General features: G+C 43.9%; 53 protein-coding genes and 1 tRNA gene (2 of these 54 only partly in view). 26 read left to right on the top strand and 28 right to left on the bottom strand.

Annotated features, from left to right (window positions below; genetic code table 11):
* Both ACTHQF_RS08160 and ACTHQF_RS08155 read left to right on the top strand, forming a co-directional pair.
* Positions 1 to 606 carry the 3' portion of an MFS transporter gene (locus tag ACTHQF_RS08160; RefSeq protein WP_440429575.1) on the top strand. Its footprint begins 549 nt before the window's first position, so 606 of the gene's 1155 nt are visible here — the last part of the coding sequence; the start codon falls outside the window, past its left edge; its stop codon occupies positions 604 to 606.
* 28 nt (positions 607 to 634) lie between these two features.
* A complete protein-coding gene (locus ACTHQF_RS08155; RefSeq protein WP_440429574.1) occupies positions 635 to 2677 on the top strand; it encodes a prolyl oligopeptidase family serine peptidase in 2043 nt (680 codons plus the stop codon).
* A 117-nt stretch (positions 2678 to 2794) separates the two neighbouring features.
* Here the strand turns inward: ACTHQF_RS08155 and ACTHQF_RS08150 are convergent, their stop codons facing one another.
* Positions 2795 to 3517: a DUF4397 domain-containing protein gene (locus tag ACTHQF_RS08150; protein WP_440429573.1), complete on the bottom strand. Its 723-nt coding sequence runs from the start codon at positions 3515 to 3517 to the stop codon at positions 2795 to 2797.
* A gap of 507 nt (positions 3518 to 4024) precedes the next feature.
* Positions 4025 to 4237: a hypothetical protein gene (locus tag ACTHQF_RS08145; protein WP_440429572.1), complete on the bottom strand. Its 213-nt coding sequence runs from the start codon at positions 4235 to 4237 to the stop codon at positions 4025 to 4027.
* Between the two features lie 171 nt (positions 4238 to 4408).
* Here ACTHQF_RS08145 and ACTHQF_RS08140 point away from each other — a divergent pair, with 171 nt between their 5' ends.
* Both ACTHQF_RS08140 and ACTHQF_RS08135 read left to right on the top strand, forming a co-directional pair.
* A complete protein-coding gene (locus ACTHQF_RS08140; RefSeq protein WP_440429571.1) occupies positions 4409 to 5029 on the top strand; it encodes a phosphatase PAP2-related protein in 621 nt (206 codons plus the stop codon).
* Positions 5030 to 5147: 118 nt separating this feature from the next.
* Complete coding sequence (locus ACTHQF_RS08135; protein ID WP_440429570.1) at positions 5148 to 6920, top strand: hypothetical protein; 1773 nt, start codon at positions 5148 to 5150, stop codon at positions 6918 to 6920.
* Positions 6921 to 6927: 7 nt separating this feature from the next.
* Here the strand turns inward: ACTHQF_RS08135 and ACTHQF_RS08130 are convergent, their stop codons facing one another.
* The gene (locus ACTHQF_RS08130; RefSeq protein WP_440429569.1) at positions 6928 to 9477 is read right to left on the bottom strand and encodes a DUF5686 family protein; all 2550 of its coding nucleotides are present in this window, start codon (positions 9475 to 9477) and stop codon (positions 6928 to 6930) included.
* A 3-nt stretch (positions 9478 to 9480) separates the two neighbouring features.
* Complete coding sequence (locus tag ACTHQF_RS08125; protein ID WP_440429567.1) at positions 9481 to 9690, bottom strand: alkylphosphonate utilization protein; 210 nt, start codon at positions 9688 to 9690, stop codon at positions 9481 to 9483.
* Positions 9691 to 9881: 191 nt separating this feature from the next.
* Between ACTHQF_RS08125 and ACTHQF_RS08120 the strand changes: the two genes are divergently transcribed.
* The 5 genes from ACTHQF_RS08120 (at position 9882) to ACTHQF_RS08100 (ending at position 15566) form a co-directional block, all read left to right on the top strand.
* A complete protein-coding gene (locus ACTHQF_RS08120; protein ID WP_440429566.1) occupies positions 9882 to 11396 on the top strand; it encodes a malate:quinone oxidoreductase in 1515 nt (504 codons plus the stop codon).
* A gap of 47 nt (positions 11397 to 11443) precedes the next feature.
* Positions 11444 to 13873 carry an AsmA family protein gene (locus ACTHQF_RS08115; protein ID WP_440429565.1) on the top strand — a complete coding sequence of 810 codons (2430 nt, stop codon included), beginning with the start codon at positions 11444 to 11446 and terminating at the stop codon, positions 13871 to 13873.
* 81 nt (positions 13874 to 13954) lie between these two features.
* The gene (locus ACTHQF_RS08110) at positions 13955 to 14365 is read left to right on the top strand and encodes an OsmC family peroxiredoxin (RefSeq protein ID WP_440429564.1); all 411 of its coding nucleotides are present in this window, start codon (positions 13955 to 13957) and stop codon (positions 14363 to 14365) included.
* 115 nt (positions 14366 to 14480) lie between these two features.
* Positions 14481 to 14786, top strand: a complete 306-nt coding sequence (locus tag ACTHQF_RS08105) for an RNA recognition motif domain-containing protein (RefSeq protein WP_440429563.1) — start codon at positions 14481 to 14483, stop codon at positions 14784 to 14786.
* Between the two features lie 81 nt (positions 14787 to 14867).
* Positions 14868 to 15566: a lysoplasmalogenase family protein gene (locus ACTHQF_RS08100; RefSeq protein WP_440429562.1), complete on the top strand. Its 699-nt coding sequence runs from the start codon at positions 14868 to 14870 to the stop codon at positions 15564 to 15566.
* 8 nt (positions 15567 to 15574) lie between these two features.
* Here the strand turns inward: ACTHQF_RS08100 and ACTHQF_RS08095 are convergent, their stop codons facing one another.
* Positions 15575 to 15979 (bottom strand): hypothetical protein, encoded by a 405-nt coding sequence (locus ACTHQF_RS08095; RefSeq protein ID WP_440429561.1) that lies wholly within the window; start codon positions 15977 to 15979, stop codon positions 15575 to 15577.
* Positions 15980 to 15992: 13 nt separating this feature from the next.
* Complete coding sequence (gene topA, locus ACTHQF_RS08090) at positions 15993 to 18590, bottom strand: type I DNA topoisomerase (protein ID WP_440429560.1); 2598 nt, start codon at positions 18588 to 18590, stop codon at positions 15993 to 15995.
* Positions 18591 to 18741: 151 nt separating this feature from the next.
* On the opposite strand from topA, the gene ACTHQF_RS08085 reads away from it, so the two are divergent.
* Positions 18742 to 19251, top strand: a complete 510-nt coding sequence (locus ACTHQF_RS08085; protein ID WP_440429559.1) for a glutathione peroxidase — start codon at positions 18742 to 18744, stop codon at positions 19249 to 19251.
* Positions 19252 to 19348: 97 nt separating this feature from the next.
* On the opposite strand, the gene mnmA is transcribed toward ACTHQF_RS08085, so the two are convergent.
* Entirely contained in the window at positions 19349 to 20440 is a 1092-nt protein-coding gene (gene mnmA / locus ACTHQF_RS08080) for a tRNA 2-thiouridine(34) synthase MnmA (RefSeq protein WP_440429557.1), read from the bottom strand.
* Between the two features lie 270 nt (positions 20441 to 20710).
* Here mnmA and ACTHQF_RS08075 point away from each other — a divergent pair, with 270 nt between their 5' ends.
* Positions 20711 to 21559 carry a sigma-70 family RNA polymerase sigma factor gene (locus ACTHQF_RS08075; RefSeq protein ID WP_440429555.1) on the top strand — a complete coding sequence of 283 codons (849 nt, stop codon included), beginning with the start codon at positions 20711 to 20713 and terminating at the stop codon, positions 21557 to 21559.
* Positions 21560 to 21588: 29 nt separating this feature from the next.
* On the opposite strand, the gene ACTHQF_RS08070 is transcribed toward ACTHQF_RS08075, so the two are convergent.
* From ACTHQF_RS08070 to ribD, 6 genes are read right to left on the bottom strand one after another with little or no spacing between them, the layout of a single operon-like run.
* Entirely contained in the window at positions 21589 to 21906 is a 318-nt protein-coding gene (locus ACTHQF_RS08070) for a hypothetical protein (RefSeq protein WP_440429554.1), read from the bottom strand.
* A gap of 37 nt (positions 21907 to 21943) precedes the next feature.
* The gene (locus tag ACTHQF_RS08065) at positions 21944 to 23140 is read right to left on the bottom strand and encodes a multidrug effflux MFS transporter (protein ID WP_440429552.1); all 1197 of its coding nucleotides are present in this window, start codon (positions 23138 to 23140) and stop codon (positions 21944 to 21946) included.
* 14 nt (positions 23141 to 23154) lie between these two features.
* Positions 23155 to 24018, bottom strand: a complete 864-nt coding sequence (locus ACTHQF_RS08060; RefSeq protein ID WP_440429550.1) for a nucleoside phosphorylase — start codon at positions 24016 to 24018, stop codon at positions 23155 to 23157.
* A 50-nt stretch (positions 24019 to 24068) separates the two neighbouring features.
* Positions 24069 to 24674, bottom strand: coding sequence for a YigZ family protein (locus ACTHQF_RS08055; RefSeq protein WP_440429549.1), 606 nt, complete (start codon positions 24672 to 24674; stop codon positions 24069 to 24071).
* Positions 24664 to 25524, bottom strand: coding sequence for an EamA family transporter (locus tag ACTHQF_RS08050; protein ID WP_440429547.1), 861 nt, complete (start codon positions 25522 to 25524; stop codon positions 24664 to 24666). Before ACTHQF_RS08050 ends, ACTHQF_RS08055 begins: the two co-directional genes overlap by 11 nt.
* A gap of 1 nt (position 25525) precedes the next feature.
* The gene (gene ribD / locus ACTHQF_RS08045; RefSeq protein WP_440429546.1) at positions 25526 to 26557 is read right to left on the bottom strand and encodes a bifunctional diaminohydroxyphosphoribosylaminopyrimidine deaminase/5-amino-6-(5-phosphoribosylamino)uracil reductase RibD; all 1032 of its coding nucleotides are present in this window, start codon (positions 26555 to 26557) and stop codon (positions 25526 to 25528) included.
* Positions 26558 to 26622: 65 nt separating this feature from the next.
* On the opposite strand from ribD, the gene prmC reads away from it, so the two are divergent.
* A complete protein-coding gene (gene prmC, locus ACTHQF_RS08040; protein ID WP_440429545.1) occupies positions 26623 to 27471 on the top strand; it encodes a peptide chain release factor N(5)-glutamine methyltransferase in 849 nt (282 codons plus the stop codon).
* 3 nt (positions 27472 to 27474) lie between these two features.
* Here prmC and xerD read toward each other — a convergent pair whose 3' ends face one another.
* On the bottom strand, positions 27475 to 28368 hold the full coding sequence (xerD, locus tag ACTHQF_RS08035; RefSeq protein WP_440429544.1) for a site-specific tyrosine recombinase XerD: 894 nt from the start codon (positions 28366 to 28368) through the stop codon (positions 27475 to 27477).
* 43 nt (positions 28369 to 28411) lie between these two features.
* Here xerD and aroQ point away from each other — a divergent pair, with 43 nt between their 5' ends.
* Complete coding sequence (aroQ, locus tag ACTHQF_RS08030; RefSeq protein WP_440429542.1) at positions 28412 to 28843, top strand: type II 3-dehydroquinate dehydratase; 432 nt, start codon at positions 28412 to 28414, stop codon at positions 28841 to 28843.
* Here the strand turns inward: aroQ and ACTHQF_RS08025 are convergent.
* Positions 28809 to 29849 (bottom strand): glycosyltransferase family 2 protein, encoded by a 1041-nt coding sequence (locus ACTHQF_RS08025; RefSeq protein ID WP_440429541.1) that lies wholly within the window; start codon positions 29847 to 29849, stop codon positions 28809 to 28811. The two genes, aroQ and ACTHQF_RS08025, sit on opposite strands and share 35 nt — an antisense overlap.
* 85 nt (positions 29850 to 29934) lie before the next feature.
* Between ACTHQF_RS08025 and ACTHQF_RS08020 the strand changes: the two genes are divergently transcribed.
* From ACTHQF_RS08020 to mgtE, 3 genes are read left to right on the top strand one after another with little or no spacing between them, the layout of a single operon-like run.
* On the top strand, positions 29935 to 30543 hold the full coding sequence (locus ACTHQF_RS08020) for a WbqC family protein (protein ID WP_440429539.1): 609 nt from the start codon (positions 29935 to 29937) through the stop codon (positions 30541 to 30543).
* Positions 30543 to 31658, top strand: coding sequence for a magnesium/cobalt transporter CorA (corA, locus tag ACTHQF_RS08015; protein ID WP_440429538.1), 1116 nt, complete (start codon positions 30543 to 30545; stop codon positions 31656 to 31658). The genes ACTHQF_RS08020 and corA overlap by 1 nt, the downstream gene beginning before the upstream one ends.
* A gap of 42 nt (positions 31659 to 31700) precedes the next feature.
* A complete protein-coding gene (mgtE, locus tag ACTHQF_RS08010; protein ID WP_440429537.1) occupies positions 31701 to 33050 on the top strand; it encodes a magnesium transporter in 1350 nt (449 codons plus the stop codon).
* Between the two features lie 373 nt (positions 33051 to 33423).
* On the opposite strand, the gene ACTHQF_RS08005 is transcribed toward mgtE, so the two are convergent.
* A complete protein-coding gene (locus tag ACTHQF_RS08005; protein ID WP_440429536.1) occupies positions 33424 to 33783 on the bottom strand; it encodes a response regulator transcription factor in 360 nt (119 codons plus the stop codon).
* Positions 33784 to 33942: 159 nt separating this feature from the next.
* Between ACTHQF_RS08005 and ACTHQF_RS08000 the strand changes: the two genes are divergently transcribed.
* Positions 33943 to 34122 (top strand): histone H1, encoded by a 180-nt coding sequence (locus ACTHQF_RS08000; protein ID WP_440429534.1) that lies wholly within the window; start codon positions 33943 to 33945, stop codon positions 34120 to 34122.
* 121 nt (positions 34123 to 34243) lie between these two features.
* Complete coding sequence (locus ACTHQF_RS07995; RefSeq protein WP_440429533.1) at positions 34244 to 34996, top strand: hypothetical protein; 753 nt, start codon at positions 34244 to 34246, stop codon at positions 34994 to 34996.
* A gap of 410 nt (positions 34997 to 35406) precedes the next feature.
* Here ACTHQF_RS07995 and ACTHQF_RS07990 read toward each other — a convergent pair.
* The 3 genes from ACTHQF_RS07990 to ACTHQF_RS07980 form a co-directional block, all read right to left on the bottom strand.
* Positions 35407 to 35482, bottom strand: a tRNA-Lys gene (locus ACTHQF_RS07990).
* 76 nt (positions 35483 to 35558) lie between these two features.
* Positions 35559 to 36260, bottom strand: a complete 702-nt coding sequence (locus tag ACTHQF_RS07985) for a DUF421 domain-containing protein (protein ID WP_440429531.1) — start codon at positions 36258 to 36260, stop codon at positions 35559 to 35561.
* Between the two features lie 4 nt (positions 36261 to 36264).
* On the bottom strand, positions 36265 to 36957 hold the full coding sequence (locus tag ACTHQF_RS07980) for a DUF421 domain-containing protein (protein WP_440429529.1): 693 nt from the start codon (positions 36955 to 36957) through the stop codon (positions 36265 to 36267).
* A 255-nt stretch (positions 36958 to 37212) separates the two neighbouring features.
* Here ACTHQF_RS07980 and ACTHQF_RS07975 point away from each other — a divergent pair, with 255 nt between their 5' ends.
* From ACTHQF_RS07975 to ACTHQF_RS07965, 3 genes are all read left to right on the top strand, one after another.
* Entirely contained in the window at positions 37213 to 38361 is a 1149-nt protein-coding gene (locus ACTHQF_RS07975; RefSeq protein ID WP_440429528.1) for a glycosyltransferase family 1 protein, read from the top strand.
* Between the two features lie 69 nt (positions 38362 to 38430).
* Positions 38431 to 40569: a family 1 glycosylhydrolase gene (locus ACTHQF_RS07970; protein WP_440429527.1), complete on the top strand. Its 2139-nt coding sequence runs from the start codon at positions 38431 to 38433 to the stop codon at positions 40567 to 40569.
* A 152-nt stretch (positions 40570 to 40721) separates the two neighbouring features.
* A complete protein-coding gene (locus tag ACTHQF_RS07965; protein WP_440429526.1) occupies positions 40722 to 41003 on the top strand; it encodes a hypothetical protein in 282 nt (93 codons plus the stop codon).
* A gap of 51 nt (positions 41004 to 41054) precedes the next feature.
* Here ACTHQF_RS07965 and ACTHQF_RS07960 read toward each other — a convergent pair whose 3' ends face one another.
* Positions 41055 to 41858, bottom strand: a complete 804-nt coding sequence (locus ACTHQF_RS07960; protein ID WP_440429525.1) for an SDR family NAD(P)-dependent oxidoreductase — start codon at positions 41856 to 41858, stop codon at positions 41055 to 41057.
* A gap of 126 nt (positions 41859 to 41984) precedes the next feature.
* On the opposite strand from ACTHQF_RS07960, the gene ACTHQF_RS07955 reads away from it, so the two are divergent.
* Entirely contained in the window at positions 41985 to 42446 is a 462-nt protein-coding gene (locus ACTHQF_RS07955; protein WP_440429524.1) for a DUF4268 domain-containing protein, read from the top strand.
* 73 nt (positions 42447 to 42519) lie between these two features.
* Here ACTHQF_RS07955 and ACTHQF_RS07950 read toward each other — a convergent pair whose 3' ends face one another.
* A complete protein-coding gene (locus ACTHQF_RS07950) occupies positions 42520 to 42960 on the bottom strand; it encodes an Hsp20/alpha crystallin family protein (protein WP_440429523.1) in 441 nt (146 codons plus the stop codon).
* A 332-nt stretch (positions 42961 to 43292) separates the two neighbouring features.
* Between ACTHQF_RS07950 and ACTHQF_RS07945 the strand changes: the two genes are divergently transcribed.
* Together ACTHQF_RS07945 and ACTHQF_RS07940 are read left to right on the top strand one after the other, a co-directional pair.
* A complete protein-coding gene (locus ACTHQF_RS07945; protein ID WP_440429522.1) occupies positions 43293 to 44561 on the top strand; it encodes a cytochrome P450 in 1269 nt (422 codons plus the stop codon).
* Positions 44562 to 44563: 2 nt separating this feature from the next.
* Positions 44564 to 45142 (top strand): NUDIX domain-containing protein, encoded by a 579-nt coding sequence (locus ACTHQF_RS07940; protein WP_440429521.1) that lies wholly within the window; start codon positions 44564 to 44566, stop codon positions 45140 to 45142.
* A gap of 13 nt (positions 45143 to 45155) precedes the next feature.
* On the opposite strand, the gene ACTHQF_RS07935 is transcribed toward ACTHQF_RS07940, so the two are convergent.
* Positions 45156 to 45680: an ankyrin repeat domain-containing protein gene (locus ACTHQF_RS07935; protein ID WP_440429520.1), complete on the bottom strand. Its 525-nt coding sequence runs from the start codon at positions 45678 to 45680 to the stop codon at positions 45156 to 45158.
* A gap of 39 nt (positions 45681 to 45719) precedes the next feature.
* Positions 45720 to 47255, bottom strand: coding sequence for a catalase (locus ACTHQF_RS07930; RefSeq protein ID WP_440429519.1), 1536 nt, complete (start codon positions 47253 to 47255; stop codon positions 45720 to 45722).
* 96 nt (positions 47256 to 47351) lie between these two features.
* On the opposite strand from ACTHQF_RS07930, the gene ACTHQF_RS07925 reads away from it, so the two are divergent.
* Positions 47352 to 48290: a LysR substrate-binding domain-containing protein gene (locus tag ACTHQF_RS07925; RefSeq protein ID WP_440429518.1), complete on the top strand. Its 939-nt coding sequence runs from the start codon at positions 47352 to 47354 to the stop codon at positions 48288 to 48290.
* 37 nt (positions 48291 to 48327) lie between these two features.
* Here the strand turns inward: ACTHQF_RS07925 and ACTHQF_RS07920 are convergent, their stop codons facing one another.
* The 4 genes from ACTHQF_RS07920 to xth all read right to left on the bottom strand — a co-directional run bounded on the left by ACTHQF_RS07920 (position 48328) and on the right by xth (position 53927).
* Complete coding sequence (locus ACTHQF_RS07920) at positions 48328 to 49665, bottom strand: TldD/PmbA family protein (protein WP_440429517.1); 1338 nt, start codon at positions 49663 to 49665, stop codon at positions 48328 to 48330.
* A gap of 1 nt (position 49666) precedes the next feature.
* Positions 49667 to 51307, bottom strand: coding sequence for a TldD/PmbA family protein (locus tag ACTHQF_RS07915; protein WP_440429516.1), 1641 nt, complete (start codon positions 51305 to 51307; stop codon positions 49667 to 49669).
* Positions 51308 to 51456: 149 nt separating this feature from the next.
* Positions 51457 to 53019 carry a M20/M25/M40 family metallo-hydrolase gene (locus ACTHQF_RS07910; RefSeq protein ID WP_440429515.1) on the bottom strand — a complete coding sequence of 521 codons (1563 nt, stop codon included), beginning with the start codon at positions 53017 to 53019 and terminating at the stop codon, positions 51457 to 51459.
* A 131-nt stretch (positions 53020 to 53150) separates the two neighbouring features.
* Positions 53151 to 53927, bottom strand: coding sequence for an exodeoxyribonuclease III (gene xth / locus ACTHQF_RS07905; protein WP_440429514.1), 777 nt, complete (start codon positions 53925 to 53927; stop codon positions 53151 to 53153).
* A 282-nt stretch (positions 53928 to 54209) separates the two neighbouring features.
* Between xth and ACTHQF_RS07900 the strand changes: the two genes are divergently transcribed.
* Positions 54210 to 56867, top strand: coding sequence for an MGH1-like glycoside hydrolase domain-containing protein (locus ACTHQF_RS07900; RefSeq protein ID WP_440429513.1), 2658 nt, complete (start codon positions 54210 to 54212; stop codon positions 56865 to 56867).
* An 11-nt stretch (positions 56868 to 56878) separates the two neighbouring features.
* Here the strand turns inward: ACTHQF_RS07900 and ACTHQF_RS07895 are convergent, their stop codons facing one another.
* Positions 56879 to 57671: the 3' portion of an FUSC family membrane protein gene (locus ACTHQF_RS07895; RefSeq protein WP_440429512.1), read on the bottom strand. 1235 nt of this gene lie beyond the right edge of the window; only the last 793 of its 2028 coding nucleotides appear in the window; its start codon lies beyond the right edge, outside the window; the stop codon is at positions 56879 to 56881.

Here is a 57671-nt window from a genome sequence, read left to right as displayed (position 1 = left end):
AATGACCGTGCGGAAAAAGGGAACAAGATCATCTTAGGTAAGCCGGATCCCTACATATTTTATTTGGGCGTGGTGGCTTTTCTCTCCGCGATATGCGAAGGGGGCATGTTCGACTGGAGTGGAATTTATTTCCAGCAGATCCTGCACGTTGAAATTTTTACTTACGGATATTTGATCTTTATGACGTTTATGGCCGCTTCGCGGTTTTTGTCCGACAAGATCATTGCCATCATCGGTATGCCGAACACCTATATCATGAGTGCTTTATGCGTGGTGACTGGTATCGCCATGGCGGTGATTATTCCAACTTTTTGGACGGCCATGATCGGTTTCTCACTCGTGGGTTTCGGTACTGCCGCCGTTATTCCAATGTCCTATGCGCTTGCTGGGGCATCCCGGAAGTATTCACCAGGGATGGCTGTCTCCATCATCGCAACCTACTCAATCACTGGCATGCTGCTAGGGCCACCCTTAATCGGTTACCTTGCCCATGCATTTAACCTTCGGGTATCTTTCGTAATCTTCGGCATATGCGGGTTGATGCTTATTCCGGTGTCCAAACTGTTCTTTAAGCATAAGAAAACGCTTGAAGTTGCTGAAGCATAATTTCACCTAAATCTAACCCTAAACTTTTATGAAGTATCCATTCACTCGATCGGTTGATGTTAAAGATGTTTATTTCGGTACGGAAGTCAGCGATCCTTTTCGTTGGCTCGAAGATGATCAATCCGACGAAACAAAGGCCTGGGTAATTGAGCAGAATAAATGTACAAACGATTACCTCGACAAGATTCCTTTTCGGGCAGCAATCCAGGAGCGGTTGTTCAAATTGATGGACTACGAAAAATTCTCCCAGCCCTTTAAAGAAGGTAAATACACTTATTTCTACAGGAATACAGGTTTGCAGAACCAGAGTGTGCTTTACAGACAGCGCTCAGCTGATGAAGAAGCAGAGGTATTTATTGATCCTAATACCTTTTCTGCAGATGCGAGTGATGCTCTTGCAGGCATTAGTTTTTCTAAAGATGGCAGTTTAGCCGCCTACCGGATTTCCAAAGGCGGATCCGATTGGACCAGGGTTGTGGTCATCGATACGGAAACGAAGCAGCCGACGGGTGATGTCATACACAATGTGAAATTCTCCGGTATCGCCTGGTATGGCAACACTGGATTTTATTATAGTACTTACGAGCAGCCGAGGGATGGAAGTCAGCTTTCTGCGAGAACGGATCAACATAAGCTGTATTTTCATGAATTGGGTAAAACGCAAGAGGAGGATCAGCTGATTTTTGGAGATCAGGTTCAGCGGAGATATATTGGTGCTGGGGTAACAGAAGATGAGCGATATCTGGTAATCTCTGCAGCGAACACCACCTCCGGAAATGAACTTTACATTAAAGACCTGTCTCAGCCGGAAGCTGCGATTGTAACGGTCATTGACAATCTAGAGAAAAACCATGAAGTGCTTCTTCATGAAAATGGTAAACTATACATCTATACAAATCTCCATGCGGCTAACGGTCGTATCGTCACCGTTGATCCACAGCAGCCAGGTCCTGAGCATTGGCAGGGGCTGATTCCTGAGACGGAGAACGTACTGACGCCATCCACCGGAGCTGGAAAGATCTTCGCTAACTATTTAAAGGATGCCATTTCTATGGTACAGCAGTACAGCCTTGATGGTATTCTGGAAAAGGAAATTGAACTTCCCGGGCCAGGTACCGCAGTCGGTTTTCATAGCAAAAATGAGGAGACGACACTATATTATACCTTCACTTCCTATATTTTTCCAGCTACGATTTTCAGCTACAATGTGCTTACCGGGCAGTCCGAACTCTACCGGAAGTCTGGTGTAGACTTTGACCCTTCGGGTTATGAATCAAACCAGGTGTTCTATACTTCTAAGGATGGAACTAGGGTTCCAATGATCATTACACATAAAAAGGGATTGGAGCGGAACGGCAAAAATCCAACGGTGGTGTATGGTTATGGTGGCTTCAATGTTAATCTGACACCTGCCTTCAGTAATTCAATTGTCGTGCTTTTGGAACAGGGAGCGGTTTATGCGGTGGCCAACCTGAGAGGTGGGGGCGAGTATGGCGACGATTGGCATCTCGCCGGTACTAAGATGAACAAGCAGCATGTTTTTGATGATTTTATTGCGGCGGCGGAATACCTGATTGCCGGGCAGTACACCTCTTCGGATTACCTGGCCAGCATGGGTGGCTCAAATGGCGGGCTGTTGGTTGCTGCGACCATGGCACAGCGTCCGGAACTCTTCAAGGTGGCCTTACCAGCAGTGGGTGTGTTAGATATGTTGCGATATCATCAGTTTACTGCAGGCGCAGGATGGAGCTATGACTATGGCACAGCGTCTGATTCTAAAGAGATGTTCGAATACCTGTATCAATATAGTCCGCTGCATGCCCTGAAGGAAGGTGTTGCTTATCCAGCAACTTTCGTCACGACCGGTGACCATGATGATCGCGTTGTACCGGCACATAGTTTCAAATTTATCGCCAGACTGCAGCAGGTACAATCTGCCGAGGCACCAGTATTAATCAGGATCGAAACAAACGCCGGACATGGTGCAGGCAAGCCTATGGATAAGGTAATCGCCGAGATCGCTGATAAATGGGCTTTTATGTTCCAGGTGATGGGCCTGCAATGGCGTTGACCCGCCCTTAACCCGCCCTCCAGCCGCCCTCTAACCGGGGTTGAACCGCCTAAAGCTGGATCAACACCGGTTAGAGGGCCTGATGAGGCTTCGTTAATGTGCTGGAAGATTCAAATCTTAGCGGTTGGTAATCACCTGCAGTTTCAATGGCTGCTGAAGTTCAGTCGGGTTTGACATTCCCGCAGCGACGATACTGTACATTTTTCCAGCGGTAAGTATCACATTTTTTAGCGTTGCTAAAACCTGCCCGGTTGACTTACTTTTAATCACTAAATTGTATGGTTTAGGATCAATACTCATAAATTCACTAGCTGCCTTGAACGCTTTGTCTGCCACGAGTGTGGAGCCGCTGTCAATAGCAAGGTCTAGATTTCCCGCATTAGGTGATACATTGACGAACCTCACAAAGGCCTTCTCCGCTGAATTAAGCGATAGATCGTCTTGAAGCAGTAGACCTGAAAGGTTTGGTACATCGTTGATTAGAAAATAGGTATAAGCCTTATCTGCTTCCAGGTTAGTCGTTTCGGTGTAAACACTCTCGACACTGCTGGCCGTGGTAAATTTTAATGCATTTGCCCCCGGCGTGATATTGAAATACGGTGAGATAGAGCCAAGGAAGGGTAGAGCACCTTTCGTGTTGACCGGTGCGCTCGTATTATTGATATACACATTGTAAGTACCATAATTTGGAGCAGCATTGACGACCATCAATCCTGAAATTGAAGGGATTTCTGTTTCATCCTTCGAGCAGGAGCTAAAGGATAATGCAAACGCAGTAAGCAATAGAATAGCCGCAATCTGGCTGATCTTGTTCGGGTAAAGCTTGGTAAAAATCTTCATCTGTTTTTTTTTGTTTAAAAATGTATTCTCGAGTAGCTGCTTTTAATACGCAGCAAGCCCGGTAAATGCTACAGGCAAATATTTAAATTTCCAGCTTATCGCTAAGTTAAAAAACGTTAAATGATTGTTTAGGTAGATTAATAAATGACCAAAAGCTTATCTGCAAGAAATTAATGGTAGAGAACTGAATTCGTAAAGGCATGATTATCCGCAACTTTCGGCGGGACTAAATTTTTTTTAAATTTTTTTCTTAGTGTATTTTGTACACTAAGAAAAACCTTCTATATTTGTATCAGCAAACAAGGTAAAAAAACCTTAAGAATTTGAAATTACAAACCCTGGTGCTGCATTGATCATCAATCATTACATCAGGACTTAAAGGAAAACCCGTTCATACAGGTTTATATTTGGTTAGAAAAGGGATGCGTCTGGATGGAGCAACCCTTTCTTTTTTTTAGCCCTTTTTGCAAAAAAAAAACGCCATATGATTATGGCGTTCGTTTAAGTTTACAGGTTTTTACCTGAGATTTCACTTGCATCAGACTGGTTCTCTATTTCTGCATTATTTTGCTCCTGAAAGGTATCGCTTCTTTCAGTTGGATGAACATCTCCGATAATGTTGTCTGATTGTTCTACTTGCTCTGCCGGTTTTTGATTATCATCCGTAATCTGCTGGCCCTCCTTTGGTTGGTGCTGGTCATTATTTTCGATATTTTCCATAGGTTCTGTTTTTTATTAATTCAACAAGCATGAAGCCGTATTGTTTAGGTACAGTTCGGGCCACGAGATTGTCAGAATCGGTCAACTGTGATATTCAACATTGACTTTGACTTAAAAGGTAAGAAGCAAAGCATATATTTGTTGCTTATATCTATATCACTTCCAGAATTAATGCAATATGACTCGATCTCCTGGCAACGTGCCTGGGAGTACCCTGCTTTTCGTGTTAAGCTAATTTCAGGCTTAATTATCCTCGCCGGAATACTGGTGTTTGTCCCCGACTTCTTCCTCTACATACAAGTTCGCGAAGGTATAATACTCAACGACTGGGTGCTTAACGCATTTCCGGTCAGCGATGTTTCTCCCTACATATTTCTGATGCTTTATCCTTTCATGGCATTGATGATCTGGCGTATGGTTGAAAAAACTGTCTTTTGCATTACCGGGTTGTGGGCCTACATATTTCTGTGTCTCGGTCGGATGATCACTATTTATCTAATTCCACTTGAACCGCCGATCGGTATTCTGCATCTGGAAGATCCCTTTTCTGTATTCTTCTATGGCACCGAACTGATCACCAAAGATCTGTTCTTTTCGGGCCATACTGCCACTTTATTCCTCATTGCACTTTGCCTGGAGCAGAAATGGGAAAAGTATCTTGCTTTTGCTGCTACTGCTGTGCTTGCCGTATTACTCATGGTTCAGCGTGTGCATTATACGGCCGACATCCTTGCTGCACCGGTATTTAGTTATTTATTCTGGTTGCTGGGGAAACGCATCGCAAAGATTTAGCCTCATATACGCCCGCTTCTTTGATATCTACGGTAGGTAATTACCTGATCTTCAATATAGAGGAGTTTTGTTTTGCTGTGGATTAAACTTTGATACAGCTCTTGTAAATCAAGGTATTATGACGCAATCGAGCAAGAAAACCGCATACTGGGTTTTGGGCATACTTTTGTTCTTGGGCTTAGGAGGCTATTTGGGATGGAGATATGTGAAAGATGATCTATCGAAGCCGAATTCTAAGGTGGAACGCAAGCTAAGTGAAACGTTTGTAGATATGATTACTGAAGCAAGCGACAGCTTGTACCGCGTCTCATTTTCCAGGTTTGACATCAACCTGGATTCCGGAACGGGGAGGATCAACGATTTTAAACTGATTCCCGACAGTGCTGTACTTGCAAGGCTTGTTAAAGCAAATCGTGCTCCCAATAACGTGCTCCATATGAATGTAGGCACGATGGTAATGTCTGGCCTAAAAATCGCTCGTGGACAGCAGGGCATGCGCATGAATATGGCACGTATGCTGATAGACAGTGCAGATATCCGGGTTCATAACAAGCTTCATACGTACAACAACTCGCGGGCAGAGGAGAAGCCTGGTCGTTTGTTTTCGCTTGTAGAAAGCCTGCTTAAGATGTCAAATATTCAAAGTACATCAATGCGGGATCTAACCTTTGTCTATGTTAATCAAAACGATGATGAACCGAAACGCACGGCAATCAAAAACATCAATGTAGACCTTTCCGGTCTTACCGCCGAAGAAAGAGATTCCGCAGGGCAAAAAGGTACCCTTGTTCGGGTGAAAGCCTACCGACTGGCAACGCGTGACAGCCTGTATTACCTTCAGGCAAACGATATCGCTTTTCTTCCGGATAGCAGAAAGGCTACCATCAAACGATTGGAGCTTACACCAAGGCTAAGCCGGAAGGCCTTCTATCAAAAGGTGAAACATGCGAAGGAGCGGGTTTACATTTTGAAAAAAGACCTGGCAATGCACAGGATTGATCTGGACCGTATACTGGAAAAACAGCAACTGCATATTGGGCGTATGGATGTCGGATACAGCCTGGTAGAGGTTTATAATAACTACAACTATACCCGGAGATTGCGCGAACGGCGATCCAACCCATATCCAAACCAACAGTTACAGCTGCTGGCATTTGATTTAACCATTGATACGATGCGCATCCGGAATGCTGATACTTATTTTAAGGTGTTGGCGATGAAGTCAGACAAACTTTCCAGCCTGGATATCAATAACTGTGTTGGTGAGATCTACAACATCACCAACAACAAGGAGGCGATTGCTGCAAATAAGTTTATGTCGGCCTCAATGCGCTACAAGACGATGGGCGCAGCATCAACTAAGGCTGATATGAAATTCAATCTGGCTGATCCCAATGGGGCTTTCAGTTATACTGCACGTATGGGCGCCGTAGACGCCAGGGTAATGAACCGCTTTGCCAGACCCTATGCACTGATGGCGGTGAAGTCTGGAAAGATCAACAAAATGTACTTCCATATTGATGCTAATGAACAGCATGCCAAGGGAAAGGTCGATCTTTATTATCAGGACATGAAATATGCCGTATTAAAGAAGGATGACGAAAACGACGTAATTAAAGAGCGAAAGCTCGTTTCTGCGCTGAGCAACATGATGCTTCCGAACGACAACCCTACAAAGGGAGGGAAGTTCAAGAAAGGGCCCATCAACATCAATCGTCCGCCAGACATGTCCTTCTTCGGCCTATTGTCTAAAGCGATGCTTGATGGGATGAGTTCTAGTACAACAGGAATGGAACAGCATAAGAAACAGCCGGAAAGCAACATCATTCTTGAAGCCGGAGAAGCGATTACAGGTGGTTCAGGAAAAAAGGCTGAAAAAAAGCAGGGGTAATCAGCTGTTACAGGTCGACCTTAAACTTCGCACGTAGTCCCCATTTCGGCACATCCGGATGATCAAGGTAGTTGAAACGCCTTACTAGATCCAGTCGTAGGAACTTGAAAACATTACCCAAGCCAACGCTACCTTCTACATAGGGTACATTGCCAAAAGTGTAGGTTGTTTTTTGCCCAAGTGTATTTGTTTGAAACTGCAATAGGGAGCGGTCGAGGTCAGGATTGTTTTCATCCCGAACGCCACCGTATACGGCTTTTAAGGAGGCATGCTCACGCAGTTGAAGACGTTTTATCAGTGGTATCTTGTTGAGGAAAAAACCACCGAAACCATGGTCGATGTTAATACTCGCATAGTGATCGCTTACAAATTCCAGGAAGTTCATCATGTTGAAAGCATTGATCTGATAGGCATAACTTTGATTGGCCTTGTGGATGGCTAGCAGGGGATAGGGTACTTTGTTGAATATGTAGCCACCTTCAACTTTAAGATCCGTGATGCCCAGTTGGGACAGATAGAACCGCTTGTCGAGGGTGCCGGAAAGGTTGTGGTAGCTATATTGGCCGCCAAGCAGTCCTTTAAACCCTGCTGCGTAGCGGAGGTTAAAGATCGGATATTTATTGTTTACCGCCACCCGGCTGCGTTTACCCTGATAAAACTTCTCCTGAGGGGCGTACCGCATGGAAAGGTTGAATTCGGTACTTGTAATTGCATCCAGGGTTTCGTTGTTGCCGTTGAAATATCGTAGCGCCATCGCTGGCCTTTGTGTCCATCGTCTGAAGCCCAGGTTGAATGAGAATCTATTTTCAAATTCCTGCACGTACTCGAATTTGTAAAAGTCGTTGTACAAGAAGCGGTTGTTCACACCCCGTCTGAAGGAGGATATAAAGTCGTCTTCGGTATTGCCTCTTAGTTCCCGGCCTGGCGCATAGGTGTCGCGCTGGACGCTTGCACGCAAGAAGCTTTGTGGATAGGTGTAAATTGATTTATTGTTCAGCGAATAGGCAACACTTGCAAGTCCTTTCCAGCGTTCGTCATTAACTCCATAACCGACATAACCTTCCAGGAAGTACCGTGTGCTGAATGCCGTGGTTGTTCGTCCGCCAAGACGTAGCTTCAAACCTTCTAAGCTGTTGAAACCGTAAAAGGTATAAATCGGACCAACTTCGAACAAGCCGGCATTATAATAGCCATTGAACAGAATGCCGGCAACGGTCATCACTCTTTTGAAAGGTTTACTCTTCCCAAGAGAATCAATGTTTCGGTATATCTTTAAGGTTGAATCGGGTACCTGCTCTAAGCGGTTTTGAGACCAAAAGACATCAGACCGATTATACGCCCCGGGAGCTACGGCGAGCTTTTTTCCGGAGAAAACACTGTCCGTGTTAGGAATTTGGGTTTCAAGTTGATCGATCACTTGCGTTCGCTGTCCGGTAAATCCGCGGCCTCTTTGCTGGCTGATGCCAAAATCCACGATCATATTGCTTTTATGCAGGTAATATTTCCGATCCGGCATTTGACTGAATTCCTGACTAAGCTCCACACCGCGAACGAAATTCAGGTTCGCCTTGTTGCTGATGGTGATGAATGCTTTACTTATAGCATAGCTGCCGTCATCCGCAATATACAGCTTCCCATTCAGTAGTAGGTCAGCAGGGTTCCTTGGCATAAAGGATAATTCAATTAGCCTTGATGTAGCGGTGTTTATGGTGTCTGTAATAAAGAATTTATAGAAGGAGGGGGCTAAGGATGCAATTGGACTCAGAAACTGGGTCGTTGCAATCAATATATTATTGTCGTAAAGATCTACATCCTCATACATTCTTTCCAGGTAGTTTGCGAGCCCCTGGTTATCGATCACAAGGCTGTCGAACTTAACCTGCTTATTGGCCAACAGTACAGTTTTGTCCAGGTCTGGATTTTTGTGCTGGTATTTCTGACTGAGCTTCTCCTGGAGGTAAATTGGCAGCAACAACTTTCCGCCGATGCGACTGGAATCTTGTGTTTGAAATAGATATTGGTAGTTTCGGAAGATCTTCTTGTTCCGGTAGTTTGCGTTGAGGTTGCTTAAGGATACCTGTAACCGGTCATAATGTCTATAACTAAGTTGCGGAAAGTTTTCCATCCGGTTAAGCTCTTTATGCGCGATCACCTTCTGGATGAGCTCCACGGCCGGGTTATCCTTATTACGGTAGCGCCCGTGTTTTGCGGTAGTAATGTCTACCTGGTTAAGGCTTTGCGTATCTTCAGCTAAGCGGATGTTAACGACCTGCTCGGTGCCAGGCTTGATATTGATACTTAGGCTTTTATATCCAATATAGTGAAATTGAACTTTAGCTGCTGTAGATGGTCCGGCGATCTCGTATTTGCCCTGGTTGTTTGTCTTTGTTGCTGCCGGTGTTCCAGTAAGGGATACGGTTACGTAGGGCATAGGGCGACCTGTAGAAGCTTCTGTGACCGTTCCTGAAACCTTTGTTGTTTGGGAAAAGAGGCTTCCGGAAAAGAGAATCAGCAGGAAGGTTAAAGTAGTAATATGCTTAACCTGGATAAACACCATTGGTTAGCCTTTTTTCAAAAAAGCAGTCTTCAATACCACCCGCATTTTTTCTGCCTTGCATTCAACTTCAGCATCATCGTCGGTAAGACGGATATTTTTAATGACCATTCCCTTTTTTAAGGTGATAGAAGTTCCTTTTACCGGTAAACTCTTGATTAGAATGACTGAATCTCCGTCCTTAAGGAGATTTCCGTTGCTATCTTTTACTTTCATTTTGCTTAATAATTCTTTTTTCGCTAAGAATCTGCAAGATTACAGCTAAAAAAGCTAATTGCGTTATGTAATGGGTAAATTAAATATTAAAAGTGTAAAATCTCTGATCGCTTGTTCTATAAAGCTAAAATTACATACCAATGGTTTTTGTGGCCTGGTTTTTATTGTAAATTTGCTCAAAAAAGAATACTGTGACCCGTACTAAAAATAAATCTGATAAGACTGTAGATGTTGTATTAATCGGCGCCGGAATCATGAGTGCAACCTTAGGTGTAATGCTTAAGGAACTTGAACCAGGATTGACGGTTGAAATTTTTGAAAGACTGGATGTCGCTGCTGCGGAAAGTTCTGATGCCTGGAATAATGCAGGTACCGGACACTCGGCTTTTTGCGAGTTGAACTACACACCGCAGAAGCCTGATGGATCTGTTGATACCTCGAAAGCCGTATCAATTGCTGAATCCTTTGAAGTATCAAAACAATTCTGGTCCTACCTGGTTCGATCAAAACTGGTAGATTCACCGGAACACTTTATCCGAAGCATTCCACACATGAGCTTTGTGTGGGGTGAAGCAAACGTTAGATTTCTGAGAACACGTTACGAGGCATTGCAGAAATGCGCGCTTTTTCATGGCATGGAATATTCCGAAGATCCTGAACAATTGCGTGAGTGGATGCCCCTGGTAATGAAGGACAGGAATCCTGCAGAGCCGGTAGCTGCTACACGTATGACACTTGGTACCGACGTGAACTTTGGTTCTTTAACCCGGATGATGTTCAATCGCTTGCAGGAGCAAGATAAGGTTGAGATGCACTTTAGCCATGAGGTTAAGAAGCTTAAGCAAAAGGATGGATTATGGCAGGTTCGTGTTAAGGATGAGATTACTGGCGAGAAACGCAATGTATACGCAAAATTCGTGTTCATTGGCGCTGGTGGTGGTTCATTGCCTTTGCTTGAAAAATCAGGCATACCTGAAGGAAACGGATTTGGCGGCTTCCCGGTAAGTGGTCAGTGGCTGAAATGTACCAATCCAGAAGTCATTGAACAACACAATGCTAAGGTATACGGCAAAGCATCTGTAGGCGCACCTCCGATGTCGGTACCGCACCTGGATACTCGTATGATCGACGGTAAAAAAGCTTTATTGTTTGGCCCGTATGCAGGATTCTCTACAAGATTTTTGAAGAACGGATCGCTTTTGGATTTACCATTATCTATTAAGCCGAATAACATCATGCCGATGATCGCGGCAGGTCTTGATAATATCCCGCTTACAAAATACCTGATTAATCAGGTGCGCCAGTCGCAAGACGACCGCCTGCAGGCCTTGCGTGAATATCTGCCTACTGCGAAAGCGGAAGACTGGGAACTTGAAACTGCTGGTCAACGTGTTCAGGTGATCAAGAAGGATGACAAACATGGCGGTATTCTGGAATTCGGTACGGAAGTCGTTTCTGCTGCCGATGGCTCTATTGCCGCGCTTCTTGGGGCTTCGCCAGGTGCTTCGACTGCAGTATCTATCATGTTGACGCTGATGACACGCTGCTTTCCGCAATATGTTGCAAAACCGGAATGGCAGAAAAAGCTTAGCCAGATGATTCCTTCTTATGGTCAAACCTTAAGTGAGGATCCTGTTCTGATGGAGACGCTGAGAACGCAAACTTCACATGCATTAAAATTAAGAACTGAAGTACCTGTTGTTTAGAACAATTTGACCGTTTAAACCTTATATTGATATTTATATCGATATATATGCCGAACTGGTTTAAGACTGTTTTAAAAACGCTTTTAGTTTTAATTATCCTATTTATAGTCGCCTTTATATCGTTGGCCATTTATGTCAGCTCCAATAAGGCTTCAATTCTTGCTTCGGTTACAAGGGAGCTTAACAAGAACCTGGATGGTTCCCTTGTAATCGGAAGTATGGAACCCACACTACTTAGTGGCCTTCCCGGCATCTCGCTCAGGCTTAACAACGTTGAATTGAAAGACAAACGTTGGAATGAGCATAAACACACCTTGCTGCAAGCAAAAGACATCCGGATTACGGTTAATTCCCTCGCCTTGTTTCGTGGGGCCGTAGAGATTAACAAAATTGACATCGCTGATGCCTCCGCTTATTTGTACACCGATTCGACGGGATACACCAATACGACCGTTTTCAGGAAAAAAGCAAAGAAGCCTGCAACTGAAGCACTATCATCTGAATCTTCCACGGAGATCAAAAAAATGATGCTCAAGAACGTAAAACTCGTGGTGAACAATGAGAAAGGAAATAAGCTTTTTCAATTTCTCGTGACCAAGCTGGAAGGGAAGGTAGATTATCCTTCAGAAGGATGGAAAGCCCGGTTAGACCTTGATGTTATGGTAAATTCGCTGGCTTTTAATACGAGAAGAGGAAGCTTTATCAAGGACCAGCGTCTAACTGGACCTTTTGACGTAAGTTTCGACGAGGAGAAATCCATCATTCGTGTGGCGCCCAATAAGTTGAAAATTGGGGTAAATGACTTTGTTATTGGTGCCACCTTTAACACCAGCAAAGATCCTACGGCTTTCGCAATAAACATACGTGCGAACCAGATCAGCTGGCGCAATGCAGCTGCACTGCTGGCGCCGAACATCAAACAGCGTCTTGATCAATTTAATCTGAAGAACCCCATCGATGTAAAATGTGATATCGTAGGCAATATGGGGCCGGGGGGTGATCCGAACATTAGTGTGATCGCTGATGTGCAGAACAATGTGTTGCGTACACCAGGCGGTGTCGTGGACAGCTGTAGCTTTCGAGGCATGTATACCAACAACTTCTTTAGCGGTAGAGGCTTAAGTGATGAAAATTCAGCGATCAAGCTCTACAACTTTAAGGGTTCATATGAGAAGATCCCATTTACGATAGATACCGCCTTCATTAATAACTTCAAGGCACCAGTAGCTACGGGCGTGGTTCGTTCGAGGTTTGATATCGCTAAACTGAATGCAATCGTGGGGGAGGAGTTATTGGAATTCAACAGTGGCCAGGCAGATCTGAACCTAACCTATAGTGCAGATCTGGTTGATCTGATGCTACGCAAGCCATATTTCACCGGTTATGTAAATATCAAGAATGCCGATGTAAACTATAAACCTCGAAACCTTCGATTCAAGAACACCGGGATATCCTTGAAATTTACCGGGCCGGATTTGTTTATCAGTGATTTGCGGCTTCAGAGTGGAAAAAGCGTTTTGTTGATGGAGGGAAGCATCCGGAACTTTCTAAACCTCTATTATACTGCCCCGGAGAAAATAGTGCTCAACTGGAATGTTAAAAGCCCTCAGCTTCATTTGGGTGAATTCCTGGGCTTTTTAAATGCGCGGCCTAATGTAACTCAGGTGAAGAGCAGAGGCAAAGGTACCTTTGGCAGAGATCTGAACAACGTTTTCAATAAAAGTAAGGTGAACCTGAATTTAGCGGTCGACAAAATCTATTACAAAAAGTTTCTCGCTACGGATGCAACTGCGCAGTTGTATGTGTCTGAGCAAGGTATTCAGATTAAAAATACGCGGGTTAAACATGCAAATGGGTCAATAAACGTAACAGGTAACCTGTATCAGACCGGCGATGCCACCCGGTTTGCCATCGATGCGATCGTTGCGAATGCCAATGTAAAGAGCTTGTTTTATGGTTTTGATAATTTTGGTCTTCAATCGATTACTTATAAGAACATTTCTGGGAATCTGTTTTCAAAGGTTAAGTTAAACGGGCGGATCTCCAACCGCGGTGTGCTGATGCCTAATTCTTTGAGCGGGCTCATTGCTTTCAATCTGAAGAATGGTGCCTTGTTGAATTTTCAGCCGCTGATCAATGTCGGAAAGTTCGCCTTCCCATTGCGGGATTTGAACAATATTACCTTCAGTGATCTCGGCGGTGCTCTGGATGTAAGGGGAGAGAAGATCAACATCAGACCGATGAAGATCAGTTCCAGTGTGCTGAATCTTGATGTCGCTGGTATTTACGCGATGAATAAAGGCACCAACATCACCATGGATGTACCCTTACGAAATCCGAAGAAGGATCTTGGCAGCTCCAGGGAAGAGCAGCTCGAAAACAGGATGAGCGGGATTGTGCTTCATCTGGTGGCTGTGGATGGGGAAGACGGGAAAATTAAGATCAAATTGAACCGCAACCGGAAGAAGGATAAATAGTTTAAAAAAGTTTATAATTAGAAAACCTTTGATAATCTTAGCTGTTTATCTATGGTCAGTAAACTTAAATTAAGATAACGTATGAAACGCAATGCAACTGCAATTTGGACCGGAACTATAAAAGAAGGTAGCGGAACGATTACCACTGGAAGTACTACCCTGAACAAAACGCAATACTCATTTAAGAGTCGCTTTGAGGAGGGCGTGGGTACAAACCCCGAGGAACTAATGGCGGCGGCACATGCAGGATGTTTCACGATGAAATTAAGTGCTGACCTTACCGAGGCAGGTTTTACACCAAGAAACCTGGAAACTAAGGCTACGGTGTCTTTGGACAATGGTGTTATCACCAGTTCACACCTGGTGACAACTGCAAGCATCCCGGACATTAGTGAAAACCAGTTTCAGGAGATTGCGAAGGGGGCAAAAGAAAACTGTCCGGTGAGTAAAGCATATAATTTAGAGATCACACTCGAGGCGACCTTGAGTTAATCAGATAGTAAACCAGTTATTAAAGAAAAAGGGCTTAAAATACTGTGATAACTTACAATCGAATTGCAATTTAGCGCATTAATTTAATTACCTTTGTGTAAATTTTTAAACATTAATGAAGATATTTATTACAGGACTTCCTTTAGAAGTAGGGGAAGAAGAATTAACAGCCGTATTCGGCGATTTTGGTCCAGTTAAGTCACTTAGGATTATCAAAGATCGTGAGACTGGTCAGAGTCGTGGTTTTGGTTTCGTAGAAATGCCGAATGATGATGAGGCAAGAGAAGCGATCAAAAGAATGAATGGCGGAGATTATAATGGTAACCGTATTAAGGTTGCTGAAGCGCAGGAAAAACCAGGTAACAGTGGAAATGCTGGCGGCGGTTTCAAGCGTAACAACAACAGAGAAAGAAGTTTCTAAGTTATCATATAACTTTCAAAATAAATGGTCAATTGTGCTACAGCATGGTTGACTTTTTTATGCAGCAATTTACCAGCTTCAATGGCAGTTAGCGTCCGTAACTTAGCAATTCCTATACTTCTTTTTATCGTTCTTCAGATCGGGCTCTTTTCATTAGGTGCTTTTGGGTTTATGGATTTCTTAAACATTGCTGCGCTGGCGGGAATGCTGGTGTTCCTTTTCACGCGTTCCAGACTTAAAGGAAGATTCCATAAGCGTATATGCTCAGCTTTGCTCGTAACCTTGGTCGGTTACAGTTATTTTGCGCTTACCGGCAATCGCTATGAGGTTTTATTTCCCTCCATGTTGTTCTTCCTGCTTCCACAGCTCTTCTTTATAAGCGCTTTTTACCTCGACTTTCGCTCGGCACCTGAACTTGATAAGCGCGGCGCGAGAATTGCAATTGCGCTGGCATTTCTGTTCAGCCTGGGGTATTATCTTGCCATGCGTGCTCATCTTGGTATTTTGAAGTTGCCCGTGATGATTGGTGTGTTTACCAGCAGTCTGATGTTTATGATGGCGTGTTTTAGAAATCTGAGGGTAAATTCAAATAGCTTCTGGATGGTACTTGCTGGTGTACTGTTGTATATGTTTGGGGAGGGATTGTTTGCCTATCACAAATTCGCCGAGCCGATTGGGGGCGTGACTTTGATCTATTCTATCAGCCTGTTTACGGGACTTTACCTGATCAGCCTCGGTGCCGTATCCAGAACGCTACTGCACCGGGAAGGAAACTCTTAAGGGTAATCTTACTTGATCATCACCCCAGGCTTATTGATCAGCGGAATGTGCATCAGATTAGCGTCGACAATGCTTTCTGGCAGAAAGATAAACTTCTTGTCATAGATGGTGCCATCGATGTAGAAGCTAAGCAGGTATTCGTTCGTCAGGCCGAACACTGCCGGGTCGATGGCTTCAATCACAGCGAAAGACTGCGGAGCGACGTCCCGGAGTGAGTGCCTCAATACAGAGGTCTTCACCATCTTCCCATCTTTCTCGCCATAACCTTTTGAACTTACCAGCACATGCTCCAGCTTCTCGCCCTTGTAATTAACCAGGTAAACGCTCCAGCTGGCTTGTTCAGGGGTATCGTTCATGAGCACAACGGCTATGGCAACATCTTCAACTATATTCTGTGGCAGGTCCTTCTTCATCTTCGCAATTCGATTATTTCTTAGCTGCAGGCTTTTTCGCTGCCACCTTTTTTGGTGCTGCAACTTTCTTTGCGCCAGGTTTTGCGTCTGTGGTTTTTTTGGTTGCTTTTGCCTTCTTTTCAAATGCATTAGGCACTTGTTCCTTAATCAAGGCTTTAACATCTTCAAGGCTAAGCGCGGCTAGTTCCTCAGGTGTATATTTATCATTCGAGGCAGGGTTTTTCCGAAGCTTCAGCATTTCCTTGCCGAAGCGGATGAACGGTCCCCAACGACCATTTTCAATCGCAATCTTTTCCTCCGGCCATTGCTGAATGAAGCGATTTGCTTCCTTCTCCACTTTCTTTTGGATCAGTTCAGTAATGTCTTTTTTAGTTAAATTATCGAAGTCGTAGGCTTTGGGTACATTGATGAAAAGGTTGTTCCATTTGATAAATGGTCCGAAGCGCCCGGTACCCTTTGTAACGGGCATGCCTTCATGTTCCGCTACCGGAGCATCCGCAGATACCTTCTCACGAATGATCTCTGTCGCACGGTCAAAATCAATGGTTAGAGGATCTTCATTTTTAGGTACAGATATATAAGCATCACCCCACTTTACATAAGGCCCAAATCGGCCTACACCTACAGAAACCTCTTTGCCTTCGTAGTCTTCTAACTGGAAGGGTAGTCTGAACTGCTCGAGTGCCTCTTCAAGGGTAATGGTACCTACGGTTTGGGATTTGGATATGCTGGCATATCTAGGCTTTTCCTCATCATCCAATTGACCGATCTGGACAAGCGGCCCAAACTTACCGACCTTCGCATACACGTTCTTCCCAGTTTCTGGATCTACACCCAACAAGCGTTCTCCATTGGCGCGATCTGCAGTATCCAATGTTACCTGAACTTCTTCGTGAAATGGCTTGTAAAAAGCGTGAAGCATATTTGTCCATTGCTTCAGTCCTTGGGCAATTTCATCGAACTCTTTTTCCACTGAAGCTGTGAAGTTGAAATCTACAATATCTTTAAAATGCTCGACCAGGAAATCATTAACGACTTCGCCGATGTCAGTTGGAAATAACTTCGACTTTTCAGCGCCAGTCACTTCGGTCTTGGTCTGTTTGCTAAGTGTATTTTTTGATAGGGTTATGGTATTGAAAGTACGTTGGCGGCCTTCGCGGTCTTCTTTAACGACGTATCCACGGTTCTGAATGGTGGAGATGGTAGGAGCGTAGGTGGAAGGTCTGCCGATACCCAGTTCCTCCAGCTTTTTTACAAGGCTTGCTTCAGTATATCTTGCCGGCGGTCTGGAGAAACGCTCAATGGCATTCATTTGCTGAAGTGATAAGATCTGGCCTTTGCTGATTGGAGGCAACATGTTGTTGTTGGAACCTTCTTCATTATCCTCATCATCACTGGATTCGAGATACACTTTAAGGAAACCATCAAACTTCAGGACTTCACCTTCCGCAATCAAATATTCAGGTCTGCTGCTTACTGCAATTTGTGCAGTGGTTTTTTCAAACAGTGCTTCGCTCATCTGAGAGGCGATGGCGCGCTTCCAGATCAGCTCATACAGCCGCTGCTCGGAACTATCACCTGCAACGGTATGTTGATCAAAGTATGTTGGTCTTATCGCCTCATGCGCCTCCTGTGCACCTGCAGACTTCGTCTTATAGACTCTTGGCTGGTGATATTTTTCACCATAGGCAGATTTGATCTCCTGTGCTGCTGCCTGAACTGCCGTTTCTGATAAGTTTACAGAGTCGGTCCTCATATAGGTGATCTTTCCACTTTCGTACAACCGCTGTGCGATCTGCATCGTTCTGGAAACACTATAACCTAATTTTCTGGACGCTTCCTGCTGTAAGGTAGACGTTGTAAATGGCGCAGCCGGGTTTCTTTTGGCTGGTTTAGTTTCTAGGGAAGCCACTTTAAATTCCGCATCGATACAGTCCTTCAGGAACTGTTCCGCTTCACTTTCCTGGCTAAACCGTTGAGGTAGCTCTGCACGCACAATCTCCTTAGGGTTACCATTACTGAACTGTGCGGATATTTTGAACGCCGCAGTAGCGGCAAATTTATTGATTTCACGTTCACGATCAACAATCAGTCGTACCGCTACGGATTGTACCCGCCCAGCAGACAATGAAGGTTTGATTTTCTTCCATAAAACAGGGGAAAGTTCAAATCCGACCAATCGATCAAGTACACGCCTTGCTTGTTGGGCATGGACAAGATTATAGTCGATGGTTCGGGGTGCTTCAATAGCTCTTAATATGGCAGGTTTGGTGATTTCATGAAATACAATTCTTTTAGTTTTGTCTTCCTTAAGGTTCAAGGTTTCGAATAGATGCCATGAAATGGCCTCACCCTCGCGGTCCTCATCGGATGCGAGCCATACCATTTCTGCGTTCTTTGCTAGCTTCTTTAGTTCCGCCACGACCTGCTTTTTGTCAGCAGGTACTTCGTAGGTTTGGGTGAAGTTGTTCTCGATGTCTATTGCCATATCACCTTTCACTAGATCACGTATGTGGCCGTAACTTGACTTAACCAGGAAATCTTTGCCTAAATATCCTTCTATGGTTTTTGCTTTTGCAGGGGACTCAACTATCAATAAATTTTTCGCCATTCAGAACGTTTTTCTGCAAATAAAGCTATAAATAAAACAGAATTCAAAATTCTGGCTTCATTTAATGGTAATTTGTCCTGTATCTTTACATTACGTTCTCAGTCTGAAACAGAGCCAGTACCTATGTTGTTAACCTAAAAAAACAAAAGCAATGAATATACTATTAGTACTCATCGGACTGTTCTTCAGCCCGCCAAAAAGCGTTTATGATTTCAAAATGAAAACCATAGATGGAAAGGAGATTTCCTTATCGAAATTCAAGGGTAAGAAGATTCTTATCGTAAACACGGCGTCGAAGTGCGGCTTTACTCCGCAGTATGAGGAGCTGGAAAAACTACATCAGCAATATGGCAAAGAAATCGTGTTAATTGGATTTCCGGCCGGAAATTTCGGTGGCCAAGAGCTTGCTTCTAATGCAGAGATCAAAGAATTCTGTGAAGCGAACTTCGGTGTGTCATTTTTGTTAAGTGAAAAGGTGAGCGTTAAGGGCGGTGATATTGATCCTTTATTCGCTTATCTGACTAGCCAGGAGAATCCAGATTTTAAAGGAGAGATCAACTGGAACTTCGAGAAGTTTCTCATTGATGAAAACGGCAAATTGGTTCATCGCTTCCGCTCGAAAGTTAAGCCACTTAGCGAGGAGATTACGGCAAAGCTTTAGTTTTATACAAACAGCCATGCATAAATAAAAAGGCCTGCAACATCAGCGTTGCAGGCCTTTTTATTTATGCTTATTTAATGGTAATTGAAATCCGGTACTAGCACAGAAAGCCACCACCAAGAAGGTCATTACCTTCATAGAACACTGCAGACTGTCCCGGCGCAATTGCAGAAACGGAATGGTCAAAGACAACCCGCATCTTTTCTTTTTCCTGTACAATGGTACTTAACATACCAGCATCTTTATAACGGATTTTAGTGATTACATTTTCCATCGGCTCATTGATGCTTTCGTACTTCAAAAGATTTACGTTCCGAACCATCGCCTCACGTCGTTCCAGTTCGTCAGCACGACCCAAAACCACTGTATTGCTCTCAGGCAGGATCTGGGTAACGAACATCGGCTCGCCCAAGGCAATACCAAGCCCTTTACGTTGACCGATGGTGTAAAAAGGATAACCTTTATGTTGCCCTACAACCATACCATTGCTCAGAATAAAGTTTCCTCCAGCTACACGATCCTCTAGGTCCTCAACTTTGTGTCTCAGGAACGAGCGATAATCATTATCGGGCACGAAACAGATTTCGTAACTCTCACTTTTCTTTGCCAGTTCTTCCTGTCCCATATCTAGTGCCATCTGGCGGATTTCAGATTTAGCAAATGACCCTAAAGGAAATTGCGTTCTGGAGAGGTTTTCCTGAGAAACGCCCCAAAGCACATAAGACTGATCCTTGTTTTCGTCCTTACCTTTAGATATCACGTAACGTCCATTATCATGCTGTCTGATATTAGCATAGTGGCCCGTCGCAATAAATTCACAATCCAGCTTGTTCGCTCTTTTTAACAAAGCTTCCCACTTGATATGGGTGTTGCATAGCACACAAGGATTTGGTGTGCGCCCAGCGAGGTATTCGTCAACGAAATTGTCGATAACATAATCGCCAAATTCATCCCGGATATCTAATATATAATGTGGAAATCCATAATTAACGGCAAGGGTACGCGCATCATTGATGCTATCTAAGCTGCAGCAACCAGTTTCTTTACTGCTGCTGCCGGAAGTTGCGTAATCCCATGTCTTCATGGTTAAGCCAATAACTTCATAACCCTGTTCATGTAACATCACTGCAGCTACCGAACTATCCACTCCACCACTCATGGCGACCAAAATTCTGCCCTTTTTACTCATAGTAATTTAATGTGATACAAAAGTAAATGTTTTTGAAGGAATGTGTTAGCTAAGGAAGTCAGCAACTTGTAATAATAGTATGGGTTTATCCACGCTGAACTTAAGGATTAGGTTGCAAATCAAGTTTAAGGCAAACCAGTAAAGCTTTAGATTACCTAATTTAAATGAAACACAAATGATGAAAATTATATTAAATATTTTTGTTTATGGAGAAATATAGTTTATCTTGTGTTAACTAATAGATTAAAAAACCAAATAAATTAACGCATTATGGTTGCCAAGCCAAGCTCGCTGTGGTTCTCAGAAGATCCACTTTTTAACATCTACATCCGGGAAACTAAGAAGTACCGGTTATTGTCTCAGCAGGAAGAACAAGCGATCGGTCAAAGAATTCTAGATAAGGATCCGCGCGCGTACAAAGAACTGGTCACAGCAAACCTCCGGTTTGTGGTTTTTCTTGCACTTCGGTTCGCGTATGACCGTACACAGTTGATGGACTACATCGCAGAGGGAAATCGCGGCTTGATCTCCGCAGCAATGCGTTTTGACATACGATTTGGTTGTAAATTTAATACTCTGGGAACCTGGGATATCAAGCAAAAGATGCAGGGCATGAAGAGTCTTCGAACAGTTGTCACGATTCCTAGAAATAAGACTGCAATGAGGAAACTTCTGGAATCGAGAATTGATAGATTCGAACAAGAACACTACCGTCTTCCTTCGATATCCGAAATAAGTGAGCTTGTTGCTATGCCCGAAAAGCAAATTGCTAAAGGTCTGGAATATCACGGAAGAACCATTTCAATCGATTCTGGCGAAACCGAAGTAGACTATCGAAATGAGTTGGCTGATGAAAGCGATAATGCGGAACAGAGACTTGTAAAAGGTTCCAACCTGCTCAATGTCCAAAACATCGTTGCTACCCTTCCGAAGCGGGAAGCATTAATTATTAGCTACTCGTATGGACTGCATGGTCAGGACCAAATGACTGCTGCCGAAATTGCTGCCATCTTAGGTTATAGCAAAGAGCGTATACGCCAGCTTAAATATAAAGCCGAAAAAAAGATCAGCGGACGACTAAAGAACTTCGTAGATGCTAAGTGGCGCAGCTTTCTTTAAAATTTGTATCGGGTTAAATGACGTAATCGTCATTTAACCCGATACAAGTTCGGCATAGATTGATTCTCCAGGGCTTTATATGGGCTGCCGTATAAAGGCTGTCGCGCTTTACTGCCTAATTTATTTTCACCGGTTGCACCATTATACAATAGTAATCCGCCTAAGGCGAGTTCCTGTACTGCAATGATGGGACTCTTTGTGAGGTTTTTCAATCCTCTTCTGAAGATGAATGCACCTGCCAGGATTGAGATCATGCGCTTGCCAGTACTTAGCCTTACCTCATCGGTTCCGTTTAATATGGTTTTGCCTGCAGCTAAGGCAACAGTGTGTTGTAGTTTGTTAAACATAGGTTTTAGGTGTTAGATCATCATTTCAACACCCAGTTTATGCTATTGTTTTACTTAATTTCATTCGTCCGCTGAGCAGGATGACCATAGCGATGATCGTTGAACCGGCCATTACACCAACCATTGGAAATGCGGATTTTGTTTCGAACATACCCAGCAGGGAAGATGCCATTGCACCAATCCCCATCTGTATGGCGCCCATCAATGCGGATGCACTACCAGCATTTTTCTTGAAAGGAGAAAGTGACAAGGCAGAGGTATTTGGATTTATAAACCCTAAACAGCAGAGGAATAAGAAAAGCAATGCAACGGTCTCATACAAATTCAACAGGTTAGAATAAGTGCCTGCGCAAAAACAAAGGGTTAATACCAACTGAACACTGAGCGCCACAAAAACAATCTGCTCGCTTTTATATCGCTTTACAAGCCTGCTGTTGATCTGACTCGAGCCAATCAATCCAATGGACAGGACGGCAAAGATCCAACCATATAGCTCTGTACTAACCTCAAACACTTCCATAAACACGACCGGTGAACCCGCAACATAGGCGAATAAGCCGGAAAATGCCATTGCTCCGGTAAGTGCATAAGTATAGAAATAAGGCTCTGCAATTACTGACAGAAAGGTTTTGATAATTGGCGCAGGCATTAGCGATATACTTGGATCTGGCTGATACTTCTCCGGCAGCCAGAAAATGCTTGCAAGCAGGTTCAATACACCAAGTGCAATAAGCGCGATAAAGATCGCATGCCAGCCAAAAAGGATCGTCACATAACTTCCAGCGGTAGGAGCCAACATTGGCGACACACCAACGACCAGCATCAATAAGGCAAAAACCTTGGCGCTATCCTTTACTGGAAAGAGATCTCGAACCATCGCCACGGAGGCAACAGCTGCTGCGCAACTACCAAGTGCCTGTACAGCACGCAGTACGATGAGCTGATTTAAAGAGGTAACAAATACACAGCCAAGTGATGCAAGAATGTATAGTGCTAATCCAAGGCAAAGCGGTTTTTTGCGACCAAAACGATCGAGCAGCGGGCCATAAAGCAATTGCCCTAAAGATATCCCAATGAAGAAACTGGAGAGTGATATTGCAACCTGTTCCGTGCTGGTCTGGAGATCTTTTGCGATCACTGGAAAAGCAGGCAAATACATATCGATGGAAAAAGGACCCAACGCCGTCAATGACCCCAGGATCAAGATGAGGGAAGTATATTTCTTGTTGTTCATGAATTCTTAAGTTTTTATATTCTTTCTAAAACGTGCTGAATGGCCTGGTCCACGATCGCCTGTGGACTTTTACTAAAGGCAAGTTTCACGCGGCTGGCAAGGATTGCATTTATCGACAGTGCACGGTGTCCAAGTGTTTTTGCCAATGCGTAAATACCAGCAGTTTCCATTTCCAGGTTGGTAATTCGCACACGCTCTTTCTTAAAACTACCCAGTTGTGTGATGAGGTCAGGGAATTTGGCCGTAGCACGTACCTGCCTTCCTTGAGGAGCATAAAAGCCAGGAGCAGTGACTGTGATTCCCTGAGGCAGGTCAGCTGCGATTTGTTGCATCAGTGAAGCATTCGCCGGGCTGAGGTAAGCTTGAACAGCCTCCATTCCTGTTAAATGTTCTTTGATCGCCGTTAACAGCTGTTCCGTTTCAGCATCCGGGACAGCTGAATAGAAGTTCATCAGTGAATCTAAACCTAAACCATGGGAGGAGGCCAGAATGGTGCCAATCGGAAGATCATGCTGAATGGCACCTGAAGTACCTATTCTGATGAGGTCGAGTACGCTAAGTTCTGGTTTCACCTGTCGAGTTTCAAAATCGATATTCTTCAATGCATCAAGCTCGTTGAAAACAATATCAATATTGTCTGTTCCAATGCCGGTTGAAACAACACTTAACCGCTTGTTGCCGAGATAACCAGTATGTGTGATGAATTCGCGCTTTCCTTTTCTTAATTCTACGTGATCAAAATAGCGGGATACCTCCGGAACTCGTTCAGGGTCACCTACGGTGATAACAGTATCAGCAAGATCTTCAGGAAGTAGGTTCAGGTGGTAAATGCTGCCATCCGGATTAATGATTAAGTCGGATTCTGAAATTAGGGACATAGTAAATTTTTCGGTGCAAAGGTACATTTATTCCCGACTAATATTCCTGATCAAAGCTGCTCAATCTTTATTTGATCTACCTGATCTAGTTTCCCAAGGAGTTCCTGAGCCAACGCTTTCCTTACCTCTAACAAAAAGCTGCACTCTAAATCAAACGTTTGTGATTTTACAACCAGCGAGCTTTCTTTAATGATTCGCATTACCTGGTTCAGTTGCAAGTAATCACATCTGACACTGTAGACCAGATTTTCGGTTTTCTCAATGATATTGCTGTTTTCAATAGCATCAATGGTTGCCGATTTATAGGCATTGATCAATCCGGGAACACCCAATAGCGTGCCGCCGAAATATCGGACCACAACAACAAAAACGTTTGTCAGTTCAGTAGATAGTAGACTATTCAAAATTGGGCGCCCTGCAGTACCAGAGGGTTCGCCATCATCATTAAGCCTGTAATTGCTGGTGTTCATACCCAGCCGGTAAGCCCAGCAGTGATGCCGCGCTTTAGGATGTTCAGCCTTCAACTGCAGCAAGATCGGCTTAATCTCCGTTTCAGCTGAAATGGGATATATATAAGCGATGAACTTACTGCCCTTGTCCCTGAAAATTCCCGTCGCAGGATGTTCTACCGTCTTATATTGGTCCTTAGCTTCCATAATATTGAGCAAGCGTGATCAAAATAATTGCAATAACGGCAAGTGCAACGCCGACAAAGTTTAACTTGTTTAACTTTTCCCGGAACATGAAATAACCTAGCAGGGTACCAAGTACAACAACACCAATATTCATGGATGCAAATACGACTGAGGGCTGTTGAGCAAATGCTTTATGTGCTTTCAGGTAAAAGAAAATATTTGAAAAATTGAAGAGGCCGAGCAGAATGCCATATAATAGATTAACGATTGCAAAACGCTGATTAGATTTAAGAACCTGGTAGCTGGCCGAGAGCATCGCAATTGGAAAAGCAATACAGAAAACGACCAGCAAAATGCTGGTATAAGGCATCGTTGTATCGGTCGCTAATTTCTTGAACAGGATATCGACCGTGCCGAAACCAAGGAACACCATCAATGGGAAGAAAATGGATGAATTCCGATGACCTTTGCCTTTGTTAAACAACATCAGGAACACTGACACGAAGGCCAGCAGAAGTCCTGCAATTTTAACCGCACTAAACTTCTCCTGAAAAATCAGGTATGCTGCAAGTAACGGCAGGACCAGAGATAAACGCTGTGCGATGTCAGTTTTTGCAATGCCAATTTCCTTTACTGATCGCGACAAGATCCAAAAGATCGTCGGCAGAAGTATACCAAGCAAGTAGTAGAGGGCTGAAGCAGGCAGTTTAAGCGTATCAATATCGGGCTTAAAAAAAAATAAACACAGTAATATAGCTGTCAGGTAGTTCCAGGCGATAGCCTGCTGCACATTTATACTGTAGCGTGCAGCCAGTTTAAATAATACGCCAACGGTTACACTGCAGAGAATGCTTATCAGAACATATATCATACTATCCGCGATTCTGATGTATAAACAGCGTGTCCGTGTTTAGCGGGATTATTTCTTCAAGATAGCCATTAATCTGCGGCGCGGTGACCCCTTCCTGCCAGTTTGTGCTTGACTTGATTACCCTAGCCTCGTCCCAGAGACCAGCAGCTATGAATTGATTCAGAATGTTTGCCCCACCTTCGATGATGACAGACTGTATGTCCATCAAATAGAGCTGAAATGCAATTTTCTGTGGAAGATAAAAGGTCATGTCTTCCATTTGCACGAAATGGTTGGTTCCCTCAACGTCAGTTTTAACCTCATTAAGAAAAATAGTTTTAACCTGATCGTTATATACATGGCTGCTTTGAGGAATGTCTAGTTTCTTATCAACGACGATACGTATCGGATTAGATCCCGGCCATTCCCGTGTATTTAATTCCGGGTTATCCGTCATCACTGTTTTCTTGCCCACCAGAATGGCGTCTTCTTCGGCGCGCCACTTGTGCACCAGCTTTTTGGAAAGTGGATTACTGATCCATTGTTTTTTATTGATCAGCGGGGTAAAGTAACCGTTTGCAGTTTGCGCCCATTTTAGAATTATATATGGGCGTTGCTTCTCTACTCTTGTGAAAAATCGTTTGTTCAACACAAGACCTTCCTCATCGAGAACGCCCTGCTGCACTCGAATGCCGGCAGCTTTCAGCTTTTCTATTCCTTTTCCGTTTACTGCGGGAAATGGATCCGCATTGCCGATGATGACTTCTTTCACTTCATGCCGGATCAGCAGGTCGGCACAGGGAGGCGTCTTGCCGAAGTGTGCACAAGGCTCCAGGCTTACGTAAACGGTCGCCGACTTCAGCATTGCCGGCGCGCGTTCCCCGTATCGTTCAATTACATCATTCACTGCGTTTACCTCCGCATGAGCAGTGCCGATTTTCTTGTGAAAGCCTTCGCCAATGATTTTACCCTCTGAAACAATGACGCAGCCAACCATCGGATTTGGGCTAACATCGTTGATCCCGAGTTCCGCTAGCTCAAGGCAGCGTCGCATATAATCTTCATGAACCATCGGGGCAAAAGTAGTTATATTGTTCGATTTAGTTACTTTTACCCGCTATGAATTACAAGGCGCTGAAGGAACGGTTCAACCAGTCTCTGGAGAAAATATATCAGGATCAGGAGTGCTCCGGGCTCTTCCATATTGCACTTCAGAAGATCGCCGGTTTTACCAGGATGCAGTTCCTGGAACATCAGCTGCAGGAGGTACCAGCACAAATCAGGGAGGCAATGCTAGCGGTACTCGACGCCCTTTGTGCCGGAAAACCAATTCAGTACATCCTGGAGGAGGCCTGGTTCTACAGGCTACGCTTCAAAGTGAATGCAAATGTGCTGATACCACGTGATGAGACTGAAGAGCTGGTCGACTTGATCATCAGGACAGAACGGGGGATGGGTATGCAGAAGAAACGTTTGCTGGATATTGGCACCGGCAGCGGCTGTATCGCCATAGCAATAAAAAAAAGCCTGCCTCTGTTTGAGGTCTCAGCGCTCGATGTCTCAGCTGGAGCATTAGCTGTGGCTCAGGAGAATGCGAAAAGCAATGCTGTCGATGTCACCTTTATCCAAGCAGACATCCTGACCTACCAATCCGAAGAACAATACGACATTATTGTTTCCAATCCACCTTACGTGAAGAACGGGGAGCGCCGGGACATGCACCACAATGTTCTGGCTTACGAACCACACACCGCATTATTTGTCTCTGACGAAGATCCTTTGATCTTTTATCGAGCAATCGCCAACTTTGCATTAAAGAACCTGGTTAAAGGTGGACGTTTGTACTTCGAAATCAACGAATACCTGGGCCGCGAGATGGTGGCATTAATGGCGGAAAAAGGTTTCAGCGATATCCAGCTGATCCATGACCTGCAACAAAAGCTCCGGATCCTGAGCTGTGTACATTAATCACTAATTACGCGGATGATATGACCGGATAACTGAATGCAGATATTCCCGGTCTAAGTGGGTATAGATCTCGGTCGTGGTAATACTTACATGCCCAAGCATGGCCTGTACCGCCCGTAGATCTGCTCCACCTTCAATGAGGTGCGTTGCAAAGGAGTGCCGGAATGTATGCGGACTGATCGACTTCTGCAACGAAGCCTTTTCCGCCAGCGATTTAATCATAGTGAAAACGGATATGCGTGAAAGCGTGCTCCCAAACTTATTCAGAAATACATAGTTCTCCATACCCGGTTTAATCTTCTGTTTGTTCCGGACTTCATTCAGGTAAATGGTCAGGTGCTTTAGCGCAACACTTCCAATAGGTATAATTCGTTGTTTGCTGCCTTTCCCTTCAACCAGAATATAGCTAGCATCCGCATGGATATCTGAGATCCTAAGCGAGATCAGTTCTGAGACCCGGAGTCCACAACCATATAGCACCTCTATAATGGCCTTGCTTCGAACACCTTCAGGCTTGGATAGGTCTATGGCAAGCAGGAGTTGATCGATCTCCACAATACTCAATACATCCGGGAGCTTTCTGCTGATTTTGGGCAGCTCCAGTAAGGTAGTCGGGTCATCTTCCACAAGCTCCTCCAGGCACAGAAACCCAAAGTAGGATTTCAATCCAGAGATCACCCTTGCCTGGGAGTTCGGTAGCATGCCGAGTTCATTAAGCCAGGTAATAAAATCAATAAGATCCTGGTGTGTGGCCTTGGCTGGGAGCTTGCCGGCCGGTTCCAGGAACTGCAGTAGTTTGTTTACATCGTTGATGTATGCCTTAATGGAATTCCCTGACAAGCCACGTTCCAGGAGCAGGTACGTACTATATTCCCTGATATAAGCCGCTTTAATCACTTAAATATTTTCTACTATTGGTTTTAACTTTTAAGTTTGATCGATGAAGATACAAATTATAAACGGCCCCAACTTAAATCTGCTTGGGCTCCGGGAGCCGGGCATCTATGGAAATCAGGGCTTTGATAGCTACCTGGAAGAACTGCGCAAGAACTTTCCGGACCTTTCCATAGACTACTACCAAAGTAACGTAGAGGGCGAACTAATTAACAAAGTTCATGAAGTGGGATTTTCATACGACGGCATCATCCTTAATGCTGGCGGTTACACGCATACATCGGTTGCGCTTGCAGATGCGATTGCAGCCATTAAGACCCCTGTTATTGAGGTTCATATTTCAAATATATATGCCCGTGAATCTTACCGGCATGTGTCTTTAACCGGAAAAAATTGTAAAGGTGTGCTCACAGGATTCGGAATGGACGGATATCGTCTGGCAATCACTTCTTTTTTACAGGAGCGGTCTGGAAGTTAAGCTTATTAAACAACTTGATCTTACTAATAAAGAATGCCCAAACGATGCTTCCCTGGTACACGCCCGTCAGAGTTTGGAATGGTAACTGCTGTGTTGTTCGTTTACCTGCTGTTTTTCGATAGTGCTGAAAAAAGTTAAAGTGTGCTTTGTTAATTGCCCAGGCAAACTTGAATTCGCCCTTCAGTAAAAAGTGTATCCATGCAATGGAGTCTATCCAGATTCTGGCAAAAAGCATGGTGTACATTTCCTTTGCAGGCAGGTTCTTTTGAAGTAAGTACAGGTTATTCCTGAAGTTAAGGTAGGTTTTAAACGGATTGGTTGAATTGAGGGTTCCACCACCTACATGGAAAACCTCAGCCGAGGGGCAATAAACGACTTTGTAACCCAAGTTCTTCAGTCGCCAACAAACATCAATTTCTTCCATGTGTGCAAAGAAATCGGGATCCAATCCGCCAACCTGTTTCCAGCAGGCGCTCTTTACAAACAATGCCGCGCCGCTCGCCCAAAATATTTCAACCGCATCATCATATTGACCTTGATCGTCTTCAATGACATCGAATATTCTACCTCTGCAAAATGGAAAGCCAAACTTATCCAGAAAGCCGCCTGCCGCGCCTGCGTACTCGAACTTTAAAGGTTCATTGAAACTCTTGATCTTGGGCTGTGCAGCTGCAATCATCGGATCTTTCTCCATAACCTCAATGATGGGACTGATCCAGTTTTTCGGGACCTGCACATCCGAGTTTAACAACACATAATAATCCGCGTTAACTTGACTCAATACCTGATTGTAACCGCCCGCGAATCCATGGTTCACCGGGTTCTGTATAACCCTTATTCCTGGATAGCTTTCCTGAAGGAAGCGCACAGAACCATCCGTAGAAGCATTGTCACCAACAATAACCTGGAGATTATTATAATCAGTACCTAAAACCTGTGGCAAAAAAGACTTCAGAAATGAAAGGCCATTCCAATTTAAAATGACTACAGCAACACTCGGCTCCATTTAAAACAAGAATTTTTTTTCAGTAAAAGAATGCGCTTTTTTTATCATTAATTTGTGGCTTGAGACTGCAAACATAATTTATCAAATGCAAAGTATCGCAACATTTCCCCTTTTTTATCTTCCGCCGGTAAGCTACTTTTCTGCATTGAAAGCCGTTAATTTTGAGTTTGAAATTGAAAAGTGGGAGCATTTTCCAAAGCAGACATTTCGTAACCGGGCTACTGTAGCCTCGCCGAATGGCCCATTGAATCTATTTATTCCGGTAATAAAAGGATCTAAGTATCATACAAAAATTAAGGATGTCCGGATCAGTTACGACTTTAAATGGCAGCGGTTACATTGGATGAGCCTGCAGACCTGTTATAGGAACTCTGCCTATTTCGAGTACTACGAAGATGAGATTGCTTCCTTTTATCATAAACAAACCAAGTACCTGTTCGACTATAATTTGGAACTGTTGCAATGGCTCTTCAAACAGATCAAACAACAACCGGATCTTAAATTCAGCCAGGAATATATAAAAGAGTTGCCGGCTGCGGTAGACTACCGGGATGCAGGACGATTTAAAACTGAAAATAATCAAAACCTGAAGCCTTACTTTCAGGTATTTGATGACCGGAATGGCTTTTTACCAAACATGAGTTTTGTAGATCTCTTGTTTAGTCAAGGTCCTCAGGCCAAATTATATCTGTAATGAGCAAGCGCCACAAGAAATTAGAGGTTAATCAACGATGTCAACCAGATACTGGTTCAAGCCCAGGTGCGATATATCTGGATGAACGTTCGCTGGAACCACGGATTACACTTCATAACATTTCGGCGGCGAGTTATAGCACCCAGGTAATCCCAAGTCTAAGCGAGGTGCTGCCTCTGGTAAATGATACTGACAAGATCATCTGGATCGATATAAAGGGTTTCAAATCTATCCCAATGTTTGAGCTGTTGCAGCAGGAATTTGGAATCAACAAGCTGACCTTAGAAGATATCACCAGAACGCATGAGCGGCCGAAATTCGAGGAGTTCGCTAATTATGCCTTTGCAACCAGCCGTATGTTAATCTTCAATGCGGAGCGGGAGCTGGAGAATACGCAGGTGTCATTTATTCTGATCGGCAATGCGCTGATTACCTTTCAGGAGAATTACGAAGATTGCATCCAGCCGGTTCGCGAGCGGTTAAAAGCAGGGAAGGGTAATATCAGGATCGGGGGCGCCAGTTACATCATGTATGCCATTATGGACGTGGTTATAGACACCTATATTGAGATCCTTGGGAGTTGGGCCGACGAACTGGATACGCTTGAAGACCGGTTGATGGAAAAACCCGAACGTTCCATCATGTACGATACCCAAATGATAAAGCGCCATCTGATTAGCATCAGGAGGGTGGCCTGGCCCGAAAAGGACAAGTTAAATGACATCATCCGGTCCGACAGCCCCTTTATCCAGGATCAAACCAAGTTGTTTATTAAAGATGCTTATGATCATTGTATTCAGGCAATTGACCTGATCGACTCTTTGAAAGAGATATCCATCAGTAATATCGATATGTACCTCAGTATGATCAGTATCCGGATGAATGAGATCATGAAAGTGCTGACCATTATCTCATCAATATTCATCCCGCTCACTTTCATTGCCGGTATTTACGGGATGAACTTCGCCAGGCAGGATCCAATTACAGGGAAGACGATGCCGATGAATATGCCGGAACTTTACGCACCTTACGGCTATTTGTATGCGGTAGCGTTGATGATATTGATTGCAGTAGTTCAGCTGATATATTTTAAGAAAAAAGGCTGGTTTAAGTAGGCATGAACAGCTTTCGGCCATATTTTACTACCTTAGCGAGCCATGCAGTCCTTCGAGCTCGATAAAACAGATTTTTCCAAAATAAAACTGGCGCTTAGCGGCGACAATAATCAGCTCCAAGCTGTACTTGCGGAATACCACGCATCTGAAATCGCGATCCTTTTTGAGCGTCTTGGAGATGAAGACCGCCGACGCATCATTAACCTGCTGCCTGTTGAAATTGCCTCCGAGGTAATATCCGAAATGCATGAGGAGACGCACCCGGAAGAACTCCTGCTGAAGTTACACCCAGACAAGCGCACGGAGATCGTCGAAGAGCTCGATTATGACGATGCTGCCGACATCATTGCACAGCTTGAGCATAATGAGCAGCAAGAGCTTTTGGACGATTTGAGTGAAGATGACGCCTCAAACATCCGTAACCTCTTAAGCTATCAGGAAGACACCGCTGGTGGATTGATGAATACGGAATTTATCCGCATCAATTTAAATCTGACCAAGAAGGACGCAATTGATGAAATCATCCGTCAGAGCGAGGACATGGAGGAGTTCTACACCATTTATGTAGTAGATGACGTCAATACCTTCCAGGGGATTGTTTCACTGAAAGACCTTATTAAAGCCCGAGGTAACCTTAATATCTCCGAACTTGTGAAAACAGACATTGTCTGGGTAAGTCCCGATACCGATCAGGAGGAAGTAGCGCGCTTAATTTCACAGTATAATTTAACGAGCATTCCGGTGTTAACGAGTGACATGAAGCTCTTGGGCAGGGTGACGTTCGATGACGTAATCGATGTACTGGAGGATGAAAACACAGAAGACATTCTGAAGATCTCCGGTGTAAGTGAGGATGAGGAACTGAGTGGTAATTGGCTTGATGCTGTTAAATCCAGATTGCCATGGCTAATCATCAATCTCGGAACAGCATTTCTGGCTTCGGCAGTTGTTCGATTTTATGAGCCCACCTTAGCAAAGATTGCTGTACTGACGGCGTATATGACCATCATTGCAGGAATGGGTGGCAATGCCGCTACACAGGCTCTCGCAGTTACCGTAAGGAGGATCTCGCTCTACGATCTTACGGACCGGCAAGCATACAGAACGGTTCTTAAAGAGTTCACCGTAGGTTTGATTAACGGCGGGGTAACTGGACTGATCGTATTTGGGTTCTCCCTGTATTTTGATAGCAACCATCTTATGGGATTGGTGATCTTTCTCGCGATGACCGGTAACTTGATTGTGGCTGGAGTTGCCGGTGCAGCCATTCCGCTACTCTTAAAGCGGGTGGGTATTGACCCGGCGATTGCTTCGTCTATTATCATTACAACCTTCACTGACATCTTTGGCTTTTTTCTTCTACTCGGACTAGCGAGCCATTTGCTGCTGTAGTTAACTATCATTAGCTCTTCAAACGTGAAACGTTGATGATTAAAAATCCATCTTGAAAATCAATATGTTACACTTTTTATGAAAATTTGAGAATTTTTTCTAAACCAAAACAATGATGAGTTGTTGTGTAGCAAATTCAATGTCATGAAAACGCTAATAAGTCAACCGGAAGTCTCAAGCAAGAAAAAAGCGGTTCTCAGCCAGGAGGATACCTTTAGCTTGAATTCAAAACAATCTACCCACTCAAAAACCACTTATATAAAAAGCACTTCCCCGCTTATGGCAAAGCGAAAGGGTAATCCGAAATTGTATATTCTATAGGTTTGGGAGCACTGAGTTTACAGGATAGTACTCAGCATAGGGGTTAAAAGGATTAATTCAGGATCTTTTTAACCCTTGTTAAAAAATTATCCAGATCAAAAGGCTTGTTGATAAAATCATCTGCACAAGCTTCCTCCAGAACGGATTGCGAACCAGCATGCGCCGACATAATTATTACCGGAATATTAACGGTTTTTTCGCTGAGCTTTAAGTTCCTACATAAATCAATGCCATTTCCATCCGGCAGCATGACGTCAAGTATAATGAGGTCAACATCTTCAACACGTTCCCGGTTAATAAAGGTGGTAGCATTTTCAAAGGATTCAACAACGTAATTCGCGTCTTCTAATATGTATTCAACAATAAATCTGATGTCGCCATCGTCTTCAACAATTTGTATATGTTTATTCATCTAAATCGATTTATGACTAACCTTTATTTAAAACCAAATTTAATGGATAATAGTTTTAAACCGCATTAAATAATATTTTAATCAATATTTTTAGGTTTTTATGCTAGAATATTATTTCCCAAATATTATATATTTGAATCATAATTAAATAATTAAAATATGGAGAGGTTTACAAAAGTTAGAGAATTATTAGCTTCAGTGGAAGCGGATGCAGAAAAGTTCTACAATGCAGGAAACAACGCTGCCGGTACCAGGCTTCGTAAAGCGATGCAGGATCTAAAAGTTTTGGCTCAGGAAATTCGTACCGAGGTTACAGAAAAGAAAAATTCTGCTAAGTAGCAGTGATGATACTTAATGCTCCACAGCCTGTTTATACAGGCTGTTTTTGTATACAAGGGTTTTTAAATTTCGCTTTGTGAGCTCGTATATTTGTGCGCCAAGCTAACCTTAATTGAAAATCATGATGATTGAGCCCCTGATAAAACAGCATTTTCCAAACGCCAAAACTGGCGCTGAAATCACAGAAACCTATTTGAACTTCATTTCTGGTGAGTATGGTTCGGAGATGGACAAGATCTTGTTCGCAACATCGCTCTGCTGCGATGACATCAATGTGTCGACAGACTTCCGTCGCGTACTCACGAGGCCTTTTACCTTAGGTGGCCTGGGGGGCTTGCCGTATGCCGGTATCACGGGTCTGGTGGCTTTTGCACACCACGTACCCGATGGGGGGGATGCCTTTATTTTCTATGGCCCACATATCGGTATTACCGATGAGGGGGTGCTTGGTGAAATGCGACGTCCTGGTCAGCAGCATCTAACCAACAGCTGCGGTGCGCTTGTGCTCGCTTTGGAGCGGCTAAACAGTAGCAAGCCTGTACTTCCAGAGCAGTATGAGCTTGATGCCCAGCAGTTGATGTTGGAGCGTTCTTTAGCTCCGCTAAAGGAGGCTGGCTCGCATGAGATTCAAATTAAAGATGCAGTCAATTTCACTTACTACAATGTACGAACCCGATTGCTTCGTTTGATCAAAGCGAGTCGTTCGGAATTTAAATGCAGAAGAATATTCTTGTTAGGGGGCATCATTATCAATACAAGTCCTGAATGCCACGACTATGTTGATATCAGAGATTTTGAAGTACTTGATCCCCAAAAGATCGAGGATCCGGAGCTCGTATCCATACTCGCATCAAAAGCGTTTAAAGCGCTGTAAATTTCATCCAGTCTGCGGGAGTTCCAGGGAAATATCATAATTTCTTCAAAAACGCTAAATGTTTTTTAAAGGCGGGCACTAGCCCGCTTTTGTTCTAAATGAGCATTTGCTGAAGTATTGGCCTTGATACGTGTTTGTGACGTACCTGGAACGTAGTTGCTACGTAGTTCGTACGTATGGATACGTAGTAAGTACCTATTAAGCTCCTGGTAAACTCGTAAAGATCTCCGTCCTACATATGGCCGCTATACGGGCTCTGCTTTCTGGCTCGTCAACTTAGTATTTCTGGAATAACAGTTTTAGAATTTTAGAAGTGATAATGTTCCTCAACATGATATTGGGGTAAAGCGACTTGCATTGAAACTAAAAAAGCCTCCAAAATTATACATTTTGAAGGCTTTTGGTTTTCTTGGTGATCCCGCTGGGATTCGAACCCAGGACCACTACATTAAAAGTGTAATGCTCTACCAGCTGAGCTACGGAATCATCTCTTTTTTTGTTTCTGAAGAGGCTGCAAAGGTAGAATTATTTATTTAACATGCTAAATAAATTTTAAAATAATTTATTCTGCCAGTTTCACGGCGGGTGCCCATTCAACGGATTTACAATTCGGGCACTTGGTACGCATGGTGGAAATCAAGGTTTTAGCCAATGTTCCGCAGTGGCAACATACAAAGTCATCGGTCTTATCTAATTTTCTTTTAGCAAAGTCGGGATCGATATCCGGCAGGACACTCAGCCCAATACCCGGTTCTTTCTCTTTCACGAGACTAAACATACCGTTTGCTTCTATATACAGGCGGTCTACCATACCCAGGTGAAAAATGCCCAGGCTTCTCAGTTGCGAGAATATTCTTTCCTTGCTAATGCGGGTGTGCTCCATCGTAGCCAGGTTTAACACACCATCCTGAACGAGCACATCCAGATCATCCTGGGTTAGGGATTCGAAGTTCTCGCTTCTGGAGGTTCTTCTGGAAACAAGGTTTGTAAAAAGAATAATCACTATCGTTATGACTACCGGAGGGAGAATACCTCGATCCGGATTCATCAGCGGGATGCCGACAGCGGCTGCCAGCGATACCACTGCAGCCATTTCGTTACGGCTGATCTGAGCGGACATGCGTTTGCCCATCAGACGCATGGAAACGATCAGGAGTGCATAGATGAGAAAAGCCCGGAAGATCAATTCAATAAAAAAGAAGGCAGGTATTTCTCCGATGAGTATTCTGTTAAAATCGCTTAAACTTAATTCTTCTGGTTTCATAGGTTTATATTATGGCTTCCTCCCAATTTTCACATCCACAATTGTTGCAGTGGCCGTTTCGTTCCTTTTCATTTTCTGCAGTGCGTCCACACATCCGGCAGACAAAAAAATGCTCATCAGACTTCTGCTGACCGTCGAGTATTTGACCATCCCTGGAAGGATAAATAGAAAGGCCAGGTTTTGGCGCATCGTATTTAAAAACACTGAAGATGCCGCAGCCCTCAATGTAAACCCGTTCTACTTCTCCCAGATTATAAATATTTTGAGCTCTCAGTACGCCATACAATTGCTGTCTGGAGATGTTTGCAGCATCGAGTTGCTCAACATCCAATACGCCATCTTTCAAAAGTATAGCCTCTTTCCCCTGGATTAGATTCTCCATTTTGCTGTTCCTGATGCCTAATAATGTAAATCCACGCTGAAATGCCCATGCACATAGCAGCACAAAAATTCCCTGAACAATTCCCTTATCTGGAACCTGCATCGGAACACATATGATCGCCCCGAGGGTTACCATAACCGCAAGTTCCGAGATGGTGAGCTGCCCGCCCATCCGCTTTCCCATGAGCCGGAGTACCATGAGTAACACCAGGTACATGATCACTGTTCTAATCAAAACTTCCAGCAGGAAACTTGTCGGCGCCGAGCCTATTAATATTCGATGCCAGTCATCCCAAAGTATGTCTTCCTTTTTCATTCCTAAACATTTTACTCCACCTAAGCAAAATTTATTCCATGCGTCAGGAAATTTACTTTCCCAACAGGTTCAGGTAGTTTTACTAAAAGGCTGGTTATTAATAGCTAACTAAATAGGTATATGCCATTCAAACAATTTTCTGTTAACCGTGGTTTTATAGGCAAAACTTGAAAGCCAATAGTTAAACCAAGCCTTTGTTTGCCGGTTGAGACGAGCTGAGTTGATTTCAAATATTTACATCTTAACTAAATTTTTATGAAACAGTCCCTAGAAATGCCGACTAAAAATTTGATTTGCTTCTCTCACCTAAGGTGGGACTTCGTATTTCAAAGACCACAACATTTACTTACCAGGTTTTCGGCTCATGCCCATGTTTATTATATGGAAGAACCTATTTTTGACGTCAAGGATGATGCCTATTTACACCTTTCTACCAGGGGGCAGGGCTTGACGGTTGTTGTTCCTCATCTTAAAGCAGGCATGAGTGCATGTGAAGTACATAACACGCTGATCGCCTTATTAGATAAATTCTTCCAGAATTCCGACCTTCAGGATTGGACTTTTTGGTACTATACACCAATGGCGCTGTCCTTCTCAGATAAGTATAAACCTAAGTTCATTGTGTACGACTGTATGGATGAATTATCTGCATTTAAATTTGCACCTGAGGAGCTGATCACACTCGAGCGCAGACTACTTGCAAAAGCTGACCTTGTATTTACTGGAGGACACTCCTTATATGAATCCAAGAAACAACAGCATTCTAATATTCATCCATTTCCGAGCAGTATTGATAAGGCGCATTTTGCACAGGCTCGGTCAGTTGAAAAGCAACCTGCGGATCAGCAGCACATTGTTGGAAAGAAACTTGGCTTTTATGGTGTAATTGACGAGCGTTTTGATATTGAGCTGATTGGTAATATGGCAACCTTAAGACCAGACTGGCAGTTTGTGTTGATTGGTCCGGTGGTAAAAATTGATGAAGCTATTTTACCGAGAAATAAAAACATTCACTACCTGGGTCAGAAGTCCTACAATGAACTGCCTGGTTACCTAGCTGGCTGGGATATCGCATTGATTCCGTTTCAGTTAAATGAGTCGACCAGATTTATTAGTCCAACAAAAACTCCCGAATACCTTGCTGCAGGTAAACCTGTGATTTCAACGCCGATCCGCGATGTTGTAAAGCCTTATGGTATTAAAAAGCTTGTACATATTGCGTCTTCTTGTGATGAGTTCATCGAGGCTATTGAATCTGAGTTCAGCAAGCAGGATACCTCGGAGTGGTTAGCTGAAGTTGATGAATTTTTGAACGACATCAGCTGGGATCAAACTTTCGAAACCATGGTTAGACATATGAATGCGACCTTAAACAGCAATAAGAAAATTTCTATCGCGAGTTAAGGATGTAAGAACAGGCTACCTGTATAACTTACTACGTACAAAGAATCTGAATTATCTTATTTATAAAGCATGGAAATTTGGGGAGGCATTGAATGTACCATCAACCGGGTAGGGGATCAATATTTTGATCAGTTAACCTACCAGGGGCATTATACCCGGAAAGAAGATCTGAAGATGCTCTCGGATCTTGGAATAAAAAAGATACGATATCCCATTCTTTGGGAAAAACATCTTCCTGAGCGAAACGGTGTGATCGATTGGTCTTTTACAGCAGGTCAGGTGGAATATCTAACCGCGAATAACATTGATGTCATCGCCGGTCTGGTGCATCACGGTAGTGGGCCAGCTTACGTCAATATGCTCGACGAAACATTTTCAACCGGTTTGCCTGCATACGCCGAGCAGGTTGCCATGCAGTTTCCCTGGATTAAATATTATACTCCAGTAAATGAACCTTTAACTACAGCCCGTTTTTGCGGGCTTTATGGTTTATGGTATCCACACAAAAATGATGACGCGAGCTTTCTGCGTATCTTATACAACGAATGTAAAGCGACAGCCCTGGCCATGCAGGCCATCAGGCGGATTAATCCAGAAGCCATGTTGGTGCATACTGAAGATATTGGTAAAACTCATGCTACCAAACTTCTTCAATACCAGGCAGATTTCGAAAATAAAAGAAGGTGGATAGGGCTGGATTTATTATGTGGAATGGTTGATGAAAATCATGATCTCTACGAATACCTGATAAAACACGGCATCACGCCTGATGAACTTAGATACTTCACTGAAAATCCATGTCCGCCGGACATTTTGGGTTTCAATCACTACATCACCTCTGAGCGATTTCTAGATGAACGCCTGGATTTATACCCGCCCCATACGCACGGGCGCAATGGCAAACATGCCTATGCTGATGTTGAAGCCGTCCGGAGTTCAGATGCGGTCCTTGCCGGTCCTAAAGCACTACTGAATGATGCATGGCAGCGATATGGGATGCCTTTGGCCATAACGGAAGCACATCTGCACTGCGGGCGTGAGGACCAACTAAGGTGGCTAAACTATATTATTCAGGCTGCTGAGGACTTGGAGGCTGAGGGTGTTGATATCAGGGGTGTGACCGTCTGGTCGCTATTCGGTGCCTATGGTTGGGACCGCCTATTGACAACTTCAGCGCGTAATTACGAGTCTGGTGCTTTCGACGTTCGGACCGGAGAGGCACGTCTTACCCAGATTGCAAAGATGGTTGCCGATCTGGCAAAAGGTAAAGGTTACATCCATCCTGTGCTTGAGCAACATGGCTGGTGGCAGCGTAACGATCGAATTTTATATCCACGATCTGGAGCAGCAAATATCATTGTTAACCCTGGTCCCAATCCGTTGTTGATCATAGGGTCTGATTCTACCTTAGGGATGGCCCTGGTTGACATCTGCAACCACCGAAATATCAACTTTGTTGGGCTTTCCAGCAAACAGTTAAACTTGTCATCGATTCAGGAGATTGAAGCGGCTATAAACAAGTATAGACCTTGGGCGGTTGTAAATGCGGCAGATTTTTATCAGGTAGAAGATGCAGAACTTGATCGTGAAAATTGCTTTTTAACCAACACGGTAATTCCTGCCAATCTTGCTATATGTTGTAAGAAGTCCGGTGTTCAATTGCTAACTTTTTCTTCCGATCAGGTTTTCGATGGACGTAAAAATAGTGAATACACGGAGTCGGATAGCGTTAATCCACTTAATCTCCTAGGTTTAAGCAAGGCCAGGGCAGAAGAGCAGGTGCTACGGGCTTATCCGGAGGCCTTGGTTGTTAGAAGCAGTGAAATTTTCTCCAACCTGGCAGATGATAGTGCTATGAGTAGGATGCTTGTAGCATTAAGCAGACGGGAAAGTATCGACGTAGCAGATGACGTATTTATTTCACCTACATTGGTTAGTGATTTGATACATAGTAGTTTAGATTTGCTAATTGATGGAGAGGCTCAGATCTGGCATGTTGCCAATCAGGGTACCATCAGTTGGGCGGATCTGGCCGGGGAAGTTGCGTCCAGAGCAGGGTATAGCTCCACACTTCTGGTTCGGAAACCGTATGCGGAGTTAAATTTCAACGCAGCCAGACCGAGTTATAGTGGTTTGACCAGCGATAGAGGCGTCTTTTTACCGAGGCTCGAAAATGCCCTAGATCGATATTTCAGCGTAATCAGCTAATCAACAATAAAATATGTAAATAATTTAAACCTAAATCTTGAAATCATGTTCATACCTATAATTGTCGGAATAATCTTCCTGGTGGGAATATTCATTGCCTATAATGCTTATAAAAGCAAAAAGTAACCATTGAAAACTATAATCATTAAATTATGAGTTCATCCAATCAAACACATGATCACAATACCATCAAAAAATGGGTTGAAGAAAGAAAAGGTGTTCCGGCCCGTGTTAAAGGAACAGGTAAAAATGGAGATGAAGGTGTACTAAGGATACATTTTCCAGAACATAGCGACAGTACCAATTTGGAGGAGATTGAGTGGGACGATTTCTTTAAAGACTTCGATAGTGATAAACTTGACTTTCTCTATCAAGATAAAAAGGCAGATGGAGAGACAAGTACTTTCCATAAGTTTGTCGCCCGTGAGAAATAAAAAGAGCCTCCTTTTGGAGGCTCTTTTTATTCAAGCAAGACAGTGTATCGGTCAATCCTCCTTTTTTTCCACGGGCTTCTGCTGTTTATACATACTCGCCGCAGCCATGCTGTCGGGCTGCATATTTGCCATACCCACCTGAACCTTATTCATAAATCCTGATATGATTTTGGCATCGCCGGACATTAGCGCGTCAAAGCCATCTTTTGCGACCTTCTCAGGATCAGCATGTGGCATATCCTGCACCATTCGGGATTCATTCATCTCTGCTTTGTTGAAGAAATCAGTTTCGGTTGCTCCCGGTAGAAGCGCGGTAACCGTAATGCCTTTATCTTTCAGTTCGTACTGAATGCTGGCAGACCAGGTATTGATGAAAGCCTTGGTTCCATGATAAACCGATTGCAGCGGTCCGGGTGCTTCTCCAGCTATTGAACCGACATTAAGTATCTTTCCTGAACCGCTCGCGAGCATGTCCTGCAAGAAACAAGAGGTGAGTGCCACATAGCCCCCTATATTGAGCTGTATCATGTCCAACTCACGATTAATATCCATGTCCTTGAATTCGCCATATGCCCCTTGTGCAGCATTATTTACCAGGACCTCCACATTCAAACCGAGGTTTTTTACTTCATCATACACCTCAAATGGACTTTCTCTTTTAAATAAATCTTTTGAGATGGTGTGTACTCTCACCTGGTGGTTTTGTGTTAACTCCTGCGCGACCTGCTGAAGTTCGGACAGGTCTCTGGATACCAGTATAAGGTTATACTGATCGGCAGCTAAAAGCTCGGCCAGCGCTCTTCCAATGCCGCTGGTACCGCCCGTTACCAACGCGTATTTTTCTTTGTTTTCCATAATTTTCTATTTAGTAGGTAGATTGATTTAGAAATAAACAAATGAGCATTATCCCTGTTTGAAGAATTAACAATTGCATTCAGCGGTACAAAAATGTAGTTTTACACCCTTTATTTTATCAAAACGTTGTATTCTAAAGAACAAGCTTCCAACCTCAAACAGGCATTCTGGACCGCATTTGGCCAGTACATGGCCCTTCAACCAACTGCTGATGGGACGAAGGTAAACTGGGTGAATTACAAAACAGGGATTAAACATCTCTACTTCAGGATGAATGCAGACCAACATACTGCTAAAATTGCGATTGAGATTGCACATCCAGACCCTGGTATCCAGGAGCTGGTGTTCGAGCAATTTAAAGCGTACCAAAACATTCTCGTTGGCAGCTTAGGTGAAGAATGGGACTGGTCGCTCCATAGCAAGGACGCCTATGGAAAGACGATCAGCAGCATCAGCAAGGAAATTGATCAGGTGAACATTTTTAAACAGGAAGACTGGCCAAAGTTAATCACGTTTTTCAAACCAAGAATTATGGCGCTTGATGAATTTTGGTCTGACGCGAAATATGGTTTTGATCTGTTTTCGTGACATTTAAGTGCCTTAATAAACAAAAACGCCAGCACTAAGGACTGGCGTTTTTGTTTTGAACAGATCGACAAGATTACTTGATCTCGATCTGACGAACAATTTGTTTGGCTTCGTCTTTCTTCGCAACATGGATATTTAGCATACCATTGTTGTAGTGCGCTTCTATTTGAGCATCGTCGGCTGTATCTGGAAGCGCAAATGAGCGAACAAATGAACTGTAGCTAAACTCACGTTTATTGTACTGTTTATTCTGCTCGCTGTGCTCGGACTTTTGTTCAACCGATACGGTTAACAAATTCCTGTCGAGCTTAATGTTGAAGTCTTCTTTTTGTAGCCCTGGAGCGGCCATCTCAATCATATAATGATCTTGTGTTTCGCAGATGTTAACTGCAGGAACCCTTGAGACCATTCGATCTGAGAGGAACGAATCATTGAACACGGACTCAAAGATGTCGTTGAAACCAGTGTTTAAGCTTTTACTGTTGTTTCCGTTGTTAAATTTAATAAGTGACATAATAAATCCTCCTTTTTAGAAAAAATGCTAAATCAATTTATTAAAAGAACTTTTAGAATTTTCTAAGTGCCATACAAGTGCTGTGCCATCCAAAAAATCGACCTTTTCAGCTGTAAAAAATGCATTTTTACTGAAAAATTTTCTTTCATAACTGAAATCCTGACAGATGTTGTCCGGCTCATAAAGTTCAATCGTGGTTACGAGCAAGCCCTACGTTTGAGACCGTTCTTATGCGAAAGAACGATCTTAGCATTGGCCGATCTTTTCATATAAATTCGATTAAATAAAACCGCTTTGCGAATGCACTTGTTTTGATGTGAAAATCTCAAGACGTGAAGCGATATCCGAATCAAAATTTGGCATCCCTAAATGCCGCCGCAGCAGCTTACCATCTTTTCAACGATGGTTTTACGTTCATTATGAATCGTCGGCGATTGATGAATACCGATGTTTTTACGATTGATGTTCCCGGTTTAAAGGTGATTTGTATTGGGGGCGAAGAAGCTGCCGGTATCTTTTATGATCCTGATAAATTCGTTAGAAAAGGTGCCATTCCGATTCCTATCCAGAAAACCTTAACCGGCTTAGATGCGATTCATACGACGGATGCACAGCAGCATAGTCATCGGAAAGCCTTGTTCATGTCTTTTATGACCGAAGATCAGGTTGCCAGGTTGCAGCGACTGATCAGGCATGAACTGGATGTTGCTTCAAACTCCTGGATTAATCGCGATCGCATTGTGCTATTCGAAGAGTCTGGTATCATACTTTGCGAGGCGATTTGTGCATGGGCCGGGGTTCCGCTTGCCCTGAATGATTCGCCCTTGCGGGCAAAACAGTTTATCTCAATGGTAGATGCCTTCGGAACCATGGGCGCGCGTCACTTCAAAGGGGTGAAGGCGAGGAAACAAGTTGAAAGCTGGATTACAGAACTTATTGAAAAGGTTAGGAGCGGGCAGGTACATGTTGATCCAAACAGTCCTTTATACCATTGTGCACACTATAGAGACCTCGATGGGATGGAGCTCAGTGCAAAGCTGGCGGCTATAGAGCTTATCAATTTACTGCGCCCAACCGTAGCCATTGCCTGGTACATTACCTTTGCGGCTACAGCGTTGTTTACTAATGATAGCTATAAAGCACAGTTCATCTCCGGGGCTGAAGCCTATCAGGAGAATTTCATCAACGAAGTGAGGAGGTTCTTTCCATTTGCACCATTTATGGGGGCAAAGGTGCGGGAATCTTTTGTCTGGAACGGGGTAGAATTCTCCAAAGGTAATCTTGTCCTTTTGGATATGTATGGCACAAACCACGACGACCGCCTATGGGACAATCCTTTCGCTTTTATTCCGGAACGATTTGGCGGCCGACAGCTAAAACCCTACGACTTTCTCGCTCAAGGAGGAGGTTATCCGGAAACTGGTCACAGATGTCCTGGAGAACTGATCACGATTGAGACACTCAAAACGGTTTTGCAGTTCCTCGCATCGGAAATTGAGTTTTCGATTCCAAAACAAGATATGTCTTATCCTTTCTCTAGAATGCCGACTCGCCCACGTGACGGATTTATTATGGAAAAAATCAAACGAACACAGCAATAGCCATGACCGACGTTAAAATATTCAGCGAAACGATATTAGCCGAAAAGAAATATCCACTAAAGGAGATCAGCTTTGAGAAGCCTGGCCATGGCGGAAAGCCGGTTAAGCAACTCCATGAGATTTATTACAGGCCAGATGCAGTGGCGGTGCTACTTGTTGATTATCAGGAAAAAACCATCCTGCTGACCAATCAATTCAGAGTAGCCTCCTTCATCAATGGAAATCCCTCGGGAAATTTGATCGAGGCATGTGCAGGCTTAATCGATGAAGGCGAATCACCGGAACAGGCTGCTCAGCGGGAGGCTTTGGAAGAAACGGGCTACGGTATTGCAAACCTGAGAAAGGTCGGTGCTGTTTATCCTTCGGCAGGCGGCGTAACAGAATTCCTTCATCTGTTCATTGCGGAGTACGACAGTAAGGGTGCGCATGAAAAAGGCGGTGGACTAGAAGAAGAGGGCGAGTACATCGAAATTGTCGAACTGACCTTTGAGGAAGCTAAATCCAGAATGCTCGGGGGCAAGTTCAATGATGCAAAAACTTTGTTGTTGGTTCAAAGCTTCTTTCTAAATCTGCAGGTTTAGCGTACCTGGTCCATCAATTTTGCTCCAGCATCGAAATGATCAGTTCATTGCCCTGCCCACGCGCATAATCCACAGGCTGTTTGCCAAAGCGATCACGCATCGTTTTGTCGGCTTTATGGTCAAGAAGTAGCGGCACAAGATCTGCATGGCCGAAGGTAGAAGCGAAAAACAAAGCACTTGCACCATTACTATTGACCAGATTTGCTGAAGCACCGTTTGCCAGCAGTAAGGCCGCAAGGGGCTTATAGCCCTTGAAGCATGCACCCATCAGCGCTGAGTTTCCAGCCTGATCCTGAAGATTCACATCAGCCTTTGCATCGATAAGAAGCTTGGCAACCGCATCACTATTGTTGTATACCGCTAGTATCAAGAGCGTATGGCCACTTTGGTTTAGGGAGTCAATCTTCTTGCCTGCCTTTATGTATGATTTCACTGCAGCACTGTCGTTTGCACGCACAGCGTTGAAGATGTCGACTGTTTGTGCTTTTAGTCCTGTGTTAAACAGGAGGATTAGGATTGATAAGTTAATAGTTTTCATTGGTATATAAATTAGGGCGCCATTAGGCGCCCTGGAGTTTTATTTTTGTGTGTTAGCGATTACTTGTTCAAGTTCTGCTCTGGAAAGATTAAGTTCTTTTGCTAAGCGCATTCCATAGTCGCGATCTGCCTGGTAGAAATAGAAAATCATCTTTGCGACAGTGGTCTGATTATTTACCTGCTTCAGTGCGCCTGAAAGGTTAGCAATCAAATTATCCTGATCTTTTTTTGAAAAAGAGCGGTATAGTTCACCAGCTTGTTTGAAGTCGTTTGGCTTTGAAATTTTTGCCTGGGCTGTTTCAACATTTTTAAACCTGGAAACTGAATACTTGAACTTGGTATCATCTTTTACTTCAGGTCTGTTTTCGGAAGGTTGATAATTAATGTCGCCAAAACTTTGTTTCTTAGAGGACATCACACCATTTTGATTGTAGTTATTAGATTCTACTTTCGGTGCATTTACCGGTAACTGCTGAAAGTTGCCTCCGATACGGTAACGTTGGGTATCAAAGTAAGAGAACAATCTTCCTTGCAGTAGCTTATCTTCTGAGGGCTCAATACCAGGAACAAGGGTGCCGGGAGAAAATGCACTCTGTTCCACTTCCTGGAAGTAGTTATCTACATTCTTATTTAAGGTCATTGTACCAACAAGATGTAATTTCGCTACGGACTCAGGCCAAACCTTTGTAACGTCGAGTGGATTGAAGTCCAATGCATCGAATTCTTCCGCTTTAAGTAGCTGTACATACAGGTCCCATTTTGGAAAATTTCCAGCCTTGATGTTATTGAAAAGGTCCATCGTTGCATGTTCCGTCATTGTTGCCTGGATCTTGTCTGCTTCTGCTTGTTCCAGGTTGCGCTCACCTTGTTTAGACTTCCAGGTGTACTTAACATACGTCACTTCCCCTTTTTCGTTAACCCATTTGAATGCATGTACACCAGAGCCGTTCATTTCCCTGAAATTGGCTGGAATGCCGTAGTCGGAATAAAGCCAGGTGAGCATGTGTGTCGCTTCGGGCACCTTTGCAAAGAAGTCAAATACCCGGCGTGGGTGGGAGGCTTCATTGGTTAATGGTGATGGTTTGAAGGCATGTACCATGTCAGGGAACTTTATCGCATCCCGGATAAAGAATACTGGCAAGTTGTTGCCTACAAGGTCGTAATTACCATCTTCTGTATAAAACTTCACAGCGAAGCCACGTGGATCGCGGTAAGTTTCAGGAGATCCTGCCTGATGAACAACGGTAGAAAACCGGACGAACAAAGGTGTCTTTTTGCCTTTGGCGGAAAACATCTTGGCTTTTGTCACTTCCGAAAAGTCTGCAGCAGCAACAAACTCGCCGTATGCGCCTGCACCACGTGCATGGACTACGCGTTCAGGAATACGCTCACGATCAAAGGCGGCAAGTTTTTCAATTAAATGGATATCCTCCAGCAAAACCTGACCATTGTTACCAATGGTTTTAGAATTTTGATTGTCTCCAATCAGGGCGCCTGTGTTCGTTCGCATGGTCTGCGCAAAGAGCGTTTGCCCGCCAATTGCCAGCAATGCGAATAGTGTAATTTGTTTCATCATGTGTTTTGTGATTTAATTCAGACTCAAAAGTAGAGAGGAACCTGGCGTTCCGATAACTGAAATTTTCTATCTTTGGCATCGACAAAATCTATAGCCTTGAATATCCAACAGTTAGAATACATTATTGCCGTAGACCGGTTTAAAAATTTCACCAGAGCAGCGGAACATTGCTATGTCACACAGGCGACGCTTAGTGCAATGATCAAGAAGTTAGAGGTTGAATTGGACATAATCCTGTTTGACCGTACTCCGAAGGGGGTTTATACAACCGATGCAGGTTTGGAGATCATTGATGAAGCCAGGAAAATAGTATTGCATAGTCAGCTTCTTGCAGAAAAAGCCAAGAAGATTAATGGTAACATTGCCGGGGAAATTAAGATTGGAATAATCCCGACAATCGCAAATTCCCTATTGCCAAAAATTATAAAGCCTTTACTTGATGTTTACCCTGAGTTAAAGCTTGAAATCGCGGAACTCACGACAGATCACATTATTAATCAGCTGAAAGCAGGGCATATTGACATTGGGATTTTAGCTACACCAATCACAGCATCCGAAATTGACAAGGTCGTATTGTTCCATGAGTCCTTGATGGTTTATGGCGACCTGAGTACGGATAAGAAATATATTTTACCAGAAGAGATTCGAGAACAAAAGGTATGGTTGTTTGAAGAGGGACATTGTTTGAGAGAACAGTTCATACAGCTGTGTTCGTTGAAGAAGGATGAAGTGTCTGTAAAGAATTTAAAACTTGAGGCAAGTTCATTTGATACGCTTTTGAATATGGTTGATGAGTTTGGAGGATTAACCCTGATTCCGGAGTTATACTATCTCTCGTTATCAGAAGAGCGTAGAAAGCGGGTAACGTCATTTAACGCTCCCGTACCTGTAAGGGAAATGAGCATTGTCTTTCATAAACCACACGCTAAAGGAAGAATTATAAAAGCGCTTGCAGACTTGATTAGAAGCAACATCAATGAGACGTTGCGTTCACATCTCGTTCCTGAAGAAGAACTTGACGTGATCAGTGTGTAGCGCATAAAAAAGGGAGATGTTGAATCTCCCTTTTTTATTATACGGCATCTGATAAGGATGTAAAATTGAAATCTCTGATTTTTAATGGCGGAATCAGGTAATTGTTGTTTGATTCGTCGCTTACTGTTCTTTCCGGTATACCGAGTTCTTCAAGATTATTAAGCATAATTACCGGGCTTTCGTTGAATCGGAAGTTCTTGACGGGAAACTTAATTTCCCCGTTTTCAATGTAAAAAGTACCGTCTCTTGTTAGGCCGGTTAATAGGAGTGTCTGTGGATCAACCGAGCGGATATAGTATAACCTGGTAACCAGAATACCTTTTTCTGTTCCTTTGATAAGCTCTGCAAGTGTTTTAGAGCCACCATCCATGATTACGCCACTGGGGCCCGGAAGTGGTGCTTTGCCTTTTTTTGCTGCCCAATACCTTGAAACAGGCATGTTCTTCACCACGCCCTTTTCAATCCAGTAAGTTTTTTGCACTGGGAGTCCTTCACCGTTGAAAGTTGATCCTGGGAGTTCAGGATGCCAGGGATCTGAATAGATGTTTACGCGTGGGTCGACCAGTTGTTCCCCAAACCTGGTCTTGCCACCAGCTTTGCTTAGAAAGCTTCTGCCTTCATCTGCAGAGCGCTCGTCCATGCTGAACGTTATGTTTTCAAGTAATACTGCAACAGCCGTAGGTTCAAGAATTACCGTGTATTTTCCAGGCTCTATAGCCTTGGCAGCCACGGATCCGAGTGCTTTCTTTGCAGCTATTTCTGAAGAGCCTTTGGTGTCGAGCTTGCTGAAGTCATTATAGCCCTTTGTGACATATCCAGATCCTTTACCATCTTCCGTACGCATGGTTATACTGAACTCTAAGGATGAACCCGTTTCATATGCAAAAAGCCCCTTGGTGTTCATTATGGCTGTGTATCCAGTGCTGTTTTCCAAGAAACCTGCGGCATTCAATTTATGTGCTTTAGCGACCTCAAGGCTGTTTGCTACGGCGTCGGCACGCTCTTTAGGGCCTGCCGCTGCAGTGGTCTCAGCATACATTTTCGATGGGGGACCATATTGCTGTGGACCGACAAATGGCACATACTCGGGGTTTTCTGGTGCCAATTTAGCGAGCTCCTCTGATCGCTGTACCGCGTTCTGTATAGAGGCGTCGTCTAATTCATTTAAGGTAACGATCCCTAATTTCTTCCCAAATGCTGACGCAATTTGTAAACTAGTGCTACTTACGGCTCCACTAGTGCTCACCTGATTGCGTGCATAACGGATGTTAGCGCTATCGCGACCAGACATATTGACCTCACACTCGTCTGCTTTTGAGTAGCTAAGGACCTTTTTTAGTAATGCCTGGGCCTCTTCTTTTGTTATTAATGCCATGTTATGCGATTTTTCTAGCTGTATTTATAACGTTAACTCCATTGAACCTGGCGGTGGAAGATCCATGTGACACCGCACTTGACTGACCGGGTTGGCCCTTGCCATCGAAAAATGTTCCACCTAGGCGATAGTCACTTTGATCGCAAATCGCAACACAGGAGTTCCAGAATTCCTGTGTATTTGCCTGATAGGCGACATCTTTTAGCATACCTGCAATTTTTCCATCTTTAATCTCATAGAAGAGCTGTCCTCCGAATTGGAAATTATAGCGTTGCTGATCAATGGAGAACGAACCTTCGCCCACGATATAAATGCCCTTCTTTACATTTTTGATCTGATCAGCGATAGTCAGTGGTTTGGTGCCGGGTTGCAGTGACACATTTGCCATGCGCTGAAACTGCACGCTGGCCCAATTGTCGGCGTAGCAACATCCTTGAGAAGCATCTAAACCAATGATGTGGGCCTGATCCCGTATCGCCTGATAGTTAACCAGAATGCCATCTTTGACCAAATCCCATTTGCCGCATTTTACCCCTTCATCGTCGTATCCAACGGCACCGAGCGACCCGGGTTGTGTCTTGTCTGCCACCATGTTCACGATACCACTTCCATAATCGAATTTCTTGGTCTGCCATTTATCAAGCGTAAGGAAGCTGGTTCCGGCAAAATTCGCTTCATAGCCCAGCACTCTATCGAGCTCTGTGGGGTGCCCGCAAGATTCATGTATGGTCAATGACAGGTGGGAGGGATCAAGTACCAGATCATACTTACCTGGTTCTACCGACTTGGCCTTGATCTTTTCCGAAACTTGAGTTGCACCTTGCCGAGCATCTTCCAGCATATCATAGCGCCCTTTGTAAAGCGTTCCTGCAGGTGTCTTTACTTTGTCCTGAGGCCTCGCATCCAGATATTCGTATCCCATTCCCATGGGTGCGCTAAGCGCATTTCGGGTTTCATATTTTCCGGAGGCTTTATCAATCTTGGTAATAAAGAACGTTGGCCAGATGCGGTGAATGTCCTGATCAATGTAGGAGTTGTCGGTAGAAGCGAAATACTTCTGTTCATTTACCATGAACATGATAGAATTAACATAATCAGCGCCACCTTTCATTGCTGCATCATTGACTGCTAATAGTAAATCAACCTTTTCCTTGATGGGAACTTCAAAGGCGTTCTTTTGAATTGGCGCTTTCCAAGATACTTCACCGTATCCTTTTTGAGGTGCAAGATTGACAGGTTCGGACTGCAGTCTTGAATTTTCCTTTGCAATAGATACCGCGAGGGCGGCGGTTTTAGCGATACTATCTTTATCCATTTTATCCGTAGCGGCGAAGCCCCAGGAGCCATTCGCAATAACGCGGATTCCAATGCCATAGGATTCGGTATTGACCAGGTTTTCTACCTTGTCTTCCCGGGTAATAACATACTGATTTAAGTACCGTCCAATCCGAACATCTGTATACGTTGCACCATTTGAGCGGGCAGCATTAAGTGCCACATCAGCCATAATCTTTTTTGCTGCCGGATCAACATATTCCAGAGACTTCTCTATGGGGATATCAGTTCCCCAGACAGGTATTGCTGGTATCATTGCCATCGCAGCGCCGATACCTGATAGTTGGATAAAATTTCTACGCTTCACTTTTGATTGTTTAGTTAACTAAATATAACTAAGGGAAAGCAGCTTTTGTAGAAGTTGCATTTTTTTATGCGTTTAGAATGAAAAAAGCCCTGAAGTAATATCCTTCAGGGCTCTTTGACCAATACTTAAATTAGTAATATCTAAATTATCTACTTATCTAATCCACCTCGGCGGGTTGCTTTGTTTTGTACAGGCCATTTTACACCTTCAGCTTTTACTGTCGATGATTTCTCTGGATCTTCACTTGCCATGTAGGCCATGATTGCGGCAAGCATAGCATTGTTTTTCACATCATCAAATACAACCTTGTCATAGGTGTCACGGTTGGTATGCCAGGTGTACGATCCATATGACCAGCTTAATGAGCTCAAAGAAAATCCTGGTGCACCTGCAGCAACGAAGGAGGCGAAGTCAGAGCCACCGGCACCTGGTTTACCTGGAAAATCAAGTTTGATCCTGTTCTTCAAGGTGTCAGGAACTGCAGCTAACCATCTTCCCAGGTAGTCTTTGGAGTTTGCAAAACCCTGACCAGCCAAGTTTACCACACGGCCAGTTCCATTATCCTGGTTAAATAATGCTTGTAAATTCTTTACGATCTCCGGGTGATCTTCAACAAACGCCCTTGATCCATTAAGACCTTGTTCTTCACTTCCCCAGTGGCCCACAAGAATGGTTCTTTTTGGATTTGGGTAATATTTCTTCAGCAGACGCATTGCCTCCATCATGGTGATCGTTCCGGTACCATTGTCGGTTGCTCCGGTTCCGCCATCCCATGAATCAAAGTGGGCCGAAAGAATTACATATTCCTCCGGCTTTTCCGTGCCTTTTATTTCAGCTATCGTGTTAAAGGTCGGAACTACGCCAAGTTCTTTAGATTCCGTATGCATGCTGATAGTCGGCTTTTTACCTGACTCAGCAAGACGATATAGCAAGCCATAATCTTCCAGAGCAATGTCAACGGTAGGAACCTTTTTGGTATAAGCGCTGAAGATTTTACTTACGCCGAAGCCAGCAGACCAGTTGTTTGTAATAATGCCTACAGCACCTGCATTTTCTAAAGCTACGGGTAGGGTACGGGTGGTGTAGCCGGTTTTAGCAATGCGGTTACGCCATGCGGCAGTCCGGGCAGTACGCTCCGCTTTCATTTTCTCAAAAGATTCTTTCAGCGCAAACTCTTCCCAGTTGTAGTCTGGACGGCCGGTTGGCTGTGCCATGGAGATCATCACGAATTTACCCTTAGCAGTAGGCAGCCACTTCTGAAAAGCGACTGAATCTGCAAGATCCGGAAGTATGATCACCTCTGCTACGCTGATTTTTTTACCCATTCCAGGGCTCCAGGCAAGCTGAGTGCCTTCAAGTGATCGCACCCAGGGGCTAACCATGTCTATATGGGATATACCACGTTCCCAGCCGCGCCATTCGCCCCATTTCTCATTGCGGGCAGATATACCCCAGCTCTTATACTTTTCAACTGCCCAGTCGTTTGCCTGCTTCATTTGCGGCGTACCCACCAGTCTGGGACCAATGCCATCGAGAAGCTCGTGTGCAAGTTGCTCTACTTGAGAATTGTTTGCACCTTCAGCCATGATGTTGTCGATCACTGCTTTATTGGTTTGTGCGAAAGCGGAACTGCCGCAGAGCAGAAGGCCCATTACAAACGGCCTTGCCATATGCCGCATGTTAAAGTTTAGTTTTTGGTAAGTTTGTTTCATGTTTCTAATTTAATAAAAATAGCGGTTCACAGCTATCGGTATCTCGCTGTAGTAAAGGATATGCTGCTCATACTCTAAGCTTTGCATAAATCGTGTAGCTATAAATTTACAAGTGTAGCTAAGGCTTGCTGTTATAAATTTTCAATTTCGATCCACACTGGCGCGTGATCACTTGTTTTTTCCCAGCCTCGCACATGGCGGTCAACTTCAGCTGCCCGTAGCCTTCCTTTTAACTGCGGACTGAGTAAAAAATGGTCAATACGAAGTCCTGCATTACGGCCATAAGCATTGCGGAAGTAGTCGAAGAAGGTGTAGATGACTTCCTCCGGATGTAAGGTTCTCAGGGCATCGGTCCATCCTTGTGCAACTAAATTGTGGAAGGCCGTGCGCACTTCGGGTCTGAAGAGGGCATCCTCGACCCAACGTTCCGGCTTGTACACATCCAATTCGGTGGGCATGACGTTGAAGTCACCAGTAAGGATCACTGGCATATCGTAACTTAGGAGCTGTTCAGCATGGTTATGCAGGCGTTCAAACCAGCGAAGCTTGTACTCCAATTTTGGCCCTGGAGCTGGATTACCATTGGGGAGGTACAGACAACCAATCACGACATTATTGACCAACGCCTCAATGTACCGGCTTTGCAAATCTTCGGCATCGCCCGGTAAACCGCGGCGTAGTTCCTTAATCTCCAGATTACGGGCAAGGATTGCCACACCGTTCCAGCTTTTCTGTCCATGCCAAATTGCATTATACCCCGCATCAGCAATCGCCTGTTCCGGGAATTTTTCGTCCGGCGCTTTCAATTCCTGTAAGCAAACAACATCTGGCTGTGTTTCCGCCAGCCATCTTAGCAATACCGGCAGGCGCCCGTTTATACCATTTACATTATAGGTTGCGATTTTCATTTTTAAAGATTTAAGTCAAGTTAGGAAAAAGCATTAACAAAAATTCGACGGTTATGGCAGGGAAAACTTAAAACTGCCTGTGATTAAGATGATTAAGTTTGATCATTATGGTTATGTGGCATGAAATTTAGTGTTCAATATGATACAAGTCGCTGAATACTATAACAGTGCAGTCATCTCTGAAAAATCTTACCTTTACAGGCCAAGGCCAACAAGAGAAAAAATAGCTTAGTCCCTGCAAAGGGGCTGAAGTATCTTAAAGCCAAACTATACTTTCAATACATGAATCAGGAATCGAAGCGCTTAGCGATAGCAAATTGGAAAAAGTGGGGCCCATACGTATCAAACCGACAGTGGGGAACAGTTAGAGAAGATTATAGCGCCAATGGCGATGTTTGGCAATCTGTAACACATGAAATGGCCCGCAGTAAAGCATGGAGATGGGGGGAAGAAGGCATCGGCGGAATATCAGATGAAAAACAATATCTATGCTTTGCGCCGGCGTTCTGGAATGGCAAAGACCGCATAATCAAGGAAAACCTTTTTGGCCTGTCCAATAACGAGGGAAACCATGGGGAAGATGTTAAAGAACAATATTATTATCTGGATTCTTCACCAACGCATTCCTATATGAAGATGCTGTACAAGTATCCTCACAATGCATTTCCCTATGAAGAACTTCGGGCAGAAAACCGTAGACGCAGCAGGGCCGAACCTGAATTCGATCTTATCGATACGGGTATATTTAACGATAACGCATACTTCGATATCTTCATTGAATACGCTAAGTCCGCGCAAGAAGATATTCTGATAAAGATTACCGCCCATAACAGGCATGAAGATACCGCTCCATTAACCATTTTGCCTACCATCTGGTTCAGAAATCGCTGGTCCTGGGGGTATCACGAGAAACATGCTCAGCTATCCAAAAAGAGTGGCACCACACTGGAGGTTTGGGAAAAACATCTTGGACGTTATTACCTATATGCTGACAGGCCTGCCACCTGGTTGTTTACAGAAAATGAAAGCAATCCGAACAGGCTATACAACGCTGTGGAGCAAAAAGGGTATTTTAAGGACGGGATCAACGATTACATAGTTAACCAGAAACAAGATGCCGTAAATCCCGCGCAGACCGGCACTAAGGCAGCAGCCTTGTATACGCTTGAAATTGAAGGTGGCCAATCTGCAACCATACAGCTACGCCTGAGTAAGGATAGTTTGGAACTGCCATTTATCGACTTTAATGAGATTTTTAATGAGCGTATTTTCCAGACCGACGAGTTCTATAATGAGCTTCAGGCGGACCTGGAAGATCAGGATCAAAAGAATATTCAGCGGCAGGCGCTTGCAGGCTTACTCTGGAACAAGCAATTTTATGATTATAACGTGCGGAAGTGGCTCAAGGGCGACCCAACAAGTCCGGAACCGCCATATGAACATTCGAACTCCAGGAATGTAAATTGGAAGCATTTGAACAGTGCTGACGTAATCTCAATGCCGGATAAGTGGGAATTCCCATGGTTCGCTGCCTGGGATCTGGCCTTCCACTGCGTGACTTTTGCCCTTGTAGATGCGGAATTTGCAAAACATCAACTGTTACTGCTTACGAAAGAATGGTACATGCATCCTAACGGACAGCTTCCGGCCTACGAGTTTAACTTCGATGATACCAATCCACCGGTACATGCCTGGGCTGCATGGGAAGTGTATAAGATGGATATGAAAAACAACGATGGGAAAGGTGACCTGCCTTTTCTGGAGTCCATATTCCAGAAATTGCTGATCAACTTTACCTGGTGGGTAAATCGGAAAGACCATGCGGGCACGAATGTGTTTGGCGGAGGTTTCCTTGGACTGGATAACATCGGAATTTTCGACCGAAGCATGAAGTTGCCTTCAGGGATGACCATTGAACAGGCTGATGGTACGAGCTGGATGGCTATGTATGCGTTAAATATGATGCATATCTCTCTGGAACTTGCACTTAATAACCGGGTGTATGAAGATATGGCGACAAAGTTCTTTGAACATTTCTTGTATATCGCTGGGGCGATCATGAACATCATGGGGCCAGATGATACTGGATTATGGGATGAAGAAGATGAATTTTTCTATGATGAACTTCAGTTAGGAGATGGCCGTGCAGTAAAGCTGAAACTTGTTAGCATGGTTGGACTTGTTCCACTTTTTGCAGTTGAGGTTATCAAGGAAGAAACCTTGAAGAAATTGCCGCAGTTTGCTGAGCGGATGCAGTGGTTCCTGGAACATCGGCCGGACCTGGCTTCTCTGGTTTCTAGATGGACAGAAACAGGTTCTGAAAACAAACACCTTTTAAGTCTGCTCAGAGGTCACCGGATGAAAAGGATTTTACATAGGATGCTTGATACATCTGAATTTCTGAGTGATTATGGTATACGAAGCTTATCAAAACAATATGAGGAAAAACCTTATGTGTTTAACAGTAGTGGCGAGCAGTTCGTTGTGGCGTATTTACCTGGCGAAAGCGACAGCAGTATGTTCGGTGGTAATAGTAACTGGCGCGGGCCAATTTGGATGCCGATGAATTACCTGATCGTACAAAGCATAAAGAAATTTAATGATTACTTCAGTGAAGATTTTACGGTTGAATACCCTACAGGATCCGGAAATATGCTTTCACTGGATGAAATTGCAGACGCACTGAGTGATAGGCTTATTGGAATTTTCACCCTAGATGAAAAGGGTAGAAGGGCTTGTTTCGGCGACAACGACCTGCTGCAACATGACCCGCACTTCAAGGACTACATTCTGTTCAACGAATATTTCCATGGAGATACCGGAAGGGGATTAGGCGCTGCACATCAAACCGGCTGGACGGCGTTAGTCGCGAATCTGATATTCGAAAGGAGCAGCGTGGGGAAGAAACATATGCTGTCTGCTGAGGAGATGGTTGGTTAAACTGAAGGTTCTTAAACCTTCAGTCTTTCAGTAAGCTTGTAGATGTCGTACGCAACTTTCTGAATGGTGATGAACTGCTGAAATACCGACTCTTCATTCTGGCTTAATTCGACCTGATCCTCCTTCTTGATTTTGATTAAAGGAACGTTGTTCTTTTCGTCTTTAGGGAACTTGAGACTTTCCTGCGATTGTGTGATCAGGTAGGCTGTGTTCTCCGTCAATGGTTTAATCAGGTCGAGATGCTCGAGCGTAAAATCATGCTCTTTGTAATAGAGTGCCAAGGTTGCAATATAGGACGACAGCAGGTGGTTTAAAGCCGTAAACTGATGAAGCTCTTTTATCATGAACTGTTTACTTTTCGGCTCCGAAAACATCCGTTGAAACAATGAGGAAAGATTCGCTGTGGCAACATAGACTTCTTTTCGAGCGACTTTGTAGTTCGTGAAATCTTTAGTGTTCTCGAAAAATAATGAACTAACCTGGTTGAAGTAGCTGCAGTTTGCGATCAGCATATGCAACATGTCACTTTTTAACTTTTCGTGTTCCCAATTTGGAAACAGGAAATAGCTGGCGAGGAATGCGATACCAGAGCCGATAAGCGTATCGTAAATCCGTTCCGTGGCTACTGAAATTCCACCCATACCTAAAAATTGGAACAGGATGATCACATACGGCGTCATAAAAACAACACTAACTACGTAGTTCTTGCGCTGAAAGCTGTAGGAGGCAATCATGCAGATCAGCAGAATAAAGAACAGTATATCTCTGTCGTCTATAAATTGCAGTGCGAGAATACCGATGCCG

The organism is Pedobacter sp. SAFR-022, assembly GCF_051965375.1.
Taxonomy (GTDB): domain Bacteria; phylum Bacteroidota; class Bacteroidia; order Sphingobacteriales; family Sphingobacteriaceae; genus Pedobacter.
The sequence above is the reverse complement of the archived record's forward strand: the minus strand, read 5'-3'. Positions and strand labels throughout refer to the sequence as shown.

What these genes read in the sequence shown, in the direction of transcription:
- topA (WP_440429560.1), bottom strand. Translation starts at nt 18,590, where the DNA reads ATGGCGAAAAATTTATTGATAGTTGAGTCCCCTGCAAAAGCAAAAACC.
- ACTHQF_RS07995 (WP_440429533.1), top strand. Translation starts at nt 34,244, where the DNA reads ATGATGATTGAGCCCCTGATAAAACAGCATTTTCCAAACGCCAAAACT.
- ACTHQF_RS08105 (WP_440429563.1), top strand. Translation starts at nt 14,481, where the DNA reads ATGAAGATATTTATTACAGGACTTCCTTTAGAAGTAGGGGAAGAAGAA.
- ACTHQF_RS08135 (WP_440429570.1), top strand. Translation starts at nt 5,148, where the DNA reads ATGACGCAATCGAGCAAGAAAACCGCATACTGGGTTTTGGGCATACTT.
- aroQ (WP_440429542.1), top strand. Translation starts at nt 28,412, where the DNA reads ATGAAGATACAAATTATAAACGGCCCCAACTTAAATCTGCTTGGGCTC.
- ACTHQF_RS07940 (WP_440429521.1), top strand. Translation starts at nt 44,564, where the DNA reads ATGACCGACGTTAAAATATTCAGCGAAACGATATTAGCCGAAAAGAAA.
- ACTHQF_RS07900 (WP_440429513.1), top strand. Translation starts at nt 54,210, where the DNA reads ATGAATCAGGAATCGAAGCGCTTAGCGATAGCAAATTGGAAAAAGTGG.
- ACTHQF_RS07960 (WP_440429525.1), bottom strand. Translation starts at nt 41,858, where the DNA reads ATGGAAAACAAAGAAAAATACGCGTTGGTAACGGGCGGTACCAGCGGC.
- ACTHQF_RS08060 (WP_440429550.1), bottom strand. Translation starts at nt 24,018, where the DNA reads ATGTCCCTAATTTCAGAATCCGACTTAATCATTAATCCGGATGGCAGC.
- ACTHQF_RS08050 (WP_440429547.1), bottom strand. Translation starts at nt 25,524, where the DNA reads ATGATATATGTTCTGATAAGCATTCTCTGCAGTGTAACCGTTGGCGTA.
- ACTHQF_RS07965 (WP_440429526.1), top strand. Translation starts at nt 40,722, where the DNA reads ATGAGTTCATCCAATCAAACACATGATCACAATACCATCAAAAAATGG.
- ACTHQF_RS08100 (WP_440429562.1), top strand. Translation starts at nt 14,868, where the DNA reads ATGGCAGTTAGCGTCCGTAACTTAGCAATTCCTATACTTCTTTTTATC.
- ACTHQF_RS08110 (WP_440429564.1), top strand. Translation starts at nt 13,955, where the DNA reads ATGAAACGCAATGCAACTGCAATTTGGACCGGAACTATAAAAGAAGGT.
- ACTHQF_RS08095 (WP_440429561.1), bottom strand. Translation starts at nt 15,979, where the DNA reads ATGAAGAAGGACCTGCCACAGAATATAGTTGAAGATGTTGCCATAGCC.
- ACTHQF_RS08070 (WP_440429554.1), bottom strand. Translation starts at nt 21,906, where the DNA reads ATGTTTAACAAACTACAACACACTGTTGCCTTAGCTGCAGGCAAAACC.
- ACTHQF_RS08140 (WP_440429571.1), top strand. Translation starts at nt 4,409, where the DNA reads ATGCAATATGACTCGATCTCCTGGCAACGTGCCTGGGAGTACCCTGCT.
- ACTHQF_RS08145 (WP_440429572.1), bottom strand. Translation starts at nt 4,237, where the DNA reads ATGGAAAATATCGAAAATAATGACCAGCACCAACCAAAGGAGGGCCAG.
- ACTHQF_RS08025 (WP_440429541.1), bottom strand. Translation starts at nt 29,849, where the DNA reads ATGGAGCCGAGTGTTGCTGTAGTCATTTTAAATTGGAATGGCCTTTCA.
- ACTHQF_RS07950 (WP_440429523.1), bottom strand. Translation starts at nt 42,960, where the DNA reads ATGTCACTTATTAAATTTAACAACGGAAACAACAGTAAAAGCTTAAAC.
- ACTHQF_RS08020 (WP_440429539.1), top strand. Translation starts at nt 29,935, where the DNA reads ATGCAAAGTATCGCAACATTTCCCCTTTTTTATCTTCCGCCGGTAAGC.
- ACTHQF_RS08115 (WP_440429565.1), top strand. Translation starts at nt 11,444, where the DNA reads ATGCCGAACTGGTTTAAGACTGTTTTAAAAACGCTTTTAGTTTTAATT.
- ACTHQF_RS07930 (WP_440429519.1), bottom strand. Translation starts at nt 47,255, where the DNA reads ATGATGAAACAAATTACACTATTCGCATTGCTGGCAATTGGCGGGCAA.
- ACTHQF_RS07985 (WP_440429531.1), bottom strand. Translation starts at nt 36,260, where the DNA reads ATGAAACCAGAAGAATTAAGTTTAAGCGATTTTAACAGAATACTCATC.
- ACTHQF_RS07975 (WP_440429528.1), top strand. Translation starts at nt 37,213, where the DNA reads ATGAAACAGTCCCTAGAAATGCCGACTAAAAATTTGATTTGCTTCTCT.
- ACTHQF_RS08085 (WP_440429559.1), top strand. Translation starts at nt 18,742, where the DNA reads ATGAATATACTATTAGTACTCATCGGACTGTTCTTCAGCCCGCCAAAA.
- ACTHQF_RS08055 (WP_440429549.1), bottom strand. Translation starts at nt 24,674, where the DNA reads ATGGAAGCTAAGGACCAATATAAGACGGTAGAACATCCTGCGACGGGA.
- ACTHQF_RS08065 (WP_440429552.1), bottom strand. Translation starts at nt 23,140, where the DNA reads ATGAACAACAAGAAATATACTTCCCTCATCTTGATCCTGGGGTCATTG.
- ACTHQF_RS07980 (WP_440429529.1), bottom strand. Translation starts at nt 36,957, where the DNA reads ATGAAAAAGGAAGACATACTTTGGGATGACTGGCATCGAATATTAATA.
- corA (WP_440429538.1), top strand. Translation starts at nt 30,543, where the DNA reads ATGAGCAAGCGCCACAAGAAATTAGAGGTTAATCAACGATGTCAACCA.
- ACTHQF_RS07935 (WP_440429520.1), bottom strand. Translation starts at nt 45,680, where the DNA reads ATGAAAACTATTAACTTATCAATCCTAATCCTCCTGTTTAACACAGGA.
- xth (WP_440429514.1), bottom strand. Translation starts at nt 53,927, where the DNA reads ATGAAAATCGCAACCTATAATGTAAATGGTATAAACGGGCGCCTGCCG.
- ACTHQF_RS08125 (WP_440429567.1), bottom strand. Translation starts at nt 9,690, where the DNA reads ATGAAAGTAAAAGATAGCAACGGAAATCTCCTTAAGGACGGAGATTCA.
- mgtE (WP_440429537.1), top strand. Translation starts at nt 31,701, where the DNA reads ATGCAGTCCTTCGAGCTCGATAAAACAGATTTTTCCAAAATAAAACTG.
- ACTHQF_RS08075 (WP_440429555.1), top strand. Translation starts at nt 20,711, where the DNA reads ATGGTTGCCAAGCCAAGCTCGCTGTGGTTCTCAGAAGATCCACTTTTT.
- ribD (WP_440429546.1), bottom strand. Translation starts at nt 26,557, where the DNA reads ATGCGACGCTGCCTTGAGCTAGCGGAACTCGGGATCAACGATGTTAGC.
- ACTHQF_RS07970 (WP_440429527.1), top strand. Translation starts at nt 38,431, where the DNA reads ATGGAAATTTGGGGAGGCATTGAATGTACCATCAACCGGGTAGGGGAT.
- ACTHQF_RS07920 (WP_440429517.1), bottom strand. Translation starts at nt 49,665, where the DNA reads ATGGCATTAATAACAAAAGAAGAGGCCCAGGCATTACTAAAAAAGGTC.
- ACTHQF_RS08000 (WP_440429534.1), top strand. Translation starts at nt 33,943, where the DNA reads ATGGAGAGGTTTACAAAAGTTAGAGAATTATTAGCTTCAGTGGAAGCG.
- prmC (WP_440429545.1), top strand. Translation starts at nt 26,623, where the DNA reads ATGAATTACAAGGCGCTGAAGGAACGGTTCAACCAGTCTCTGGAGAAA.
- ACTHQF_RS07910 (WP_440429515.1), bottom strand. Translation starts at nt 53,019, where the DNA reads ATGAAACAAACTTACCAAAAACTAAACTTTAACATGCGGCATATGGCA.
- ACTHQF_RS08005 (WP_440429536.1), bottom strand. Translation starts at nt 33,783, where the DNA reads ATGAATAAACATATACAAATTGTTGAAGACGATGGCGACATCAGATTT.
- ACTHQF_RS08130 (WP_440429569.1), bottom strand. Translation starts at nt 9,477, where the DNA reads ATGGTGTTTATCCAGGTTAAGCATATTACTACTTTAACCTTCCTGCTG.
- ACTHQF_RS08155 (WP_440429574.1), top strand. Translation starts at nt 635, where the DNA reads ATGAAGTATCCATTCACTCGATCGGTTGATGTTAAAGATGTTTATTTC.
- mnmA (WP_440429557.1), bottom strand. Translation starts at nt 20,440, where the DNA reads ATGAGTAAAAAGGGCAGAATTTTGGTCGCCATGAGTGGTGGAGTGGAT.
- ACTHQF_RS08150 (WP_440429573.1), bottom strand. Translation starts at nt 3,517, where the DNA reads ATGAAGATTTTTACCAAGCTTTACCCGAACAAGATCAGCCAGATTGCG.